The sequence below is a fragment of the Pseudomonas sp. NFACC43 genome (genome assembly GCF_900119645.1).
Classification (GTDB): Bacteria; Pseudomonadota; Gammaproteobacteria; order Pseudomonadales; family Pseudomonadaceae; genus Aquipseudomonas.
In genome coordinates, this window is the sequence record NZ_FPKK01000001.1 from 495205 (window position 1) to 552875 (window position 57671).

50 protein-coding genes (2 of these 50 only partly in view) are annotated in these 57671 nt (G+C 62.0%); 28 read left to right on the plus strand and 22 right to left on the minus strand.

What is annotated here, in order from left to right; translation table 11 throughout:
• From BT179_RS02145 to BT179_RS02155, 3 genes are all read right to left on the minus strand, one after another.
• Positions 1-419, minus strand: the beginning of a protein-coding gene (locus tag BT179_RS02145) for a lipoprotein-releasing ABC transporter permease subunit (RefSeq protein WP_072388972.1). Its footprint begins 826 nt before the window's first position; only the first 419 of its 1245 coding nucleotides appear in the window; the start codon lies at positions 417-419; the stop codon falls past the left edge of the window.
• Positions 420-480: 61 nt separating this feature from the next.
• Positions 481-1164 (minus strand): lipoprotein-releasing ABC transporter ATP-binding protein LolD, encoded by a 684-nt coding sequence (lolD, locus tag BT179_RS02150; RefSeq protein ID WP_165887691.1) that lies wholly within the window; start codon positions 1162-1164, stop codon positions 481-483.
• Positions 1165-1171: 7 nt separating this feature from the next.
• On the minus strand, positions 1172-2422 hold the full coding sequence (locus BT179_RS02155; protein ID WP_072388976.1) for a lipoprotein-releasing ABC transporter permease subunit: 1251 nt from the start codon (positions 2420-2422) through the stop codon (positions 1172-1174).
• Positions 2423-2516: 94 nt separating this feature from the next.
• Here BT179_RS02155 and BT179_RS02160 point away from each other — a divergent pair, with 94 nt between their 5' ends.
• Both BT179_RS02160 and BT179_RS02165 read left to right on the plus strand, forming a co-directional pair.
• Positions 2517-3113 carry a PilZ domain-containing protein gene (locus BT179_RS02160; protein ID WP_072388978.1) on the plus strand — a complete coding sequence of 199 codons (597 nt, stop codon included), beginning with the start codon at positions 2517-2519 and terminating at the stop codon, positions 3111-3113.
• Positions 3110-3832 (plus strand): glycerophosphodiester phosphodiesterase, encoded by a 723-nt coding sequence (locus BT179_RS02165; protein WP_072388980.1) that lies wholly within the window; start codon positions 3110-3112, stop codon positions 3830-3832. Before BT179_RS02160 ends, BT179_RS02165 begins: the two co-directional genes overlap by 4 nt.
• A gap of 42 nt (positions 3833-3874) precedes the next feature.
• Here the strand turns inward: BT179_RS02165 and sthA are convergent, their stop codons facing one another.
• Together sthA and BT179_RS02175 are read right to left on the minus strand one after the other, a co-directional pair.
• Positions 3875-5269, minus strand: a complete 1395-nt coding sequence (sthA, locus tag BT179_RS02170) for a Si-specific NAD(P)(+) transhydrogenase (protein WP_053158653.1) — start codon at positions 5267-5269, stop codon at positions 3875-3877.
• Between the two features lie 218 nt (positions 5270-5487).
• The gene (locus BT179_RS02175; protein ID WP_072388982.1) at positions 5488-6486 is read right to left on the minus strand and encodes an FAD:protein FMN transferase; all 999 of its coding nucleotides are present in this window, start codon (positions 6484-6486) and stop codon (positions 5488-5490) included.
• 215 nt (positions 6487-6701) lie between these two features.
• Between BT179_RS02175 and BT179_RS02180 the strand changes: the two genes are divergently transcribed.
• Positions 6702-8003: an MFS transporter gene (locus tag BT179_RS02180; RefSeq protein WP_072430359.1), complete on the plus strand. Its 1302-nt coding sequence runs from the start codon at positions 6702-6704 to the stop codon at positions 8001-8003.
• Positions 8004-8095: 92 nt separating this feature from the next.
• Here BT179_RS02180 and BT179_RS02185 read toward each other — a convergent pair whose 3' ends face one another.
• Complete coding sequence (locus BT179_RS02185) at positions 8096-9559, minus strand: glyceraldehyde-3-phosphate dehydrogenase (protein WP_072388986.1); 1464 nt, start codon at positions 9557-9559, stop codon at positions 8096-8098.
• A gap of 169 nt (positions 9560-9728) precedes the next feature.
• On the opposite strand from BT179_RS02185, the gene mfd reads away from it, so the two are divergent.
• From mfd to BT179_RS02200, 3 genes are read left to right on the plus strand one after another with little or no spacing between them, the layout of a single operon-like run.
• Positions 9729-13178, plus strand: a complete 3450-nt coding sequence (gene mfd, locus BT179_RS02190; protein ID WP_072430358.1) for a transcription-repair coupling factor — start codon at positions 9729-9731, stop codon at positions 13176-13178.
• Between the two features lie 10 nt (positions 13179-13188).
• On the plus strand, positions 13189-13755 hold the full coding sequence (locus tag BT179_RS02195) for a CsiV family protein (protein ID WP_072388990.1): 567 nt from the start codon (positions 13189-13191) through the stop codon (positions 13753-13755).
• An 11-nt stretch (positions 13756-13766) separates the two neighbouring features.
• On the plus strand, positions 13767-16460 hold the full coding sequence (locus BT179_RS02200) for a DEAD/DEAH box helicase (protein WP_072430357.1): 2694 nt from the start codon (positions 13767-13769) through the stop codon (positions 16458-16460).
• 62 nt (positions 16461-16522) lie between these two features.
• Here the strand turns inward: BT179_RS02200 and BT179_RS02205 are convergent, their stop codons facing one another.
• The 3 genes from BT179_RS02205 to BT179_RS02215 all read right to left on the minus strand — a co-directional run bounded on the left by BT179_RS02205 (position 16523) and on the right by BT179_RS02215 (position 19167).
• The gene (locus BT179_RS02205; RefSeq protein ID WP_072430356.1) at positions 16523-17263 is read right to left on the minus strand and encodes an S-methyl-5'-thioinosine phosphorylase; all 741 of its coding nucleotides are present in this window, start codon (positions 17261-17263) and stop codon (positions 16523-16525) included.
• A 10-nt stretch (positions 17264-17273) separates the two neighbouring features.
• On the minus strand, positions 17274-18272 hold the full coding sequence (nagZ, locus tag BT179_RS02210; protein ID WP_177305086.1) for a beta-N-acetylhexosaminidase: 999 nt from the start codon (positions 18270-18272) through the stop codon (positions 17274-17276).
• Positions 18273-18459: 187 nt separating this feature from the next.
• Positions 18460-19167 carry a TetR/AcrR family transcriptional regulator gene (locus tag BT179_RS02215; RefSeq protein WP_072388997.1) on the minus strand — a complete coding sequence of 236 codons (708 nt, stop codon included), beginning with the start codon at positions 19165-19167 and terminating at the stop codon, positions 18460-18462.
• A 240-nt stretch (positions 19168-19407) separates the two neighbouring features.
• Here BT179_RS02215 and lexA point away from each other — a divergent pair, with 240 nt between their 5' ends.
• Both lexA and sulA read left to right on the plus strand, forming a co-directional pair.
• Entirely contained in the window at positions 19408-20016 is a 609-nt protein-coding gene (gene lexA, locus BT179_RS02220) for a transcriptional repressor LexA (RefSeq protein ID WP_072388999.1), read from the plus strand.
• Positions 20017-20026: 10 nt separating this feature from the next.
• Positions 20027-20500: an SOS-induced cell division inhibitor SulA gene (gene sulA, locus BT179_RS02225; protein ID WP_072430354.1), complete on the plus strand. Its 474-nt coding sequence runs from the start codon at positions 20027-20029 to the stop codon at positions 20498-20500.
• 72 nt (positions 20501-20572) lie between these two features.
• On the opposite strand, the gene BT179_RS02230 is transcribed toward sulA, so the two are convergent.
• The 7 genes from BT179_RS02230 to BT179_RS02260 form a co-directional block, all read right to left on the minus strand.
• The gene (locus tag BT179_RS02230) at positions 20573-20806 is read right to left on the minus strand and encodes a hypothetical protein (RefSeq protein ID WP_072389598.1); all 234 of its coding nucleotides are present in this window, start codon (positions 20804-20806) and stop codon (positions 20573-20575) included.
• A 106-nt stretch (positions 20807-20912) separates the two neighbouring features.
• Positions 20913-21437 (minus strand): DUF6586 family protein, encoded by a 525-nt coding sequence (locus tag BT179_RS02235; RefSeq protein ID WP_072430353.1) that lies wholly within the window; start codon positions 21435-21437, stop codon positions 20913-20915.
• A gap of 190 nt (positions 21438-21627) precedes the next feature.
• Positions 21628-24240 carry a type I DNA topoisomerase gene (topA, locus tag BT179_RS02240; RefSeq protein WP_072389005.1) on the minus strand — a complete coding sequence of 871 codons (2613 nt, stop codon included), beginning with the start codon at positions 24238-24240 and terminating at the stop codon, positions 21628-21630.
• A gap of 115 nt (positions 24241-24355) precedes the next feature.
• Positions 24356-24592 (minus strand): DUF1653 domain-containing protein, encoded by a 237-nt coding sequence (locus BT179_RS02245; RefSeq protein WP_072389007.1) that lies wholly within the window; start codon positions 24590-24592, stop codon positions 24356-24358.
• A 98-nt stretch (positions 24593-24690) separates the two neighbouring features.
• Positions 24691-25866 carry an acetyl-CoA C-acyltransferase FadA gene (gene fadA / locus BT179_RS02250; RefSeq protein ID WP_053158700.1) on the minus strand — a complete coding sequence of 392 codons (1176 nt, stop codon included), beginning with the start codon at positions 25864-25866 and terminating at the stop codon, positions 24691-24693.
• Positions 25867-25896: 30 nt separating this feature from the next.
• On the minus strand, positions 25897-28044 hold the full coding sequence (gene fadB, locus BT179_RS02255) for a fatty acid oxidation complex subunit alpha FadB (RefSeq protein ID WP_072389009.1): 2148 nt from the start codon (positions 28042-28044) through the stop codon (positions 25897-25899).
• A gap of 526 nt (positions 28045-28570) precedes the next feature.
• Positions 28571-29008, minus strand: coding sequence for a hypothetical protein (locus tag BT179_RS02260; protein ID WP_072430352.1), 438 nt, complete (start codon positions 29006-29008; stop codon positions 28571-28573).
• 102 nt (positions 29009-29110) lie between these two features.
• On the opposite strand from BT179_RS02260, the gene BT179_RS02265 reads away from it, so the two are divergent.
• Positions 29111-29551 (plus strand): universal stress protein, encoded by a 441-nt coding sequence (locus tag BT179_RS02265; RefSeq protein ID WP_072389013.1) that lies wholly within the window; start codon positions 29111-29113, stop codon positions 29549-29551.
• Between the two features lie 98 nt (positions 29552-29649).
• Here BT179_RS02265 and BT179_RS02270 read toward each other — a convergent pair whose 3' ends face one another.
• Positions 29650-31569: an ATP-binding cassette domain-containing protein gene (locus BT179_RS02270; RefSeq protein WP_072389015.1), complete on the minus strand. Its 1920-nt coding sequence runs from the start codon at positions 31567-31569 to the stop codon at positions 29650-29652.
• A gap of 224 nt (positions 31570-31793) precedes the next feature.
• Here BT179_RS02270 and BT179_RS02275 point away from each other — a divergent pair, with 224 nt between their 5' ends.
• Positions 31794-33722: a transglycosylase SLT domain-containing protein gene (locus BT179_RS02275; protein WP_072389017.1), complete on the plus strand. Its 1929-nt coding sequence runs from the start codon at positions 31794-31796 to the stop codon at positions 33720-33722.
• Positions 33723-33833: 111 nt separating this feature from the next.
• Here BT179_RS02275 and BT179_RS02280 read toward each other — a convergent pair whose 3' ends face one another.
• A complete protein-coding gene (locus BT179_RS02280; protein WP_072389019.1) occupies positions 33834-35606 on the minus strand; it encodes an ABC transporter transmembrane domain-containing protein in 1773 nt (590 codons plus the stop codon).
• A gap of 259 nt (positions 35607-35865) precedes the next feature.
• Between BT179_RS02280 and BT179_RS02285 the strand changes: the two genes are divergently transcribed.
• Entirely contained in the window at positions 35866-36045 is a 180-nt protein-coding gene (locus tag BT179_RS02285) for a PA1571 family protein (RefSeq protein ID WP_003199629.1), read from the plus strand.
• 106 nt (positions 36046-36151) lie between these two features.
• On the opposite strand, the gene pdxB is transcribed toward BT179_RS02285, so the two are convergent.
• Positions 36152-37294, minus strand: a complete 1143-nt coding sequence (pdxB, locus tag BT179_RS02290; protein WP_072430351.1) for a 4-phosphoerythronate dehydrogenase PdxB — start codon at positions 37292-37294, stop codon at positions 36152-36154.
• Between the two features lie 162 nt (positions 37295-37456).
• Between pdxB and BT179_RS02295 the strand changes: the two genes are divergently transcribed.
• Positions 37457-38860, plus strand: coding sequence for an MATE family efflux transporter (locus tag BT179_RS02295; RefSeq protein WP_072430350.1), 1404 nt, complete (start codon positions 37457-37459; stop codon positions 38858-38860).
• On the opposite strand, the gene tusA is transcribed toward BT179_RS02295, so the two are convergent.
• Both tusA and rlmM read right to left on the minus strand, forming a co-directional pair.
• Positions 38857-39108 (minus strand): sulfurtransferase TusA, encoded by a 252-nt coding sequence (tusA, locus tag BT179_RS02300; protein ID WP_072389025.1) that lies wholly within the window; start codon positions 39106-39108, stop codon positions 38857-38859. The two genes, BT179_RS02295 and tusA, sit on opposite strands and share 4 nt — an antisense overlap.
• A gap of 182 nt (positions 39109-39290) precedes the next feature.
• A complete protein-coding gene (gene rlmM, locus BT179_RS02305) occupies positions 39291-40364 on the minus strand; it encodes a 23S rRNA (cytidine(2498)-2'-O)-methyltransferase RlmM (protein ID WP_072389027.1) in 1074 nt (357 codons plus the stop codon).
• Between the two features lie 171 nt (positions 40365-40535).
• Here rlmM and acnA point away from each other — a divergent pair, with 171 nt between their 5' ends.
• The 3 genes from acnA to BT179_RS02320 all read left to right on the plus strand — a co-directional run bounded on the left by acnA (position 40536) and on the right by BT179_RS02320 (position 45815).
• The gene (gene acnA / locus BT179_RS02310; RefSeq protein ID WP_072389029.1) at positions 40536-43277 is read left to right on the plus strand and encodes an aconitate hydratase AcnA; all 2742 of its coding nucleotides are present in this window, start codon (positions 40536-40538) and stop codon (positions 43275-43277) included.
• A gap of 107 nt (positions 43278-43384) precedes the next feature.
• Entirely contained in the window at positions 43385-44173 is a 789-nt protein-coding gene (locus BT179_RS02315; RefSeq protein WP_072389031.1) for a CPBP family intramembrane glutamic endopeptidase, read from the plus strand.
• A 76-nt stretch (positions 44174-44249) separates the two neighbouring features.
• Entirely contained in the window at positions 44250-45815 is a 1566-nt protein-coding gene (locus tag BT179_RS02320) for a methyl-accepting chemotaxis protein (protein ID WP_072389033.1), read from the plus strand.
• 144 nt (positions 45816-45959) lie between these two features.
• Here BT179_RS02320 and BT179_RS02325 read toward each other — a convergent pair whose 3' ends face one another.
• Entirely contained in the window at positions 45960-46658 is a 699-nt protein-coding gene (locus tag BT179_RS02325) for an alpha/beta family hydrolase (protein ID WP_072389036.1), read from the minus strand.
• A gap of 95 nt (positions 46659-46753) precedes the next feature.
• Between BT179_RS02325 and ccoN (BT179_RS02330) the strand changes: the two genes are divergently transcribed.
• From ccoN (BT179_RS02330) to BT179_RS02390, 13 genes are all read left to right on the plus strand, one after another.
• A complete protein-coding gene (ccoN, locus tag BT179_RS02330) occupies positions 46754-48178 on the plus strand; it encodes a cytochrome-c oxidase, cbb3-type subunit I (protein WP_072389038.1) in 1425 nt (474 codons plus the stop codon).
• Between the two features lie 10 nt (positions 48179-48188).
• Positions 48189-48797, plus strand: a complete 609-nt coding sequence (gene ccoO, locus BT179_RS02335) for a cytochrome-c oxidase, cbb3-type subunit II (protein ID WP_072389040.1) — start codon at positions 48189-48191, stop codon at positions 48795-48797.
• Positions 48798-48802: 5 nt separating this feature from the next.
• Positions 48803-49006, plus strand: a complete 204-nt coding sequence (locus BT179_RS02340) for a cbb3-type cytochrome oxidase subunit 3 (RefSeq protein WP_072389042.1) — start codon at positions 48803-48805, stop codon at positions 49004-49006.
• Positions 49003-49956 (plus strand): cytochrome-c oxidase, cbb3-type subunit III, encoded by a 954-nt coding sequence (gene ccoP, locus BT179_RS02345; protein WP_072389044.1) that lies wholly within the window; start codon positions 49003-49005, stop codon positions 49954-49956. The genes BT179_RS02340 and ccoP (BT179_RS02345) overlap by 4 nt, the downstream gene beginning before the upstream one ends.
• 479 nt (positions 49957-50435) lie before the next feature.
• On the plus strand, positions 50436-51878 hold the full coding sequence (ccoN, locus tag BT179_RS02350) for a cytochrome-c oxidase, cbb3-type subunit I (protein ID WP_053158760.1): 1443 nt from the start codon (positions 50436-50438) through the stop codon (positions 51876-51878).
• Positions 51878-52486 (plus strand): cytochrome-c oxidase, cbb3-type subunit II, encoded by a 609-nt coding sequence (gene ccoO, locus BT179_RS02355; protein WP_053158763.1) that lies wholly within the window; start codon positions 51878-51880, stop codon positions 52484-52486. The genes ccoN (BT179_RS02350) and ccoO (BT179_RS02355) overlap by 1 nt, the downstream gene beginning before the upstream one ends.
• Before the next feature lie 5 nt (positions 52487-52491).
• Positions 52492-52677, plus strand: coding sequence for a CcoQ/FixQ family Cbb3-type cytochrome c oxidase assembly chaperone (locus BT179_RS02360; protein WP_003183474.1), 186 nt, complete (start codon positions 52492-52494; stop codon positions 52675-52677).
• Complete coding sequence (ccoP, locus tag BT179_RS02365; RefSeq protein ID WP_053158766.1) at positions 52674-53657, plus strand: cytochrome-c oxidase, cbb3-type subunit III; 984 nt, start codon at positions 52674-52676, stop codon at positions 53655-53657. Before BT179_RS02360 ends, ccoP (BT179_RS02365) begins: the two co-directional genes overlap by 4 nt.
• A 149-nt stretch (positions 53658-53806) precedes the next feature.
• A complete protein-coding gene (locus BT179_RS02370) occupies positions 53807-54061 on the plus strand; it encodes a type II toxin-antitoxin system Phd/YefM family antitoxin (RefSeq protein ID WP_072430349.1) in 255 nt (84 codons plus the stop codon).
• Entirely contained in the window at positions 54061-54483 is a 423-nt protein-coding gene (locus tag BT179_RS02375) for a type II toxin-antitoxin system VapC family toxin (RefSeq protein WP_072430348.1), read from the plus strand. The genes BT179_RS02370 and BT179_RS02375 overlap by 1 nt, the downstream gene beginning before the upstream one ends.
• 205 nt (positions 54484-54688) lie before the next feature.
• On the plus strand, positions 54689-56104 hold the full coding sequence (gene ccoG / locus BT179_RS02380) for a cytochrome c oxidase accessory protein CcoG (RefSeq protein ID WP_072430347.1): 1416 nt from the start codon (positions 54689-54691) through the stop codon (positions 56102-56104).
• Between the two features lie 10 nt (positions 56105-56114).
• Entirely contained in the window at positions 56115-56654 is a 540-nt protein-coding gene (locus BT179_RS02385; protein ID WP_072430346.1) for a FixH family protein, read from the plus strand.
• A gap of 161 nt (positions 56655-56815) precedes the next feature.
• A protein-coding gene (locus BT179_RS02390) for a heavy metal translocating P-type ATPase (protein WP_072430345.1) crosses the window boundary here: on the plus strand, positions 56816-57671 show its start. Its footprint extends 1595 nt past the window's final position; only the first 856 of its 2451 coding nucleotides appear in the window; the start codon lies at positions 56816-56818; its stop codon lies beyond the right edge, outside the window.

Sequence of the window (57671 nt, forward strand, 5' to 3'; positions counted from 1 at the left end):
AAGGCATCGAGACGCCCCTGGACAATATGCTGGGCCACGATGGACACCTTGCCTTCCTGGGCCGGATCGATACCGCTGATCTGGATCGGCTGCATCGAGCCCTTATGGCTGAGCATGCCTTCCATTTCGGTGAACGGCACGGCCGCCGTCACCTGGGGATTGTTCAATGCCGCGGCGGCCACCGGTTGCCAGTCATCGATGGGATTGACCCCGACGATGGTGGCGTGGGGCACCATGCCAAGGATGCGCGAGCTCATTTCGCGCTGGAAACCATTCATGACCGAGAGCACCACGATCATCGCCAGCACGCCCAGGGCGAGGCCGATCATCGACGTCATGGAGATGAATGAAACGAAGCGATTGCGACGCTTGGCGCGGGTATAGCGCGTGCCGATAAAGATCGATAACGGTCTGAACATTCGGGGCACCGTAAAAAGATAAATGACCCGGCGCATGGATGCTGCGCCGGGTTCCGGTCGGTCAGATAGGGGTCAGGCAACCTTCCTGCAGATGCAGCACGCGGTCCATCTGCCGGGCCAGATTCATGTCGTGGGTAACCACCAGGAACGCGGTGCGCAACGAGGTGCTGAGCTCCAGCATCAGGTCCTGGATGCCTTGGGCGGTGTGGGAATCGAGGTTACCGGTCGGCTCGTCGAGCATCACCAGGCCCGGCTTGTTGACCAACGCCCGGGCAATCGCCACCCGCTGGCGCTCGCCACCGGACAGTTCGGCCGGCTTGTGTTCAAGGCGGTGCCCCAGCCCGACCCGCTCCAGCAACGCCGTGGCCCGCTGGCGAGCTTCGGGAATCGCGGTACGGCCGATCAGCAACGGCATGCAGACGTTTTCCAGTGCGGTGAATTCCGGCAACAGATGGTGGAACTGGTAGACGAAGCCCAGGGAACGGTTGCGCAGCAGGCCGCGGCCCTTCTCGTTCAGCGCCGAGAGTTCCTCGCCCGCCAGCCAGACACTGCCGGCGGTGGGCGTGTCGAGACCGCCCAGCAGATTGAGCAAGGTACTCTTGCCCGACCCGGACGTGCCGACAATCGCCACGCGCTCACCCGGGAACAGCTCCAGTTGCAGGCCCGACAACACCACTACCGACTCCGGGCCCTCCTCGTAGGATTTACCCAGGTTGCGGCAGCTCAAGATCGCTTTTTCACTCATGCCCGACTCACTCATAACGTAACGCCTCCGCAGGCTGGGTGCGTGCGGCACGCCAGGCTGGATACAGGGTGGCGAGGAAACTCAGGATCAACGCGGCGCCGCAGACCATCACCACGTCATCGGACTGCAATTGCGACGGCAGGTAGTCGATGAAGTACACGTCGGCGTTGAGGAACTTGTGGCCGATCAGGCCTTCGAGGGCGGCAATCGCGGCGCTGACGTTCAGCGCGGCGAACATCCCGACCAGGGCGCCGACAATCGTGCCGATCACACCGATGACCGTGCCCTGGACCATGAAGATGCGCATGATCTGCCCCGGCGTGGCACCCAGGGTGCGCAGGATGGCGATGTCGCCCTTCTTGTCGTTCACCACCATCACCAGCGTGGAAATGATGTTGAACGCGGCCACGGCGACGATCAGCAGCAACAACAGGCCGATCATGGCTTTTTCCATGCGGATCGCCTGGTACAGGTTGCCGTGGGTACGGGTCCAGTCGCGGGCGTAATAACGATCTTCGCCAAGCTGCTGGGCGATGTTCCAGGCGACACGGGGCGCCTGGAACAGATCGTCGAACTTCAACCGCAACCCCTGGACCTGATCCGGTTTCCAACGATGCAGGCGCGCCAGGTCCTGGAGGTTGGTGACCCCCAGGTAGCCGTCCAGCTCGCCGGCACCGACATGGAAAATGCCGACCACGGTAAAACGCTTCATGCGTGGGAACATGCCGCCGGGGGTCACGGTGACCTCCGGTGCGACGAACGTCAGCTTGTCGCCGATGGCGACGCCGAGCTTGGTCGCGGCCTTGTCGCCGATGACGATGCCGAAGCTGCCCGGCGCCAGGTCGTCCAGCCGGCCCTGCCGCATGAAGTTGTCGATGATCGACACCTGCCGTTCGAGCCCGGGGTCGATGCCGTTGAGCAACACCTTGGACACCTTGCCGTCGTTGGTCAGCAGCCCCTGCATCTGGGTGAAAGGCGCCACGGCCAGCACCTGCGGATTGTGCTTGACCTGGGCGGCCAGGCTCGGCCAGTCGCTGATGGCCTCGCCGGATTCGACGGTGGCATGGGGCACCATGCCCAGTACACGGGTGCGCATTTCATGATCGAAGCCGTTCATCACCGACAGCACGACAATCATCACGACCACGCCAAGGGCCAGGCCGATGATGGACGTCAGGGAAATGAACGATACGAAATGGTTGCGGCGTTTTGCACGGGTATAACGCGTGCCGATAAATACGAAGAGAGGTCTGAACATGTCGGGGCTTGTTCGGAGGGAAAAGGAACGTCCTTGTGGCGGGGGTCACAAACCAGCTTTACACTCAGACCACCGCCGCTACCATGGGTTCGCCATGTCGACATTAGATGAAGAAGATCGCCGCGAATACTACCGTATCGAGGACACGATCGCACTGGAAATTCAGCCCCTGTCGATTCCTGAAGCCGCCAGCCAGGAACTGTTGCAGGATGCTTCTCCATTATTCAATCTGCTCAGCGAACTGCACCTGAGCGAATTCGAGTCACAACACCTGCTGCGCCAGATCAGCGAGCGCGAACGCAGCATCGCGGCGTACCTCAAGGTGATGAACAAACGCATCGACCTGCTCAGCCAGGTGATTGCCCTGACGGTGCTGGGGGAGATCGGCGAGCCACAACCGGTGATCATTTCCGAAGGCGGCATCGACTTCCAATACCCCACGCCCATTGCCGTCGGCGCGCACCTGTCCATCAAACTGGTGCTGATGCCCCAGGCCCTGGGCCTGTTGCTGCGGGCGCGTGTCACCCACTGCGATCCCAAGGGCGATGGCTATGATGTCGGTACCGAGTTCGAACACCCGACCGACGGCCAGCGCCAGTTGCTGGCCCGCTACATCCTGCAGAAACAGGCGCAAGAACGTCGCCTGGCGCGAGAACTGAACGAATCAGGTACCCATAAGGAACAACCGTGACCCTCATCTATGGCCACCGCGGCGCCAAGGGCGAAGCGCCGGAAAACACCCTGACCGGTTTTCAGGAATGTCTCAAGCACGGCGTGCGCCGTTGCGAACTGGACCTGCACCTCTCCATGGACGGCGAGTTGATGGTGATCCATGACCCGACCCTCAAGCGCACCACGGATCGCCGGGGCAAGGTGGTGGAACATACCGCCGCCGAGCTGGTGACCTACGATGCGCGCAAAGGTGGCCCGGGCTGGATCACGCCGTGCCCGATCCCGCGCCTCGAAGAGCTGTTCGAGAAGTGTGATTTCGAGCATTGGCAACTGGAAGTCAAAAGCGCGTCACGCACCCGGGCGGCGGCGACGGTGCTGGGCATTCGCGAAATGGCCCAGCGCTTCGGGCTGCTGGACAAGGTCACCATCACGTCCAGTTCCCGGGAGGTGCTCAAGGCTGCCCTGGAGCTGACCCCGGACATTTCCCGTGGCCTGGTGGCGGAATACGCCTGGCTCGACCCGTTGAAGGTCGCGCAGAGCTATGGCTGTGAGATTCTGGCGCTGAACTGGACCCTGTGCACGCCGGAACGCCTGATCAAGGCGCAGCGTCAGGGCCTGCATGTGTCGGTGTGGACCGTCAACGAGCCCGCGCTCATGCGCAGGCTCGCCGACTTTGGCGCTGACAGCCTGATTACAGACTTTCCCGGTTTGGCCACTGCCACGCTCGAGAATTGCTGAAATCGGTCTCCCCGGCCGGCTCAGGCCACCGGCCGGAGCCGCTCAAAAAAGCCGGTTGAGCCCGTCGTAGGCCGCTACCCGATAGGCTTCGGCCATGGTCGGGTAGTTGAACGTGGTGTTGACGAAGTACTTCAGCGTGTTCAGCTCGCCAGGCTGGTTCATGATCGCCTGGCCGATGTGGACGATCTCCGAGGCCTGGTAGCCGAAGCAGTGCACGCCCAGCACTTCCAGCGTCTCGCGGTGGAACAGGATCTTGAGCATGCCTTGCGGCTCGCCGGCGATCTGTGCCCGCGCCATGCTCTTGAAGAAAGCCTTGCCCACTTCGTACGGCACCTTGGCCTGGGTCAGCTCCTGCTCGTTCTTGCCGATGGAGCTGATCTCCGGAATGGTGTAGATACCGGTCGGAACGTCGTTGACGAAGCGCCAGCTGCCATTGTCGACGATGCTGCCGGCGGCCGAACGACCCTGGTCGTGGGCGGCACTGGCCAGGCTCGGCCAACCGATCACGTCACCGGCGCCATAGATGTTCGGCACGCAGGTGCGATAGTTTTCATCGACTTCGATCTGGCCACGGCTGTTGACCTTCACGCCGATGTTTTCCAGGCCCAGGGCGTCGGTGTTGCCGGTACGGCCATTGCACCATAGCAAGGCGTCAGCCTTGATCTTCTTGCCGGACTTGAGGTGCAGGATCACGCCGTTGTCCACACCCTCGACACGGTCGTACTCTTCGTTGTGGCGCACGGTGATGTTGTTGTTGCTGAAGTGATAGCTCAGGGCCTGGGAGATTTCCGAATCCAGGAAACTCAACAGCTGGCCACGGTTGTCCACCAGTTCCACCAGTACCCCAAGGCCGCTGAAGATCGAGGCATATTCACAACCGATCACGCCGGCGCCATAGACGATCAGCTTACGCGGGGTATGGCCCAGGCTCAGGATGGTGTCGCTGTCGTAGATCCGCGCATGGTTGAAGTCGATATCGGCCGGGCGATACGGGCGCGAACCAGTGGCGATGATGATGTGCTTGGCCACCAGCTTTTCCACGACGCCGTTGCCACAGACCACTTCGACGGTCTGCTCGTCGGCGAAGCTGCCGGTGCCGAAGAACACATCCACGCGATTGCGAGCGTAGTAGCCGGTACGCGAGGCCACTTGCTTGGAAATGACTTTCTCGGCGCTCTTGAGCACGTCCGGGAAGGAAAACCAGCGCGGCTCGCCGATCGCCCGGAACATCGGATTGGTGTTGAATTGCATGATCTGCCGGACCGAGTGACGCAAGGCCTTGGACGGGATGGTGCCCAGGTGGGTGCAGTTGCCGCCGACCTGCCGACGGCTGTCGACCATCGCCACCTTGCGCCCTGCCTTGGCGGCGTTCATTGCCGCGCCTTCCCCCGCCGGGCCGGAACCCAGTACCACCACGTCGTAGTTGTAGACAGCCATGCGTACTCCTCAGAACAGGCCGCGGCGCCGGACTTGGCGACCACGGCTAAATCACGCCGTTTGCGGCATGAAGGAACAATTTGGGGCCGGTTCACGAGCCCGGCCACAGTCTATAGAAGCGTCAACGCCGCGCACATTACCCCTTGGTCGCGTCCTAGGCTAGGGGGCACCCCCTTTTGCCTGCGCCATTTCGCCACACCTACCCTTTCACCAGCCTGTCATCGTTGGGCTTTGCCGGTGCTAAACCGTTCAAATGCATCATTGGTGCGGATGACGAAGCGCCCCTGCTCCCGCACCACGAAAAATACCCCGATACCGTGTTTTTCGGCATAGTCCCAGCCCCTTTCCGGGCCGAGAATCAGCAACAGCGTCGATAGTCCATCGGCCATCAACGCCGAAGGATGAATCACAGTCACTGACGCCAGGTTGTGTCGGACCGGCGAACCGGTGCGTGCGTCGAGCGTGTGGGAATAACGCGTTCCGTCCTGTTCGAAATAATGACGGTAGTCACCGGACGTCGAAACCCCATAACCATCGACCTCGATGACACGCTCGGCCACCTGCCGGTCGTCCCGGGGTTCTTCCAGGGCGACTCGCCAGGGCGCGCCATCGGGCTTGTGTCCGGCAGCCTTGAGCTCTCCCGTGGCTTCCACCAGGTAGCTGTCGATGCCCAGGGCCTGGAGCCTGGCGGCGATCCGGTCCACGGCATGGCCCGCGGCGACGCTGTTGAAATCGACTTCCACCGCGGCGTCCTTGCACAACCGCTCACCGTCGATACGCAGGTGCCCGTAGCCGACACGCTGCCGCGCCTGGGCCAGGGCTTGCGCGGTTGGCACCTTTTCTTCCCGGGACTGGGGGCCGAACCCCCACAGGTTCAACAACGGCTCCACCGTCAGGTCGAAAGCCCCCTCGCTGTCCAGGGACAACCGTTCCCCCACTCGTATCAGTTCCAGGACCGGCCCGGGCATGACCTTGCAACTGTTGGCCGGCAACCCGTTGAAAAGCTCGATCTCGGAATCGCTGCGATAGGTCGAGAACTGCCGGTCCACTTCGGCGAGGATGCTTTCCACCTCGCCCTGCAGCGCTTTCGGGCCAGGGGCGGCGGAATGCCTGACGTATTGGACAGAATAACGACTACCCATGGTGGGCCCGTCGAATCGCTCGAGGGTGTCGCCGTTGCCGCAGCCGGACAAGGCAGCAACCAGGACCACAAGCATCTCCCTGCGTCCAATTAACAAATCTTCATCTCCCCTCAAAACCGCGCCCGCCATTATGGGCGTCAGCGCGTGCATGCGCGAATCTGTGGAAGCGAACCTGGTCGTGATAGTGGAGAGTCAGTCGCATGGGTGCTGATTGATCCGTCGCCACCGCCAGCAGGCTCGCTCCCACAGGTACTGCGATTCCTACAAGATTTGCCAGAGTGAGTACCGACATGTCTTCCAACACGAGCAGCGCCAAGGCGATCTTTCGCGTGGTCAGCGGCAATTTTCTCGAGATGTTCGACTTCATGGTCTACGGCTTCTACGCCACGGCCATCGCCAGGACGTTCTTTCCCACCGACAGTGCCTTCGCTTCGCTGATGCTGTCCCTGGCCACGTTCGGCGCCGGGTTTCTGATGCGTCCGCTGGGGGCGATCTTTCTCGGCGCCTATATTGACCGACACGGTCGCCGCAAGGGACTGATCATCACCCTGGCGATGATGGCCGCGGGCACCTTGCTGATCGCCTGTGTGCCAGGTTACGCCACCCTGGGCGTGATGGCCCCGCTGCTGGTGCTGCTGGGGCGGTTGCTGCAGGGCTTTTCCGCCGGTGTGGAATTGGGCGGTGTGTCGGTGTACCTGGCGGAAATCTCCACGCCGGGACGCAAGGGTTTCTTTGTCAGTTGGCAGTCCGCCAGCCAACAGGCCGCCGTGGTGTTTGCCGGGCTGCTGGGGGTGGCCCTCAATCATTGGCTGAGCCCCCAGGAAATGGGCGAATGGGGTTGGCGCGTACCTTTCCTGGTGGGCTGCATGATCGTGCCGGCCATTTTCGTGATCCGTCGCTCTCTGGAGGAAACCCCTGAGTTCCAAGCAAGAAAACACCGCCCCACCCTGTCGGAAATCATCCGCTCCATCGGTCAGAACTTCGGCATCGTCCTGGCCGGCATGGCGATGGTGGTCATGACCACGGTGTCGTTCTACCTGATCACCGCCTATACCCCGACCTTCGGCAAGGCCGAATTGAACCTGTCGGATCTGGATGCCTTGCTGGTCACGGTATGCATCGGTCTGTCGAACTTCTTCTGGTTACCGGTGATGGGTGCGTTTTCCGACAAGATCGGACGCAAGCCCTTGCTGCTGGGAGCGACAATCCTGGCGATCCTAACGGCATATCCAGCGCTGTCATGGCTGGTGACGAACCCTAGCTTCAGCCATCTGCTGATGGTCGAACTGTGGTTCTCGTTCCTGTACGGATCCTACAACGGCGCCATGGTGGTGGCCTTGACGGAAATCATGCCGGTTGAGGTGCGCACCACCGGCTTTTCCCTGGCCTACAGCCTTGCCACCGCCACCTTCGGCGGCTTTACCCCGGCGGCCTGTACTTATCTGATCCATGAGCTGGGGAACAAGGCGGCTCCCGGCATATGGCTCAGTGGCGCGGCGGTGTTGGGGCTGGTGGCGACCCTGGTGCTGTTCAGGGGCAATCGTCATGAATTGCGCACTGCACAGGCTTCGATGGCGGGCGGCGCCAGATAAGTCCTGGCGCGAGCAGGCCTTGCGCAGGACATAAAGCTCAGACAAAAAAAAACGCCCCGACAAGTCGGGGCGTTTTCATGGGCGGCCTGGGCTTAGCGCGGGAACGCTGGCGGGTTTACACCGGCCATGTCTTCCATTACGCGAACCACCTGGCAGCTGTAACCGAACTCGTTGTCGTACCACACATACAGGACAACGCGGTTGTCGTTGCAGATGGTGGCTTCGGCATCGACTACGCCGGCGTGGCGCGAGCCTACGAAGTCGGTGGAGACCACTTCCTGCGAATTGACGAAATCGATCTGCTTGTGCAGTTCCGAATGCAGCGCCACATAGCGCAGGTACTCGTTCATCTCTTCGCGGCTGGTGGCTTTCTCCAGGTTCAGGTTGAGAATAGCCATCGACACGTTTGGCGTCGGCACACGGATCGCGTTGCCGGTCAGCTTGCCGGCCAGCTCAGGCAGGGCCTTGGCAGCGGCGGTGGCGGCACCGGTTTCGGTGATGACCATGTTCAACGCGGCGCTGCGGCCACGGCGATCGCCCTTGTGGAAGTTGTCGATCAGGTTCTGGTCGTTGGTATACGAGTGCACGGTTTCAACGTGACCGTTGACGATGCCGAACTTGTCGTTGACCGCCTTGAGCACCGGCACAATGGCGTTGGTGGTGCAGGACGCGGCGGAGACGATCTTGTCCTCGGCCGTGATATCGCCATGGTTGATACCGTGAACGATGTTCTTCAGCTTACCCTTGCCAGGCGCGGTCAGCACGACCCGGTCGATGCCCGGGCAGGCCAGATGCTGGCCCAGGCCATCAGCATCACGCCATACGCCGGTGTTGTCCACCAGCAGGGCGTCCTTGATGCCGTACTGGGTGTAGTCCACCTCGGTGGGGTTCTTCGCGTAGATCACCTGGATCAGGTTACCGTTGGCGCAGATGGTGTTGTTTTCTTCATCGATGATGATGGTGCCGTTGAACGAACCGTGGACCGAATCGCGGCGCAGCAGGCTGGCACGCTTGGTCAGGTCGTTCTCGGCGCCCTTGCGCACCACGATGGCCCGCAGGCGCAGGCCGTCGCCGCCACCGGTCTTCTCGATCAGGATGCGCGCCAGCAGACGGCCGATACGACCGAAGCCGTACAGCACCACGTCGGTACCTTTACGGGCCGAAGCGTTCTGTTGACCCACCACATCGGCCAGCTCTTCGCGAACGAACTGCTCGGCGCTGCGGCCATTGCCCTGGGCCTTGAACTTGACGGCCAGCTTGCCCAGGTCCACCGAGGCGGCACCGAGCTTGAGCTCGCTCATGGCCTTGAGCAGAGGGAAAGTTTCGTGGACGGACAATTCGCTGTCGTCAGACTGACGGTGGCGAGCAAAGCGGTGAGCCTTGAGAATCGCGATGACAGACTGGTTGATCAGGCTGCGGCCATAGATCGAGCTCACCACGTTGTTATTGCGGTAGAGCTGACCGATGAGAGGGATCATCGCTTCGGCGAGTGCTTCACGATCGATCCATTCACCAAGACACTGGTCGGGCTTCTGAGTCACGGGAACCTTCCACATGTAGGGGCTGAAAAAAGGGGCTACATTATGCCGCCGAGTCCACGGCTGAGCAATGCGCGCCTGTCGCGCCGTGGTTTTCCCCTTCGCCAGGGTAGTCTACGACTGACAGCCCCCCCTTTACCCCGCTACAATTGTCGACTTTGTCGCAACGCTTGGAGCTCAACCTTCCGTGCCCGTTCTGCGTCTCCCGCATCTCCCTGCCTGTGCAGGTAAACAGCACTGGGGCAACCTGCCCGGTGCCGCCCTGAGCCTGGCCATCGCCGAGGCCGCCAGCGCTGCAAAGCGCTTCACCCTGCTGCTGACCGCCGACAGCCAGAGCGCCGAGCGGTTGGAACAGGAGCTGAGTTTCTTCGCCCCGGATTTGCCAGTGCTGCATTTCCCGGATTGGGAAACCCTGCCCTACGACCTGTTTTCCCCGCACCAAGACATCATTTCCCAGCGAATCGCCAGCCTCTACCGGTTGCCCGAGCTCAGTCATGGCGTTTTGGTAGTGCCGATCACCACGGCCCTACATCGCCTGGCACCGACCCAGTTCCTGCTCGGTAGCAGCCTGGTGCTGGACATCGGCCAGAAACTCGACGTCGAGCAGATGCGCAGCCGCCTGGAAGCCAGCGGCTATCGTTGCGTCGATACCGTCTACGAGCACGGCGAGTTCGCCGTACGCGGGGCATTGATCGATCTGTTCCCGATGGGCAGCAAGCTGCCTTATCGCATCGACCTGTTCGATGACGAAATCGAGACACTGCGCACCTTCGACCCGGAAAACCAGCGATCCATCGACAAGGTCCAGTCGGTCCGCCTGCTGCCCGCCAAGGAGTTCCCGCTGCAGAAGGAAGCCGTGACCCGTTTCAAGGCACGCTTTCGCGAACGCTTCGATGTGGATTTCCGCCGCTGCCCGATCTTCCAGGACCTGAGCAGCGGGATCACCCCGGCCGGGATCGAGTACTACCTGCCATTGTTCTTCGAAGACACGTCCACGCTGTTCGACTATCTGCCACAGGACACCCAGGTGTTTTCCCTGCCCGGCATCGAACAGGCGGCGGAAAACTTCTGGAACGACGTGCGCAATCGTTACGAAGAGCGCCGCGTCGACCCGGCCCGCCCGCTATTGCCGCCGGCCGAGCTGTTCCTGCCGGTGGAAGACTGCTTTGCCCGCCTCAAGAGCTGGCCCCGCGTGGTGGCCAGCCAGCAGGACGTGGAGCCCGGTGTCGGCCGCGAACGTTTCCCCGCCAAGCCCCTGCCCGACCTGGCCATCGAAGCCAAGGCCACCCAACCGTTGTGGGCCCTGGCGGGCTTTCTCGACGAATTTCCCGGCCGCGTCCTGTTCACCGCCGAGTCCGCCGGACGGCGAGAAGTCCTGCTGGAACTGCTCGAGCGCCTGAAGCTGCGACCCAAGACCGTGGACAGCTGGCCGGACTTCGTCGCCGGCACGGATCGAATGGCGATCACCATCGCGCCGCTGGACGAAGGGCTGGTGCTCGACGATCCGGCCCTTGCACTGGTCGCCGAAAGCCCATTGTTCGGCCAGCGCGTGATGCAGCGCAGGCGCCGCGAGAAACGGGCCGACGCCAGCAACGAAGCCGTCATCAAGAACCTCACCGAGCTGCGCGAGGGCGCCCCGGTGGTGCACATCGACCACGGTGTGGGCCGATACCTGGGCCTGGCCACCTTGGAAGTCGATAACCAGACGGCCGAATTCCTCACCCTGGAATACGCCGAGGGTGCCAAGCTCTACGTGCCGGTGGCGAACCTGCACCTGATCGCACGCTATACCGGCAGCGACGATGCCCTGGCCCCGTTGCACCGCCTGGGCTCGGAAACCTGGCAGAAGGCCAAGCGCAAGGCCGCCGAACAGGTGCGCGACGTCGCCGCCGAGCTGCTGGATATCTACGCCCGCCGGGCCGCGCGGGAAGGTTTCGCGTTCACCGACCCGAAAGCCGATTACGAGACCTTCAGCGCCGGCTTCCCGTTCGAAGAGACCGTCGACCAGCAGACCACCATCGAAGCCGTGCGCGCCGACATGCTCGCGCCCAAGCCGATGGACCGGCTGGTGTGCGGCGATGTCGGCTTCGGCAAGACCGAAGTGGCGATGCGCGCCGCGTTCATTGCCGTGCACAACGGCAAGCAGGTGGCGATCCTGGTGCCGACCACCCTGCTCGCCCAGCAGCACTACAACAGTTTCCGCGACCGCTTCGCCGACTGGCCGGTGACAGTGGAAGTGATGAGCCGCTTCAAATCCGCCAAGGAAGTGAACGCTGCGGTTAAGGATCTGGCCGAGGGCAAGATCGACATCGTCATCGGCACGCATAAATTGCTGCAGGACGATGTGAAGATCAAAAACCTCGGACTGGTGATCATCGACGAAGAGCACCGCTTCGGTGTGCGCCAGAAAGAACAGCTCAAGGCCCTGCGCAGCGAAGTCGACATCCTGACCCTCACCGCCACGCCGATCCCGCGCACGCTGAACATGGCGGTGTCGGGCATGCGCGACCTGTCGATCATCGCCACGCCGCCGGCCCGTCGCCTGTCGGTGCGCACGTTCGTCATGGAACAGAACAAGAGCACGGTCAAGGAAGCCCTGCTGCGGGAGTTGCTGCGTGGCGGCCAGGTCTATTACCTGCACAACGACGTCAAGACCATCGAGAAATGCGCCGCCGACCTGGCCGAGCTGGTACCGGAAGCCCGGATCGGCATCGGCCATGGGCAGATGCGCGAACGTGAACTCGAGCAGGTGATGAGCGATTTCTACCACAAGCGCTTCAACGTGCTGATCGCCTCGACCATCATCGAAACCGGCATCGACGTGCCCAGCGCCAACACCATCATCATCGAGCGCGCCGACAAGTTCGGCCTGGCCCAGTTGCACCAGTTGCGCGGTCGGGTCGGGCGCAGCCATCACCAGGCCTATGCCTACCTGCTGACACCGCCACGCCAGCAGATCACCCCGGATGCTGAGAAACGCCTGGAGGCCATCGCCAATACCCAGGACCTCGGCGCGGGCTTCGTACTGGCGACCAACGACCTGGAAATCCGCGGCGCCGGTGAGCTGCTGGGCGATGGCCAGAGTGGCCAGATCCAGGCCGTCGGCTTCACCCTGTACATGGAAATGCTCGAACGGGCCGTCAAGTCGATCCGCAAGGGCGAACAGCCGAACCTCGACCAGCCCCTGGGTGGCGGGCCGGAAATCAACCTCCGGGTACCGGCGCTGATTCCCGAGGACTATCTGCCGGACGTGCATGCGCGGCTGATTCTCTACAAACGCATCGCCTCGGCCAGCGATGAAGAAGGCCTCAAGGACCTGCAAGTGGAGATGATCGACCGCTTCGGCCTGCTGCCGGAGCCGACCAAGAACCTGGTACGTACCACGCTACTCAAGCTCAAGGCCGAGCAATTGGGCATCAAGAAAGTCGACGGCGGGCCCAACGGCGGCCGTATCGAGTTCGAGGCCCAGACCCCGGTCGATCCGCTGGTGCTGATCAAGCTGATCCAGGGCCAGCCCAAACGCTACAAGTTCGAGGGTGCCACGATGTTCAAGTTCATGGTGCCCATGGAACGCCCGGAAGAGCGTTTCAATACCGTAGAAGCGCTGTTCGAGCGCCTCACCCCGACCACTGCTTGAAGGACGCCCCATGCGCCTGTTTCGCTCACTGACCTTGTTGATGACCCTGGTCGCTCCCCTGGCGTTCGCCGACGACCTGTATCAGGTTGAAATGATCCTGGTACGCCAGAATGCCGAGCCGGCAATCATCAGTCGCGCCGCACCGGAGGACTGGGATGCCGGCGCGCAACGCCTGGCCGCGGACAGCCAGCGCGCGCCAGCCATGGGCAACATCGTGGAGAAACTCAACGCAAGCGGCCAGTACACGGTGCTGATGCACAAAGCCTGGCAACAGACCCTGGGCGAACAGGGCAGCAAGGTCGCCATCAGCGACGGCACCGAACAGTTCGGTCAATTCCCTATCGAAGGCACCCTGGAACTGAAACTGGGACGCTTCACCGACGTGGATGCCGACTTCTGGGTCAACCAGATCGATGGCAATGGCCTGGTCACCGCCAGCGAACGCCTGAAACAGAAAAGCCACACCAAGAATGGCCAGCTCAATTACCTGGACAACGGTCATCTTGCCTTGCTAATCAAGATCACCTCCATGACCACGCCCGCCCCACGGCAGGCGCCTGACGTCATTCCCGACTGACCGGCGCGCCTATGCCCTCGCCCCTGAGCAAACCCCTGGCACCTTCCTGGGTCAATCGATTCAAGGAGCAGAGCCTGGAACGCGGGCGCCGCTACGCGCAGGAAAACCGCATCAGGATCGTCGAGGCCGGTGAAAGCACCATTACCGCCAGTTGCGAAGGCTCTGGCGGCAACGTTTACCGTCAGACCATTCGCCTGAAAGAGTCAGCCAAAGGGACACTGCTGTTGCTTGAAGCGGCGTGCTCCTGCCCGGTACGCATCAACTGCAAGCACTGTGCGGCGGTGCTGCTGCAAGTCCAGGAAACCCTGGCCTACCCGGCCGCCGAAAAAGACGCGCAACTGCTGGAAAAACTTCAGGCGGTGCTGGACAACCGCAGCCCCAAGGCCCCGCCGCAAGTGCTTGTGGACAACGTCCAGCCAGTGCCGCGCCTCTGGCTGGCCAGCATCGAGTTCAGTGCCTTCGAGCCGCGCAATGGCAAGATGCAACGCTATATCCAGCATCGTGCCGCCCTGTCGTTCAGCTACCTGGACGAGTACGTCAGCGGCCAGCGCAATACCGACGTACTGATTCGCCAGGAAACCCAAACGCTGCGGATCAAACGCCAGACCGATGTGGAACAGTCCTATCGCGAACAGCTAAGGATCCTCGGCTTCAAGGTGGCGACCCGACAAAGCAAGGCCCTGCCGGAAAGCGCCGGTGAACTGTACGAAATGGTCAACGACAGCGCCTGGCTGACATTCACGCTCAATGACCTGCCGAAACTGCGTAGCCAGGGCTGGGAATTGCAGATCGACGAGGATTTCGGCTTCGACCTCACCGCCGTGGATGACTGGTACGCCACCGTCGAGCAAACGCCGGAGCGGGACTGGTTCGACCTGGAGCTGGGGATCATCGTCAATGGCGAGCGGCTGAGCCTGCTGCCGATCCTGCTGAACCTGATGCGCTCGCACATCGAGCTGTTCAACCCGGAACGCCTGGCGAGACGGCGCGACGACGAACTGATTCTGGTCAACCTGCCGAACCGCCCGAATTCGCAGTTTGGCCCGCAACAAGTGGCCCTGCCCTATGGCCGACTGAAACCGGTACTGGCGACCCTGGGCGAGTTTTACCTGCAGGAACCGGGCACTACCAAGCTACGCCTGAACAACGCGGACGCCTTGCGCCTCAACCCGTTGCAGGACATGCCCTTGCGTTGGGAAGGCGGCGAGCATATCCGCAGCCTTGCCCAGCGCCTTCGAGACATCAAGGACTACACGGCCACCGCGCCAGAGGGACTGAACGCGACATTGCGGCCTTATCAGCTCGAAGGCTTGAGCTGGATGCAATCGCTGCGGCAGCTGGAAGTCGGCGGCATCCTCGCGGACGACATGGGCCTGGGCAAGACCCTACAGACCCTGGCGCATATTCTCAGCGAAAAAAATGCCGGCCGCCTGGACCGGCCCTGCATGGTGGTAATGCCCACCAGCCTGATTCCCAACTGGCTCGACGAAGCAGCCCACTTCACACCGCAACTGAAGGTGCTGGCCCTGTATGGCGCCGGACGCAAGAAGCACTTCGATCGGCTGGCCGATTACGACCTGGTACTGACCACCTACGCGCTGCTACCCAAGGATGTCGAGCGCCTGGCGGCGCAATCGCTGCATGTACTGATCCTCGACGAAGCCCAGTACATCAAGAACCCCACCAGCAAAGCCGCCCAGGCCGCCCGAGAACTCAATGCCCGGCAGCGCCTGTGCCTGTCCGGCACGCCCCTGGAGAATCACTTGGGCGAGCTGTGGTCTCTGTTTCATTTCCTTCTGCCGGGGTGGCTGGGCGACGTCAAGAGCTTCAACCGCGATTACCGCGTGCCGATTGAAAAACGCGGCAGCGACGCGAGGCTCAAGCACCTCAATGGTCGGGTGAAACCCTTCCTGCTGCGCAGGACCAAAGAACAAGTGGCGACGGAACTGCCGCCCAAGACCGAGATCGTCCATTGGGTTGAACTCAGCGATGCCCAGCGGGACGTCTACGAAACCATGCGCCTGGCCATGGACAAGAAAGTCCGCGACGAGATCACCCGAAAAGGCGTGGCTCGCAGCCAGATCATCATCCTCGAGGCGTTGCTCAAGCTGCGCCAGGTGTGTTGCGATTTGCGCCTGATCAACGACGCCAACCTGCCCAGCAAGGGCAGCACCTCGGGCAAACTCGACAGCCTGATGGAAATGCTCGAAGAGTTGTTCGAAGAAGGCCGCCGGGTGCTGCTGTTTTCCCAGTTCACCTCGATGCTGGCGCTGATCGAGAGCGAGCTGAAAAAACGCGGGATCGATTACGCCATCCTGACCGGCCAGACCCGGGATCGGCGCACGCCCGTCAAGGAGTTCCAGAGCGGTAAGCGCCAGATCTTCCTGATCAGCCTGAAGGCTGGAGGCGTGGGCCTGAACCTGACCGAGGCCGATACCGTGATCCATTACGATCCGTGGTGGAACCCCGCCACAGAAAACCAGGCAACTGATCGCGCCTACCGCATCGGCCAGGAAAAACCGGTGTTCGTCTACAAGCTGATTGCCCGAGGCACAGTGGAAGAAAAGATACAGCTGCTGCAAAAAGAAAAATCCGACCTCGCTGCGGGCGTGCTGGACGGCCGCGTGGCAGGAGACTGGCAATTGCAGAGCGACGATATCGAGGCGCTGTTTGCCCCGCTGCCGGATAAGCTGGAAAAGCGCTGACGTCGGCGAAGCCCCTGTCCACGCCCTTCCCCAGTAAGAGCGCACAGGCCCGCAATAGCCGGCTATCCCGCCGCCAGCACCCGGGCCAGCACCGACTTCACTGTTCCCATCCCGTCACGCAACGCCTGCTCGATTTCTGCCATGCTGATGACCGTCGCGGATTTCCCGGCGGCCGGGTTCACCACCAGGGCCAGGCAGGCGTAGTCCAGTTTCAGCTCACGGGCCAGTGCCGCTTCCGGCATGCCGGTCATGCCGACGATGTCGCAACCATCGCGCTCCAGCCGTACGATCTCGGCGGCCGTCTCCAGGCGCGGCCCCTGGGTACAGCCATGGACGCCTCGATCGCTGTAGTCGCAGCCCTCGGCGACCAGGGCAGCGATCAGCCGCTGGCGCAGCAGCTCGCTGTAGGGATAGCTGAAGTCGATATGGGTGACCGCTTCCAGGTCATCGGCGAAATAGGTGTGCTGACGACCGCTGGTGTAATCGATCAACTGATGGGGCACGCAAAGATGTCCGGTCCCCATGGCCGCATGAATCCCACCCACGGCGTTGACGGCCAGGATCGCCTCTGCACCGGCCTGCTTCAGGGCCCAGAGATTGGCGCGATAGTTCACCTGATGGGGCGGGAAGCGATGAGGATGACCATGACGAGCCAGGAACAGGACTTCACGCCCGGCGAATTCGCCAATGTGCACCTGGGAGGACGGTGCGCCATAGGGTGTCTCCACCGTCAGGGACTGGCGAATGGCCAGGCCCTCCAGTTGGGCCAGGCCGGTACCGCCGATGATTGCGTGAACGGCCATCGATGATGTCCTAGTCGATCAGTTGGGCAGCCTTCAAGGCGCCGATCGCCGTCAGCCAGCGTGGATCCTGGCGATACTCGGTGGTGGCGAACGCCTGGCCACGCATGCGGTCGATCCGTGCCGACGGCTTGACCTTCAACCGCTGTGCAGCACTCAAGGCCAGCTCAGCGGCTGCGCGGTCGTTGCACACCAAGCCCATGTCGCATCCGGCCGATAGCGCGGCCTCGATGCGACTGGCAGCATCGCCAACAACGTGGGCGCCAGCCATCGACAGGTCATCACTGAAGATCACGCCGTCGAACTGCAGCTCGCCTCGCAGGATGTCCTGCAGCCAGCGTCGGGAAAAACCTGCCGGGTTGGCATCGACCTGGGGATAGATGACATGGGCGGGCATCACTGCGGCCAACTGCTTGCTCAATCTGGCGAAGGGCACCAGGTCATTGGCGCGGATCTGCTCCAGGCTGCGCTCATCATTGGGGATGGCCACGTGAGAGTCGGCCTCGGCCCAGCCATGACCGGGAAAATGCTTGCCGGTGGCCGCCATGCCGGCGGCCTTCATGCCACGAATGAACGCACCTGCCAGCGATGCCACGCGCTCGGGATCACCTTCGAAAGAACGACTACCAACCACGGCGCTGCGCTGGTAATCGAGATCCAGCACCGGCGCGAAGCTCAGGTCGAGACCGACAGCCAGCACCTCGGTGGCCATGATCCAGCCGCACTGCTCGGCCAGGTATTCGGCATTCGGATTGTCGGCAATGGCCCGCATGGCCGGCAAACGGACGAACCCCTGGCGCAGGCGCTGAACGCGCCCCCCCTCCTGGTCCACCGCCAGCAGAAGGTCTGGACGAATGGCCCGTATCGACGCGCTCAACTCGCGAACCTGCCGTGGATGCTCGATATTTCGAGCGAAAATGATCAGGCCGCCCACTTCCGGCTGACGCAACAGGTGGCGGTCCTCGGCCGTCAGCCAGGTACCGGCGACGTCCACCATCAACGAGCCTTGCAGGCCAGAAGTCATAATAGTTCCTTGATAATGATGAATCCGCACGGCGGCTGCGCGACCGCACCCTCAGGCGCCTGGCCCGACAGAACGCGGTCACGCAATGGGAGATGGGGCGGATTCGAAACGAGAGTGTGCATGGGCGGCTAGCTTAGCGGATGTAGGCCGCCGCGCCCACCCATGCACCGGGCACTCAGGCCTTGGCGAGCGCCGGTGTCGATTTGCTGCGCGGACGCAATTGCGCGGCCGCCATGGCGTCGTCGGTGACGCCGCTCTCGGCGCGCATGCCGGCCGCCAGGAACGGCACCATCAGGCGCATCACCTGCTCGATGGACGTGTTCACGCCGAAATCGGTTTCGGCGATGGCCCTCAAGGCCTTGATACCGGACATGCTGAACGCAGCGGCACCGAGCATGAAATGCACGCGCCAGAACAGCTCGATGGGCGGGATACGCGGTGCGGCTTCGTTGACCAGAAGCATGTAGCGGCGGAACACCTTGCCGTACATGTCTTCGAGGTAACGCCGCAGGTGTCCCTGGCTCTGGCTGAAGGCCAGGCCCAGGAGGCGCATGAAAATGGACAGATCGTTGCCACTGCGTGGTTGCACGGCAAGCGCCTGCTCGACCAGCATCTCCAGCAATTCTTCGAGGGTGGGCTTGACGTCGGGCTTGGCCTGGCGGCGCTCCAGCTCGCGGTCGAGGCTGAGGCAGAAAGGCCCGAGGAAGCGCGAGAAGACCGCCTGGATCAGCGCCTTCTTCGAGCCGAAATGATAGTTCACCGCCGCCAGGTTCACCCCGGCCTTGCTGGTAATCAGACGCAACGAGGTTTCGGCAAAACCTTTTTCCGCGAACAACTGCTCGGCAGCATCGAGAATGCGTTCAACGGTTTCCGACTGGGCCATGGCTACTCCGCCTGACAAACACTTGTTTGAAACATACGTTTCAGCCCCCGCGTTGTCAAGCCTGGCGGGACGTTTTGCGAACGGGCGGTCAGCTATTTAACCATACCTTTGACAGGCTGTAGCCATGGCGCATCCAGCAGCTCCTTCTACCGTCCGGCGGTCCGAGAAAAAAGGAGGATTGCCAAGCGGCCGCCACTGTATATAATCCCAGTCACTGTATAAAAAGACAGAGCGATCAATATGCTAAAGCTGACGCCACGCCAAGCAGAGATTCTGGCCTTCATCAAACGCTGCCTAGAAGACAACGGCTACCCGCCGACCCGCGCGGAAATCGCTCAGGAACTGGGTTTCAAGTCGCCCAACGCGGCGGAAGAACATCTCAAGGCCCTCGCTCGCAAAGGCGCGATCGAAATGACGCCCGGCGCGTCCCGCGGGATCCGCATCCCCGGCTTCGAAGCCAAGGCCGACGAAACCACCCTGCCGATCATTGGCCGCGTGGCGGCAGGCGCTCCGATCCTTGCTGAACAACACGTCGAAGAATCCTGCAACATCAACCCTTCTTTCTTCCATCCCCGGGCCGATTATCTTCTTCGCGTCCACGGCATGAGCATGAAGGACATCGGCATTTTCGATGGCGACCTGCTGGCGGTGCACACCACTCGCGAAGCCCGCAATGGCCAGATCGTCGTGGCGCGTATCGGTGACGAAGTGACCGTCAAGCGCTTCAAGCGCGATGGCAGCAAGGTCTGGCTGATCGCCGAAAACCCCGAATTCGCCCCCATCGAAGTGAACCTGAAAGAACAGGATCTCGTCATCGAAGGCTTGAGCGTCGGCGTCATTCGCCGCTAAAGGAGGCTTTATGCATTTCCCTCACACACCACAGCACACGCAACTGCCGCTGTTCGAGGCATTCATGGCCCAGCCTTTGGCTCCAGTCCTGAAAGATGTGATCGAATCACCCTGGGGCGTCGAGCCCGAGGCCTTCAGTGAATTGTCGTTACGTGGTGCGGCCGGGAACTGCCTGAACCTGCTGGCCCCGATCCTGCGGGAGTTGAGCCAGGACCAGGACGCTCGCTGGTTGACGCTGATCGCGCCTCCGGCGAGCGTTACCCAAGCCTGGCTGCGAGATGCCGGCCTCAATCGCGAGCGTATCCTGCTGCTGCAGCCCCGAGGCACTCAGAGCGCCCAACAGTTGACGTGCGAAGCACTGCGCCTGGGCCGTAGCCATACGGTGGTCAGCTGGCTCAACCCGCTATCCCCTGCCGTGCGGCAACAGTTGATCAGCGCCGCTCGCGTCGGAGACGCACAAAGCCTGAATATTCGTTTGGGGTAGGACAACCACGAGGCTTCTCCAGGACAGAGAAGCCGGTCAGCAAATCATCTTTCAAAAACCGACAAACGGATATCAATGAAGAACCCGTGGTCCTTCTTCCTTGCTGAACTCACCTTCAACCAGGCGCCCTGCCATTTGGACACCCACGCTCAACATCGCCTTGGCGACTTCGACGTGCTGCCCCTGAAGGAACGCCTTGGCGTCTTCGGAGAAACTCAGGGTAACCAGGGAACCCTCGTCCTCAGCCCTGCGCAGCTCGATGCGGCCGTCAGGAAGTTCGACAATTTCTAGAAAGGACGTAGGCATAAAAGTCTGTTCTCCACGAAAGGCGAGGATTATATCGCCATCGGCCAGGATTCGCTCGGGATCTTGACCAAGCGTTGTCAATGAACGTTACGGTCCGAAAAGACCATCAGCATTCGTTCAACCCTTCACGGAAACGAATCGCCAGGCTTTTGAGATTCTGGCGCCAGCTCTCCAGCTCCTCCCGACTCAATTCGTCCTCAGGCTCCGGTTCGTCCAGGTTGACCGCCACAATCAACGGCTGGGTTACATCGCCCTTGGGCTTGTGCGGTGCCCGCGGCGGCTGGAACAGCGCCCCATGGGCCGCCAGCAATCTGGCCAGCCAGGTTTCAGGGTTCTGAGCCAGTTCGATCATTTCCGCCAGCTCGGGGATGGCGATGTCCTGGAGGACCTCGCGGGTCAACAGCAGCTCTGCACGCGGAGCATTGGCCTGAGGCAAGCGATAGAAGCCTGCGATTTCATGACACAACCCCAATAACGCACCGTACAGGTGAAACAAGGCGGACTCACGCCCAGCCTGGATCAGTGCAGGGGAGTTCATTGCTCGTCCATCCTCGGCCCTGGCGAGCGCCTCGAGCGACAGGCCGGCGAAATAGATTTTCTGGTTGGTGCGGGTATAGAGCTCGTGGGCCATGGCGGCATCCTCCCAACGACATGAAAGCTTCACGCAAGAGCGACAGTGTCATGGATCAACCGAGGCGACTGCAAGCCAAAAACAGAAAAGGCCCCATGACGGGGCCTTTTCTGTTCAACAACGGTGCTGTGGGAGCTGCCTGGTCATTCTGCGCACGCAAGCACTTTCATCCCCAAGTCATTGCCGACAATCAGCGTTTGTCTTCAACGGTCCACTTGCCGCCGTCGTAGTACGCCTTCCAGCCGGTGGGCTTGCCGTCGACCTCAGTCTGGACGTACTGCTCCTTGGTCTTGCGACTGTAGCGAATCACTGCCGGGCGACCGTCCGGATCCTTCTGCGGCGCTTCGCAAAGGAAATGGTACTTGGGATCGATCTCGTCCTTGTGCGGCAGCAGCTCTATCACCAGCGGTGCCCGGGTTTCACGGTTTTTCGGGAACTGGCTGGCGGCCAGGAACAGGCCGGACGCACCGTCACGCAGGATGTAGGTGTCGTTGACCTTCTCGCACTTGAGCTCAGGCATCTTCACCGGATCCATCTTCGGCGGTGCGGCGTCACCACTGCGCAGCAGTTTGCGGGTGTTCTTGCAGGTCGGGTTGGTGCAACCGAAAAACTTGCCGAAACGGCCGGTCTTGAGCTGCATCTCGCTACCGCACTTGTCGCACTCCAGGCTCGGGCCTTCATACCCCTTGATGCGATAGCTGCCCTCTTCGATCTCGTAGCCCGCACAATCCGGATTGTTACCGCAGATATGCAGCTTGCGCTTCTCATCCAGCAGGTAGGCATCCATCGCCGTGCTGCAGATCGGGCAGCGATGCTTGCCACGCAACACCAGGGATTCCGATTCCCCCTCGTCGTCCGCTGCGATTTCATCCCCCGGAACCAGGTTGACCGTGGCCTTGCAGCGCTCCTTGGGTGGCAGGCTGTAGCCCGAGCAACCCAGGAAGACGCCGGTCGAAGCCGTGCGGATCTGCATTGGACGACCGCAGGTCTGGCATGGAATATCGGTCATGACCGGCTGATTGGCCCGCATGCCGTTGTCCGGGCTCTCCGCCACTTCGAGTTTTTTCTTGAAGTCGCCGTAGAACTCATCCAGGACGTTTTTCCAGTCCCGCTCGCCCTGGGCCACATCGTCGAGATTCTCTTCCATATCGGCGGTAAAGCCGTAGTCCATCAGGTTCGAGAAGCTCTCGGACAGGCGCTCGGTCACGATATCGCCCATCTTTTCCGAGTAGAACCGACGATTATGCAGCGCTACATAGCCACGATCCTGGATGGTGGAAATGATCGCTGCATAAGTCGAAGGACGACCGATACCACGCTTTTCCATCTCCTTGACCAGGCTGGCTTCCGAGTAGCGTGCCGGTGGCTTGGTGAAATGCTGCGTCGGATCGAGCTTGATGAGTTTCAGCACGTCGCCCTGGGCCATGTCCGGCAGGACATCGTCATCCCCAGGCTTGGTGATCTGCGGCATGACCCGGGTGTAGCCGTCGAACTTGAGGATGCGGCCCTTGGCGCGCAGCTCGAAGTCCCCGGCACCGACGCTGACGGTGGTGGACAGGTACTGGGCAGGCAGCATCTGGCATGCCAGGAACTGACGCCAGATCAGCTCGTACAGGCGCTCGGCATCACGCTCCATGCCCGACAGCTTGCTCGGCTCGGTATTGGCATCGGAGGGACGAATCGCTTCGTGAGCCTCCTGTGCGCCTTCCTTGCTGCTATAGACATTTGGCGTGTCCGGCAGGTACTTCTTGCCGAATTCGCTTTCGATGTAGGTGCGCGCCATCGCCACGGCATCGGCCGAAAGGTTGGTCGAGTCGGTACGCATGTAAGTGATGTAGCCCGCTTCGTACAGACGCTGGGCCATCATCATGGTTTTCTTCACGCCGAAGCCCAGGCGGTTGCTCGCGGCCTGCTGCAGAGTGGAGGTAATGAACGGCGCCGATGGCTTGCTGCTGGTCGGCTTGTCTTCACGCTTGACGATGCTGTAGCTGGAAGCCTTGAGCTTCTCCAGCGCAGCCATGGCCTGGGCTTCGTTGAGCGGCTTGAAGGCTTCGCCCTTCTCGCGGGCGACTTCGAAGCGCACGGTCGCGCCCTTGGTCGTGCCGAGGTCCGCATGCACTTCCCAATACTCTTCGGGAATGAACGCACGAATTTCCCGCTCGCGCTCCACCACCAGCTTCACTGCTACCGACTGCACACGACCGGCCGACAGGCCGCGGGCGATCTTGGCCCACAGCAGGGGCGAAACCATGTAGCCCACCACCCGGTCGAGGAAACGACGCGCCTGCTGGGCGTTGACCCGATCGATGTCCAGCTCGCCCGGCTCGGAGAACGCTTCCTGGATGGCCTTCTTGGTGATCTCGTTGAACACCACGCGCTTGTAGCGGCTGTCATCCCCCCCGATGGCTTCGCGCAGGTGCCAGGCGATGGCTTCCCCTTCGCGGTCCAAGTCCGTCGCCAGGTAGATGGTGTCGGCATCCTTGGCGAGCCGACGCAATTCTTCGATGACCTTTTCCTTGCCCGGGAGGATCTCGTACTTGGCCTTCCAGCCATGCTCCGGATCGACTCCCATGCGCGAGACCAGCTGCTTGCGCGCCTTTTCCTTCGGCGACAGCGCCGGCGCTTCGCCCGCAGTGGCCTTGCCGCGCTTGGCGGCTGGCTCCTTGCTGGCGCTAGCCGAACCGCTGGTGGGCAGGTCACGGATATGGCCGATACTCGACTTCACCACGTATTGGTTACCCAGATACTTGTTGATGGTCTTGGCCTTAGCCGGGGATTCCACAATGACCAGCGATTTGCCCATGGATCAGAAAATTCCTGAATTCTAAAAAGTGAAAGGCGGTTGGCGCCTGACGCGGCACCGCTATATATAGTGGCTGTAAGGTGAGGTCAAGCGCAGGGGGTCCCGCACGAAGGCCTCATGGCCTGGAAAAAATGCTCTCTTCGGCCTGCACCAAAGCAAAGCGCGGCACCTGTTCGCCGTCAACCTCGACGGACTCCTGGAACATGCTCAAGGGACGCACCCAAAAGCCGTAATCGCCATACAGGGCCTGGTAGAAGACCACTTCTTCCTCGGTCTCGGAATGCCGCGCGATGCTGAATACGCGGTACTGCGGACCTTTGTAATGTTGGTAGAGCCCTGGTTGTATCGGCATGCTTCGGCCCTCGCTCAAGTCCTTTCAAAATAAAAACAAAATAAATCCGGAAAAACAAAAACCGGGGCACTCGGCCCCGGCTTCCATCGACGCAACGCTTAGACGCGTTCGAAGACAGTGGCGATGCCTTGGCCAAGGCCAATGCACATGGTGGACACCCCGAAAGTGCCGCCGTTCTGTTTCATGACGTTCAGCAACGTACCGGAGATACGCGCACCGGAGCAACCGAACGGGTGTCCCAGGGCGATCGCGCCGCCGTGCAGGTTAACCTTCTCGTCCATCTTGTCGAGCACTTTCAGATCTTTCAGCACCGGCAGGGCCTGTGCAGCGAAAGCTTCGTTGAGCTCGATGAAGTCGATATCGGCCATGCTCAGGCCGGCACGCTTCAGGGCTTTCTGGGTAGCCGGTACTGGACCATAGCCCATGATCGCCGGATCCACACCCGCTACCGCCATCGAACGAATCACGGCCATCGGCTGGATCCCCAGGTCCTGGGCACGCTGGGCGGACATCACGATCATGCACGAGGCACCATCGGTGATCTGCGACGAAGTGCCGGCCGTCACGGTACCACCCTTCGGGTTGAAGGCCGGCTTGAGGGTCGCCAGGCTTTCCAGGGTGGTTTCCGGACGGATGGTTTCGTCGTAGTCGAACAACTTCAGGAAGCCGTTCTCGTCGTAACCCTGCATCGGGATGATCTCGTCCTTGAACTTGCCTTCCACGGTCGCCTTGTGGGCGAGCTGGTGGGAGCGCACGCCAAAGGCGTCCTGCTGTTCGCGGGTGATGCCGTGCATCTTGCCGAGCATTTCCGCGGTCAGGCCCATCATGCCGGAGGCCTTTGCCGCATACAGCGACATATGCGGGTTCGGATCGACGCCGTGCATCATGCTCACGTGGCCCATGTGCTCGACACCACCGACGACGAACACGTCACCGTTGCCAGTCATGATCGCCTGGGCGGCGGTGTGCAGCGCGCTCATGGAGGAACCGCACAGGCGGCTGACGGTCTGGCCGGCCGACGTGTGGGGAATCTGGGTCATCAGCGAAGCCATGCGGGCGATGTTCCAGCCCTGCTCCAGGGTCTGGTTCACACAGCCCCAGATCACGTCTTCGACTTCATTGGGGTCGACCTTGACGTTGCGCTCCAGCAGCTTGCTGATCAGGTGCGCCGACATGTCCTCGGCACGGGTGTTGCGGTGCATGCCGCCCTTGGAGCGGCCCATCGGCGTACGACCGAAGTCGACGATCACGACGTCTCTAGGATTCAAGCTCATAAATGTTCTCTCGCTCTAGTCGTTGGGCGCTTAACCGAAGAAGCTCTGGCCGTTCTTGGCCATTTCACGCAGCTTCGCGGTGGGGTGGTACAGCGCGCCCAGATCAGCGTACTGGTCAGCCAGGGCAACGAACTGTGCAACACCGATCGAATCGATGTAGCGCAGCGCACCGCCACGGAATGGAGGGAAACCGATACCGTAGACCAGACCCATGTCGGCTTCGGCGGCGGTTTCGACAATGCCGTCTTCCAGGCAACGCACGGTCTCCAGGCAAAGCGGGATCATCATCCAGTTGATGATGTCCTCGTCGGTGACTTCGCGCTGCTCATAGACGATCGGCTTGAGCACTTCCAGCACCGACGGGTCGGCCACTTTCTTCTGCTTGCCGCGCTTGTCGGTTTCGTAGGCATAGAAGCCCTTGCCGTTCTTCTGGCCCAGGCGCTTGGCTTCATAGAGCACGTCAACGGCGGAACGACGGTCGTCCTTCATGCGGTCCGGGAAACCTTCGGCCATGACGTCGCGGCCATGGTGACCGGTGTCGATGCCGACCACGTCCATCAGGTAGGCCGGGCCCATCGGCCAGCCGAATTTCTCCATGATCTTGTCGATGCGCACGAAGTCCACGCCGGCGCTGACCAGCTTGGCAAAACCGCCGAAGTACGGGAACAGCACGCGGTTGACCAAAAAGCCCGGGCAGTCGTTGACGACGATCGGGTTCTTGCCCATTTTCTTGGCGTAGGCCACGGTGGTGGCGATAGCCTGTTCGCTGGACTTCTCGCCCCGGATCACTTCCACCAGCGGCATCATGTGCACCGGGTTGAAGAAGTGCATGCCCACGAAGTTCTCCGGGCGCTTGAGGGCCTTGGCCAGCAGCGAGATGGAAATGGTCGAAGTGTTCGAAGCAAGGATGGTGTCCTCCTTGACCTGGTCTTCGACTTCAGCCAATACCGCCTGCTTGACCTTCGGATTCTCGACAACCGCTTCGACCACCAGGTCGACATGGCCGAAGTCACCATAGGACAAGGTCGGGCGAATGCCGTTGAGCACTTCGGCCATCTTCGCGGCGGTCATGCGGCCTTTGTCGACGCGGCCCACCAGCAGTTTGGCGGCTTCGGCCAGGCCTTGCTCGATACCGTGCTCGTTGATGTCTTTCATCAGGATCGGCGTGCCCTTGGACGCCGACTGATAAGCGATACCACCGCCCATGATGCCGGCGCCCAGCACGGCAGCCTGCTTCACGTCACGCGCGATTTCGTCGTAGGCCTTGGCCTTTTTCTTCAGTTCCTGGTCATTGAGGAACAGACCGATCAGGCTTTGTGCAGCGGAGGTCTTGGCCAGTTTGACGAAGCCGGCGGCTTCGGCTTCCAGGGCCTTGTCGCGACCGAAGTTCGCGGCTTTCTGAATGGTCTTGATGGCTTCGACCGGCGCCGGGTAGTTCGGGCCAGCCTGGCCGGCCACGAAACCCTTGGCGGTTTCGAAAGCCATCATCTGTTCGATGGCGTTGAGCTTGAGCTTTTCCAGCTTCGGCTGGCGCTTGGCCTTGTAATCGAACTCACCGCTGATGGCACGCTTGACCAGCTCGAGGGCGGCCTCCTGGAGTTTGCCAGGCTCGACCACGGCATCCACGGCACCGACTTTCAGCGCGTCTTCGGCACGGTTTTCCTTGCCGGCGGCAATCCATTCGATGGCGTTGTCGACGCCGATCAGGCGGGGCAGGCGCACGGTGCCACCAAAGCCCGGATAGATGCCCAGCTTGACTTCCGGCAGGCCGATCTTGGCCGATGTGGACATGACGCGATAATCCGCCGCCAGGCACATTTCCAGGCCGCCACCCAGGGCGATACCGTTGATGGCCGCGACGGTCGGAACATTGAGGTCTTCGAAATCGCTGAAGATACGGTTGGCTTCGAGGTTGCCGGCGATCAGTTCGGCATCGGGCAGCTTGAAGTTGTCGACGAACTCGGTGATGTCGGCGCCGACGATGAAGACGTCCTTGCCACTGCTGACGATCACACCCTTGATCGAAGCATCTGCCTTGATAGTGTCCACGGCCTGACGCAATTCATTCAGGGTTAGACGGTTGAACTTGTTGACGGACTCACCCTTGAGGTCGAACTTGAGTTCGACGATGCCGCTTTCAAGAGCCTTAACCGTGATGGCTTTACCTTCGTAAATCATCAACTGATCTCCACGATATGGACGCTGAACAGTACACGTTGAACGCTGACCACTGGTTCGGCATTGACGTTACCGTCGATGCTACGCCAATCCGCCAGGCACACCCGCCAACGCGATAGTCGGGGTTCTGTAGGAGCATTCGGAAAATACAAACGCTCAATTCATACGCCCGTTTGATTTGGGTACGTCACCTTCACGGAAATTCCGACAATTGTCAATCGCCCTAAACAGGGCGCCGAGCGCGACTTGACAGTCATTTCCGTACCGTACGGATCCGCAACACGGCGCCGCATGCAAGGCCATTCATAAGATCAATAATTAGAAAAGTCGCCCTAATTCCAGGCACGCTGATTTCGACCGGCTATGCTGGCGTAAGTGCGTTTGAAAACGGTCGGCTGATGAGGTCGCGAACGAACGTCCGGACAAGAATTCTGTTTACCGGCCTGCCTGGCCAACCCGCCCGATGAAGCTGTCGGGCTTTTTTATGGGTGCGGACGGAGACGCCCCATGACCTTTCGCCGCCCCGTCAAGCCAATGCCTTGAGCACATCGGAAATGTCCTGCAATACAGTGGCCTCGCCTTTTTCGCCCCAGTACAACGCGATCATTTGCCGATCGGCTTCGATCTTGTAGACGTTGGCGGGCAGCTTCTCCAGATGGGCGAGCAGCGCCTCATCCTGGCAGGCTTCCCGCCACTGGTTGACCCAGACACCTGGCGCGCTTTGCCAGTAGCTCCAACTGGCCGGTTGCTTGCCGCGCCGGGGCCGGAGGTACTGGGCGCAAGGATTCGGTGGCTGCGGCTCGAGCCAGTGCGGCCACTCCTGGGGTGCCAGTTGCATGGCCAGGCCGAGGCGCCGCGCCTCCATGCGCAGGACCATGCGACCGCTCTGTACACGGGACGGCCGCAACCATGCCAGGGGGCTCAACACCACCAGCAGGATTGACACCACTATCCAGACCGTCATATCTGTACTCCCGAATTCTGATGGGCCATTGACCGAGGTCGCCGTCAATGCGCTTGAAACCAGCCATACTTAACCGTATCGCAATTCTCTGGAGTGCTTTCCATGTACTACGAACACATCCTGGTCGCCGTCGACCTTACTGAAGAATGCGATCCCGTCGTCAAGCGTGCCCTCGCGCTTTGCGAAGGCCGAGACACCAAGCTTTCGCTGGTGCATATCGTCGAACCGATGGCCATGGCCTTCGGCGGCGACGTGCCAATGGACCTATCCCAGCTGCAACAACAGCAATTCGACCAGGCCAAGGAACGCCTTGACCGACTGATCGCGAAATATCCGGCCCTGAAGAAGGAATTCAGCCACCTGACCTACGGCCAGCCGCGCCAGGAAATCCACCACCTGGCCAAGGAACAGGGCTGCGACCTGATCGTGGTCGGCAGCCACGGTCGCCATGGCCTGGCACTGCTGCTGGGCTCTACCGCCAATGATGTGCTGCACGGCGCGCCTTGCGATGTGCTGGCGGTGCACCTGATCAAGCGCACATGATCCATGGGGAGCGAGCCTGCTTGCTCCCCATGGAGAGCGTTTCAAATGAAAATCCCGGTATTCATTGCTGAACGCCGGGATTTACTTGCAACGGTTGATCACGCGTCCAGTTCGGCCCAGCGCTCGACCAAGGCATCCAGCTCGGCCTGCAACTGCTCCAGCTGCGCGATCACCTTGGCGGTTTCGGCGGGAGGGCGCTGATAGAAACCGGCCTCCGCCATTTCAGCTTCCACCGCCGCGATCTGCGCTTCCTTGGCCTCGATATCGCCGGGCAAGGCTTCCAGCTCGCGCTGCAGCTTATAGCTGAGTTTTTTCCTGGCCGGTGCCGGGGCGGCAGCCGAGACAACCGGTGCAGGTTCGGCCTTGACCACGGCCGAGTTCAGGTCGGCCTTGCCGGACTTGCTCTCGGTCACGCCCAGGAGGCGCGGCGAGCCACCCTGGCGCAACCAGTCCTGATACCCGCCGACGTATTCGCGAACCTGTCCCTCGCCTTCGAACACCAGGGTGCTGGTAACCACGTTGTCGAGGAAGGCCCGGTCGTGACTGACCATCAGCACCGTGCCGCTGAAGGTCAGCAACACTTCTTCCAGCAACTCCAGGGTTTCCACGTCCAGGTCGTTGGTCGGTTCGTCGAGCACCAGCAGGTTCGCCGGCTTACTGAACAGCTTCGCCAGCAAGAGACGGGCACGCTCACCGCCGGACAAGGCCTTGACCGGCGTACGCGCACGCTGGGGGCTGAACAGGAAGTCGCCCAGGTAGCTCAGTACGTGGCGGCTCTGGCCATCGATCTCGATGAAGTCGCGGCCCTCGGCGACGTTGTCGATCACCGTCTTTTCCAGATCCAGCTGATGGCGCAACTGGTCGAAGTAGGCGACATCGATCCTGGTGCCCTCTTCTACCTTGCCGCTGGTAGGCGTCAGGCCACCGAGCATCAGCTTGAGCAAGGTGGTCTTGCCGGTGCCGTTGGCACCCAGCAGGCCGATACGGTCGCCCCGCTGCAGGACCATGGAAAAGTCCTTGACCAGGAGCGGTCCGCCCGGATGGGCAAAGCTGACGTTCTCCAGCACCATCACCTGCTTGCCGGACTTCTCGGCGGTGTCGAGCTGGATATTGGCCTTGCCGGTACGCTCGCGACGCTCGCTGCGTTCGACACGCAGGGCCTTGAGGGCGCGTACGCGGCCTTCGTTGCGAGTACGCCGGGCCTTGATGCCCTGGCGAATCCAGACTTCTTCCTGGGCCAGGCGCTTGTCGAACAAGGCATTGGCGGTTTCTTCGGCCGCCAGCATGGCTTCCTTGTGCACCAGGAAACTGGCGTAGTCGCCGTTCCAGTCGATCAGGCCGCCGCGATCCAGCTCGAGGATGCGGGTCGCCAGGTTCTGCAGGAAAGAACGGTCGTGGGTGATGAACAGCACCGCCCCCTGGAAGTCCTTCAAGGCCTCTTCGAGCCAGGCGATGGCGCCGATGTCCAGGTGGTTGGTCGGTTCGTCGAGCAGCAGCAGGTCCGGCTCGGACACCAGGGCCTGGGCCAGCAGGACCCGGCGGCGCCAGCCACCGGACAGATCGGCCAGGGTCTTGTCGGCCGGCAATTGCAGGCGGCTCAGGGTGCTGTCGACCAGTTGCTGCAGGCGCCAGCCATCACGTGCCTCAAGGTCGTGCTGCACGTGCATCAGCTTTTCCAGGTCGGCATCGGTGACGATGTTCTGGCTCAGGTGATGATACTCGGCCAGCAGCGCACCGACGCCGTCCAGGCCCTCGGCAACCACATCGAACACAGTCCGCTCGTCGGCCACCGGCAATTCCTGGGGCAATTCGCCGATCTTCAGGCCCGGGGCCCGCCAGACGGAGCCGTCGTCGGGCTTCTGGTCACCCTTGACCAGCTTCATCATGCTGGACTTGCCGGTACCGTTGCGGCCGATGATGCACACCCGCTCGCCACGGGCGATCTGCCAGGACACCTTGTCCAACAACGGCATGGCGCCGAACGCAAGGGACACATCGCTGAATTTGAGCAGGGTCATGAGCTTCTCCAAAAACCGGGCGCGCATTCTACCCGAGATAGGACCTTGCAGGGCCGCCTATTTCGTCACCCGAGGGCTCTTTACAGGTTCGGCGCGACAAAAACCGCGAACTTGCACCGATGGCCCCGCAAAGCTTTCGCCGCTTGCTGGCAAAAGGCTAAGCTACAGACAGTTACCCTGGGTTTTCCCTTGGGCTTGTCATGTTTTTTCTGCCCGGACGTATCATGCGCAGTCGCCTTTTTAGTGTCTTGTCCTGTTTTTTCGTGTGTGCCACTGCCATCCAGACCGCCCAGGCGGTGGATATCTCCACTCAACGCCAGTATTACGATGAGGCCAAGCGTGCCCTGGCCAAGGGCGACTCCGGCCCGTACTTGCGCTACAGCCAGGCCTTGCGCGACTATCCGCTGGAGCCGTACCTGGCCTATGACGAACTGACCGCGCGCCTCAAGAGCGCCAGCAACGCCGAAATCGAGAAGTTCCTCGCTGAACACGGTGACCTGCCCCAGGCCAACTGGATGAAGTTGCGCTGGCTGCGCTGGCTGAGCGAACGCGGCGACTGGCAGACCTTCGTCAAGTATTACGACCCCAAGCTCAACTTCACCGAACTGGACTGCCTCAATGCCCAATACCAGCTCACCCATGGCTTGAAGGCCGAAGGCTACGCCAACACCGAGAAACTCTGGCTCACCGGCAAGTCCCAGCCGCAGGCGTGCGACGCGCTGTTCGGCCTGTGGGCCTCCCAGGGCCAGTTGACGGAACAGAAACGCTGGGAGCGGGCCAAGCTGGCCGCCCAGGCCCGCAACTATCCGCTGGCCAACAGCCTGGTCAGCGGCCTGACCACCCTCGCCCCCCGAGGCAAATTGCTGGTGGACGTGGCGCAGAAACCCGAACTGCTCAACCAGCCGTCGCGCTTCAGCCCGGCGGACGAACCCATGTCCGATATCGTCAGCCTCGGCCTGCGCCGCCTCGCCCGCCAGGATCCTGACAAAGCCATGGCATTGCTGGACGGCTACGCCAGCACCATGCACTTTTCCCGCGACGAGAAGGTCGCCATCGCCCGGGAGATCGGCCTGACCCTGGCCAAGCGTTTCGACAGTCGTGCCCTGGACGTGATGACCAGATACGATCCAGAGCTGCGGGACGACACCGTGTCGGAATGGCGCCTGCGCCTGTTGCTGCGCCTGGGTCGCTGGAACGAGGCCTATGAATTGAGCCGGCGCCTGCCCGAGTCGCTGGCCACCACCAACCGCTGGCGCTACTGGCAGGCCCGTAGCCTGGAACTGGCGCAACCGCAGAACCCCGAGGCACAGGCGCTTTACAAGCACCTGGCGCGTGAGCGGGACTTCTACGGGTTCCTGGCCGCCGACCGCTCCCAGTCGCCCTACTCCCTGGTCAACAAACCGCTGGTGATGAGCCAGGCGCTGGTCAACAAGGTGCGCAATACCCCTGGCGTACGCCGGGCGCTGGAGTTTCATGCCCGCGGGCAGATCGTCGACGGTCGCCGCGAGTGGTACCACGTCAGCCGGCATTTCAGCCGGGAGGAAATGGTCGCCCAGGCGAAACTCGCCTATGACCTGAAATGGTATTTCCCGGCGATCCGCACCATCAGCCAGGCCAAGTACTGGGACGACCTGGACATCCGCTTCCCGATGGCCCACCGCGAGACCCTGGTGCGCGAGGCCAAGGTTCGTGGCCTGCATTCGAGCTGGGTCTTCGCGATCACCCGCCAGGAAAGTGCCTTTATGGATGACGCCCGCTCCAGCGTCGGTGCCGCCGGCCTGATGCAACTGATGCCCGGCACCGCCAAGGAGACCGCGCGCAAGTTCAGCATCCCCCTGGCCTCGCCACAGCAGGTATTGAACCCCGACAAGAACATCCAGCTGGGCGCGGCCTACCTGAGCCAGGTGCACAGCCAGTTCAACGGCAACCGCGTACTGGCTTCGGCCGCCTACAATGCCGGCCCCGGGCGCGTACGCCAGTGGCTGCGTGGCGCCGATCACCTGAGCTTCGACGTCTGGGTCGAGAGCATCCCGTTTGATGAAACCCGCCAATACGTGCAGAACGTGTTGTCCTACTCGGTGATCTACGGCCAGAAACTCAACTCGCCGCAGCCGTTGGTGGATTGGCACGAGCGGTACTTCGATGATCAGTGAGGGTTAGCGTCGAGCTTCAAGCGGCAAGCGGTTCCTCAAAAGCAAAAAAATGCCCGTATAGAAAGCCACGGGCATTTTTTTGTCGGTTACCGGACCTTACGGCGGCAGTCCTCAGCCAGTTGCCGACTCCCGGCCAGCATCGAACTGCAACGCCGCCAACCGCGCATACAGCGCATTGCTGGCCACCAGCTCCTGATGAGTGCCCACGGCAACCACTTTGCCCTGGTCCATCACCGCGATCCGGTCGGCGTTCTTCACCGTCGCCAGGCGATGGGCGATGACCAGGGTGGTACGGTTCTTCATCAGACTGGGCAGGGCTTGCTGGATCAAGTGTTCGCTTTGCGCATCGAGGGCGCTGGTGGCCTCGTCCAGCAGCAGGATCGGTGCATCCACCAGCAGCGCCCGCGCGATGGCCAGGCGTTGGCGCTGGCCACCGGACAGCCCCAGGCCACCATCGCCCAGGTGGGTCTGGTAGCCATCGGGCATTTTTTCGATGAAGTCATGGGCGTGGGCGATCTGCGCCGCCTCGCGTACCTGCGCGGAGGTCGCCTGGGGATTGCCGTAGCGGAGGTTTTCTTCCACGGTGCCGAAAAACAGTGCCGGATTCTGCGACACCAGGGCGAAATGACGCCGCAGGTCCAGCGGATCGAGCCGGGTCAACGGTACGTCGTCGATCAGGATCCGGCCCTGCTGTGGGTCGTAGAATCGCAGCAACAAGTCATACACGGTGGATTTGCCCGCCCCGGACGGCCCGACCAGGGCCAGGGTCTCACCAGCCCTGACGCTCAGGTCCAGGCCATCGACCGCGTAGCTTTCCGGCCGGGAGGGATAGGAAAAACGCACGCCCTCGAGACGCAGATCACCCCGCACCCGCGGGGGCAAGGTCACCAGGCCCGAGCTTGGAGGCTGGATGATGTTCTGCGAGCGCAGCAGTTCGGCGATGCGTTCCGCGGCACCGGCTGCCCGCTGCAGCTCGCCGATCACCTCGCTCAAGGTGCCGAAGGCACTGCCGACGATCAGGCTGTAGAACACGAAAGCAGCCAGTTCACCGCCGGAAATCCGTCCGGCGATCACGTCCATGCCGCCCACCCAGAGCATGACCCCTACCGCTCCCAGCACCAGCACGATCACCAGCGTGATCAGCCAGGCCCGCTGGGCGATGCGCTTGCGAGCCGTGTCGAAAGCCTGCTCCACCGTGACGGCGAAACGTCCCTCGTCCTGGACCTGATGATTGTAGGCCTGGACGGTCTTGATCTGGCCCAGGGTTTCGGCGACGTAGCTGCCGACATCGGCGATGCGGTCCTGGCTCTCGCGGGACAGGCTGCGCACCCGGCGCCCGAAAACCAGGATCGGCGCCAGCACCAGCGGCAAGGCAATCACCACGATGCTGGTGAGCTTGGGGTTGGTGACGAACAGCAGCACGATGCCGCCGACCACCATCAAGGCATTGCGCAGGAACAACGACAGCGAAGAACCGATCACCGATTGCAGCAAGGTGGTATCTGCGGTCAGGCGCGACTGGATTTCGGAACTGCGGTTGTTCTCGTAGAACCCCGGGTGCAAGTACACCAGGTGGTTGAACACCTGGCGGCGGATATCGGCCACCACGCGCTCGCCAATCCAGGACACCAGGTAGAAGCGGGCGAAGGTGCCGACCGCCAACCCCGCCACCAGCACCATGAACAACCCGATGGACTGGTTGAGCAGATGAGGGGAACGGGTCATGAAGCCCTGATCCACCAGTAACCGGATGCCCTGGCCCATGGACAAGGTTATGCCCGCCGTGACGATAAGGGCCAGCAAGGCACCGGCGACCTGCTTGCGGTAGGGGGCGATAAAACCACTGGCCAGGCCAATGGCCCGGCGATGTCGAGAAGAAAGCATTCAGGAACGTCCGATAATGCAACGGGAACGGGATCGGCAACGGTGCCGAAAACACAGCGGAACCAAGTTGAATCAGAATGAGTCAGGTTAAATATGACCACAACGACTAGTGACTAGATGTTATCGGTCTAAAGTCTGGGTGGAAACGCAACGATGTTTCTGTTTGAGTGAAGGTGTCGCCATGAACCTACAAGGAGTGTCATGGCTCGGTCACCTGGCGACACTAAACTAGGCACACAACCTGATGAGGAGACAGGCCATGTCCTTGCAACACAGCAGCGACGACAAGATTCAAGTGATCCGCACGCAACCGGACCAGTCCCTGGGCTGCTCGTTCATCGACGCCCAAGGGCGCGAAGTCCCGATCACCGAAGACATGATCCAGAAAGCCTGCAGCGAGCTGGAGAAACGACTGGTCAAGCCTGCCGAACAAAAGTGATACAGCCCGTCTTCAACTGAACCCGACCTCGACGTCGGGTTTTTTCTGCCTGCCTGGATAGGCAACTTATCTGTCATCCCAGCCCCATCGCGCCACGTAAACGGCCCTATTCCGCGGTGGCCCCCAGCGCGGTCACGATCTGCTGCAATGCCGGGGAGTGCCCTTCGATGTGCACCTTCAGGCTGTCGATCTCCCGGCGTGGCGGGTAATGCTTGCGCAAGGCATCGAAAGCGCGGCGCTGTTCGTCTACCGTGCCGACGAGACTGCGACGAAAATCTGCATCGTCGCGACGTGGGTCGTAGACGCTGCGGCACAGCGCCGCCAAGGCCCAGGCCGGGTCCGTCGCGGCATCCAGGGTGATGCCACCCAGCCATGGCCTGGGCAGCAGGTCGGCAAGGCTGACTTGCGCCGGGCGCTCCAGGAAATCGCACAAGGCCGCGTAGATCTGCGCCGTGCCGCGCTGGCGACCGTCAAGGCTATAACCGGCAATGTGTGGCGTGGCGATCACGCACAGGTCGGCCAGGTCCACATCCACCGTCGGCTCCTGCTCCCAGACGTCCAGCACCGCTTGCAGGTCTTCGCGCTCCAGCAGCACGCTGCGCAGCGCGACGTTGTCGATGACCGGCCCACGCGCGGCGTTGATCAACCAGGTGCCAGGCTTGAGCATGTTCAGGCGTGCTTCGTCGAACAGATGCCAGGTCGGCTGCCCGCCATCGCGGGTCAATGGCGTGTGCAGGCTGATCACGTCGCACTGCTCGATGATCTGCTCCAGGCTGACATAGTCCCCGCCCTCGGCGGCCTGGCGAGGTGGATCGCAGACTTTCACCGTCCAGCCCAGCCCCCTGAGCACTTGGATCAAGCGCCCGCCCACCTGGCCCGCGCCGACCACGCCGAAGGTGCGCTGACGCAAATCCGCGCCTTCGATCTCGGCCAGGGTCATCAGGCTGCCCAGCACATAGTCCACCACGCCACGGGCATTGCAACCCGGCGCGCTGGCCCAGCGGATACCGGCCTCGGCGAAGTAGGCCAGGTCCAGGTGATCGGTACCGATGGTGCAGGTACCGACGAAGCGCACCTTGCTGCCTTCCAGCAGCGCCCGGTTGACCTGGCTGACCGAACGCACCAGCAGAATATCGGCCTGGGCGACCAGCGCCCGGTCGATGCCCCGCCCCGGTACCCGGCGAATCTCGCCGAAACCTTGAAAGAATGCATCGAGCAGGGGGATGTTTTCGTCGGCGACGATCAGCATGGCAGAGCTCCTTTGGCGGGATGGGCAGTGTAGGCGTTCCGCTCAGCCCGTGCATTCACAAGTCGAGCAGGCGATTACAAATCCACAACACAGGTTTTTTCCTGACCGCCGTGTCAAGGCGTAGAATCCGCCGTTTCATGCTATTTCTCGGACGCTTCGCCTGTGAATCCTGTAATCGACACCGCCGTCACCCTCTCCCGCCCGGCCCGGGTCCGCCTGGAGCTCAAGACGCTGCTGGCCCTGGCATTGCCGATCATGGTGGCGCAGCTGGCGACCACCGCCATGGGCTTTGTCGATGCGGTGATGGCCGGCCGTGTCGGTCCACGGGACCTGGCGGCGGTGGCACTGGGCAACTCCATCTGGGTGCCGGTGTTCCTGTTGATGACCGGGACATTGCTGGCCACCACGCCCAAAGTTGCCCAGCGCTTCGGCGCCGGGACCTTCGACGAGATCGGACCGCTGGTGCGCCAGGCGCTGTGGCTGGCATTGGCAGTGGGATTGCTGGCGACACTGGCGCTGTACAGCGCCGAACCGATCCTGCACCTCATGAAGGTGGACCCCGAACTGGTCGGACCGTGCATGGAATACCTGCGGGGCATCGGTTCCGGCCTGCCGGCGGTGGCGCTGTACCACGTACTGCGCTGCTTCAGCGACGGCCTGGGCCGCACTCGACCCGCGATGGTGTTGGGGTTGTGCGGGCTGGCACTGAACATCCCGCTCAATTACATCTTCATCTATGGGCACCTGGGCGTGCCGGCCATGGGGGGCGTCGGTTGTGGCTGGGCCACGGCCATCGTCATGTGGGTCATGGCCCTGGGCATGGCCGGTTGGGCGCGCTGGGCACCGGCCTATCGATCGAGCCGTCTGTTCAGCCGTTTCGACTGGCCGCAGTGGACGGTCATCAAGCGCCTGCTGGGCATCGGCCTGCCCATTGGCATCGCCGTGTTCGCCGAGTCGAGCATCTTTGCGGTGATCGCCCTGCTGATCGGCAGCCTGGGCGCTACGGTGGTGGCCGGGCACCAGATCGCCCTGAACTTCAGCTCCCTGGTGTTCATGATCCCCTATTCCCTGGGCATGGCCGTGACGGTGCGGGTCGGCCAGGCCCTGGGGCGACGCCAGCCTCGGGAAGCACGCTTTGCCGCCGGCGTCGGCATGGGGGCCGCCCTGGCGTACGCCTGCCTGTCGGCCAGCCTGATGTTCGGCTTGCGTGGCCCCATCGCCTCGATCTATACCGCCGACCCCGTGGTGATCGAAGTGGCGTCGATGCTGATCGTCTACGCGGCGCTGTTCCAGTTTTCCGATGGCATCCAGGTGACGGCGGCGGGTGCCTTGCGCGGCTACCAGGATACTCGGGTGACGATGATCCTGACGCTGTTCGCCTATTGGGGCATCGGCCTGCCGGTGGGTTACGCCCTGGGGCTGACCGATTGGCTGGGGGCGGCCAGCGGCCCGAGCGGGCTGTGGCAGGGGTTGATCGTTGGCTTGAGCTGCGCGGCGCTGATGCTGTCGATCCGCCTGGCCCGCAGCGCACGCAAGCAGATCCGCATCAGCCGCTCGGCGGGTTAAGCGAGCTTCTTGCGGATCCAGTAGCGGTAGGTGCCGTTCTCTTCGTCCTGGGCCACCAATTGGTGGTCGAGGAACACGCAGAACTTGGGAATATCACGGCGGGTCGAGGGATCGGTGGCAATCACCATCAACAGCCCGCCCGGCACCAGGTCGCGGATGTGCTGGTGCAGCATCATCACCGGCTCAGGGCAATTGAGACCGCTGGCATCCAGGGTGCCGTCGACCGGCGTATCGTTCATCTGACTCATCTTTCACTCCTGAAACTGGCGGGCATTGTCGCGCAATGTCGGCGCTCGGTCACCCCTGGCTTCACACTGCCTCCTGTGGGAGCGAGCTTGCTCGCGACAGCGGTGGGTCAGCTTGCATCCATGTTGAATGTACCGACGTCATCGAGACTCGCTCCCACAAGGAACTGCATCAATTCCGAGGGCTAGCGGGACTTCGGCTTCTTCGTGTCCAACCGCCGTAAATGGCACGTCACCTCCTCACGGTCGTGATACAGCTGCTTGCAGCCGATCTGCACCTTGACGCCTCGCGCCTTGAAACCATCGGCGATGCGTTCGAGCAGACGTTTGACTTCGGCATAACGCTGCTTCATTGGCAGCTTGAGATTGACCACCGCCTCGCGACAGTGACCCTCGCCGATCCACTCCTCCAGCATCGCCGCGTTGCGCGCCGGCTTCTCGACGATGTCGCAGACCATCCAGTCCACCGGTTGTTTCGGCTTGAAGGTAAAGCCATCCGCCATCAGGTGTTGCACCAGGCCGGTTTCCATCAGGCTCTCGGCCATCGGACCGTTATCGATGGCGGTCACCAGCATGCCGCGATTGACCAGCTGCCAGGTCCAGCCACCCGGCGCGGCGCCCAGGTCGACACCGGTCATGTCGCTGTGCAGCCGCTCGTCCCACTGGTCCCGGGGTATGAAATGGTGCCAGGCCTCTTCAAGCTTGAGCGTGGAGCGGCTCGGCGCCTCCCGCGGAAACTTCAGGCGCGGGATGCCCATGGGCCACATTGCCGAGTTGTCGGCTTCCGCCAGCCCGAGAAACACTTCACGGCCGCTCTTGAAGGTCAACAGCAGACGCGGCCGGGCGTCATCGTCGATCAGTTTGCCGGCCCCGATCAGCGCCTTGCGCAAGGGCCCCTCGAATTTCTTGCAGAAGTTCGAAAGCTCCTTGCCATCGTTGGTGTCCAGCACCTCCAGCCACAGGCTGCCGCAGGTGGGGAATGCGCTCATGTGGGACAGGATGACACTGATGCGGTCGGTTTCCGGCAGCTCGATGAAGGTGCCGCGGGCCCATTGGCGAGGGAAGATCAGATCGGCAAAACGCTGGCCGCGCATCAATCGCTCGGCACCCTCGTCTTGCGTACAGACGAATTCTGCGCAAGCACTGGCCGGCTTGGCCTTGGCATAGCCGGCCACGTTCAGGCGCGCGGCGTGTTCGGCGATTTCGGAGCAGACTTCTCCCTCGAAACCCGGCCGGCAATGCATGAAAAGCGTGTTCATTGAAACTCCGTAGCAAAGCCTGTCACGAAACCGGCGCATCATAACGGAGTTCGGAACCCCAAACCTGCCCGCGGTGTCCTGTGATTAGTCATTACTTGAAATCAGGGCTAGGTTAAAGGCTCTGTCTGTTCCGTCAGTCCGTAGCCGTGCGGACTCAAAGGAGTGATCTCAATGCCCTCCCTCGATAGCCTGAAAACCCTCAAGACGCTGCAAGTCGACGCCAGGACCTACCATTATTTCAGCCTGCCGGATGCTGCCCGAAGCCTGGGCGACCTGGACAGGCTGCCCATGTCTCTCAAGGTCCTGCTGGAGAACCTGCTGCGCTGGGAAGATGAAAAGACCGTCACCGGGGCCGACCTCAAGGCCCTGGCCGGATGGCTTAAAGAACGACGTTCCGACCGCGAGATCCAGTATCGCCCGGCCCGGGTGCTGATGCAGGACTTCACCGGCGTCCCGGCCGTCGTCGACCTGGCCGCCATGCGCGCCGCCGTGGAAAAGGCCGGCGGCGATCCCCAGCGGATCAATCCACTGTCGCCGGTGGACCTGGTGATCGACCACTCGGTGATGGTGGACAAGTTCGCCAGCCAACAGGCGTTCGAGCAGAACGTCGATATCGAAATGCAGCGCAATGGCGAACGCTACGCCTTCCTGCGCTGGGGCCAGAGCGCCTTCGACAACTTCAGCGTGGTCCCGCCGGGCACTGGCATCTGCCACCAGGTCAATCTCGAATATCTGGGACGCACTGTGTGGACCCGTGAAGAAGAAGGACGCACCTACGCCTTTCCCGACACACTGGTGGGCACCGATTCCCACACCACCATGATCAATGGCCTCGGTGTCCTGGGCTGGGGCGTCGGCGGGATCGAGGCCGAGGCCGCCATGCTCGGCCAGCCGGTGTCGATGCTGATTCCCGAGGTCATCGGTTTCAAACTCACCGGCAAGCTGCGCGAGGGCATTACCGCCACCGACCTGGTGCTGACCGTCACGCAGATGCTGCGCAAGAAAGGCGTGGTGGGTAAATTCGTCGAGTTCTATGGCGACGGCCTCGCCGATCTGCCCCTGGCCGACCGCGCCACCATCGCCAACATGGCCCCCGAGTACGGCGCCACCTGCGGATTTTTCCCGGTGGACGACGTGACCCTGGACTACTTGCGCCTGTCCGGGCGACCGGCGGACACCGTGAAACTGGTGGAAGCCTACTGCAAGGCCCAGGGCCTGTGGCGGCTGCCTGGCCAGGAACCGGTGTTCACCGACACCCTGGAGCTGGACATGGGCAGCGTCGACGCCAGCCTGGCAGGGCCCAAACGGCCTCAGGACAGGGTCTCGCTGGCCAACGTCGGCCAGGCGTTCGACGACTTCCTGGGGTTGCAGGTCAAACCCACCAGCAAGGAAGAAGGCCGCCTGGAAAGCGAAGGCGGTGGCGGCGTCGCGGTGGGCAATGCCGATCAGGTGGGAGAAGCCGAGTATGAATTCGAAGGCCAGACCCATCGCCTGAAGAACGGCGCGGTGGTGATCGCCGCCATCACCTCCTGCACCAACACCTCCAACCCCAGCGTGATGATGGCCGCCGGGCTGCTGGCGAAGAAAGCCGTGGAGAAAGGCCTGACCCGCAAACCCTGGGTCAAGAGTTCCCTGGCGCCCGGCTCCAAGGTGGTCACCGATTACTACCGGGCCGCCGGGTTGACCGAGTATCTGGACCAATTGGGTTTCGCCCTGGTGGGCTATGGCTGCACGACCTGCATCGGTAATTCCGGACCATTGCCCGAGCCGATCGAAAAGGCCATCCAGAAGGCCGACCTGACGGTAGCCTCGGTCCTGTCGGGCAACCGCAACTTCGAAGGCCGCGTGCATCCGCTGGTCAAGACCAACTGGCTGGCCTCGCCGCCCCTGGTGGTGGCCTATGCCCTGGCGGGCACGGTGCGCATCGATATCGGCAGCGAACCCCTGGGCAACGACCGGGACGGCAAACCCGTGTACCTGCGGGACATCTGGCCCAGCAGCCAGGAAGTGGCCGAAGCCGTGGCCAAGGTGGATACCAGCATGTTCCACAAGGAATATGCCGCCGTGTTCGCCGGCGACGAGCAATGGCAGGCCATCGAGGTGCCGCAGGCAGCCACCTACGTCTGGCAGTCGGACTCGACCTATATCCAGCATCCGCCGTTCTTCGACGGCATCGGCGGGCCACCGCCGGTCATCCAAAACGTCGAGGGCGCCCGGGTCCTGGCCCTGCTCGGGGACTCGGTCACCACCGACCATATTTCCCCGGCCGGCAATATCAAGGCCGACAGCCCGGCTGGCCGTTATCTGCGCGAACAGGGCGTGGAACCGCGGGACTTCAACTCCTATGGCTCAAGGCGCGGTAATCACGAGGTGATGATGCGCGGTACCTTCGCCAATATCCGGATCCGCAACGAGATGCTGGGCGGTGAGGAAGGCGGCAATACGATCTATATTCCCAACGGCGAGAAAATGCCGATCTACGATGCCGCGATGCTGTACCAGGCCACGGGCACGCCGCTGGTGGTCATCGCCGGCCAGGAATATGGCACCGGATCGAGTCGTGACTGGGCGGCCAAGGGCACCAATCTACTGGGGGTCAAGGCGGTAATCGCCGAAAGCTTCGAGCGCATCCACCGCTCCAACCTGGTGGGCATGGGCGTGCTGCCACTGCAGTTCAAGCTGGACCAGAATCGCAAGAGCCTGAACCTGACCGGCAAGGAAACCCTGGATATCCTTGGGCTGAGCGACGTCGAACTGACACCACGGATGAACCTGCCCCTGGTCATTACTCGCGAGGATGGTCGCCAGGAGCGGATCGAAGTGCTGTGCCGCATCGATACCTTGAATGAAGTGGAATATTTCAAGGCCGGCGGTATCCTGCACTATGTCCTACGGCAACTGATCGCAGCCTGAAAAGACCCCTCCTACAGAAACACCGCCTCTTTCAGGCGGTGTTTTTGTATTGGGGCTGCCTATAATTCCGCCGTCTTGCCGCTCTCGCTTCGATTCAAGGATGTCCTATGCCCGCCCTACCCTGGCCTTACCTGGCCCTCCTGTCCGCCGGCTACTGCCTGGCCGTGGCCTATGGCCAACTGGCCTGGACCGCCCTGATCTCGGTCGCCCTGCTGCTGTTCGCCGGGTACGCAGTCCGCCAGCAGCAGACCCCTGTCGGCCGCTTCCTCGGCCACGCCCTGTTCCTGGTGATGGCCCTGGCCCTGGCGTTGCACTGGATGCCGGGCTTCTTCAACGGACGGGCCATCCCGGCACAACGCCTGACCGCCGATGCCGCGCCATTCGCCATGTATTTCAATCAGGACAAGCCACTGATCGGCTTCTGGCTGTTGCTGGCATGCCCCTGGATCGTCGGTCGGCGCGGGTTTCGCCTGTCGGTCCATGCGACGGCCCTGGGGCTGGCGCTGAGCGCGATCCTGGCCTTGGGTGGGGCCATGTTGCTGGGCATGATCCAATGGGCGCCGAAATGGCCGGACCATGCGTGGCTGTGGGTTCTCAACAATCTTTTATTGGTGACGCTGGTGGAGGAAGCGCTGTTTCGTGGCTACATTCAGGGGGGCCTGAGCCGGCGCTTCAAGCACCTGGCCCATGGCGACAACCTGGCGTTGCTCCTGGCCTCGCTGCTGTTCGGCCTGGTACACGCCGGTGCTGGTTGGGAATGGGTGCTGCTGTCGGGCCTCGCGGGGCTCGGCTACGGCCTGGCGTATCGCTTCGGCGGCCTGGGGGCTGCGATCGCCACGCACTTCGGCCTGAACCTGATTCATTTCACTTTGTTTACATACCCGATGCTGGCGTGAAACCGATGGGGAAAATAACTTCAATAAATACCTGACGTGGCCGACAACCTTTCAAAGCCTTGCGGATCTACACACCATGCGTAACAACCAACCTGTCACCCAACGCGAAAGGACCTTCCCGGCCCAACAACGACTGATTTCCACCACCAATGCCAAGGGAGTGATCACCTACTGCAACGACGCATTCGTCGAGATCAGTGGGTTTTCCAAGGAAGAACTGATCGGTTCGCCTCACAATCTGGTGCGCCACCCCGACGTCCCGTCGGCCGTGTTCGCCCATATGTGGAATACCCTGAAACAAGGCTTGCCATGGATGGGCATCGTCAAGAATCGCTGCAAGAGCGGAGACCATTATTGGGTCAACGCCTACGTCACGCCCATATTCGAGGGTAACCAGGTGATCGGCTACGAGTCGGTGCGCGTCAAGCCCACCGCCGAGCAGGTCTCCCGGGCCGAAGCGCTCTACCGACGCATCAACCAGGGCAAGCCGGCCGTCCCGCGGAGCGACAAGTGGCTCCCGATACTGCAGGATTGGCTGCCGTTCATCCTGGTGAGCCAGTTGAGCTTCATCGTAGGCGCCTTCCTCAACTCCTCCTGGGGCTTCGCCCTGGCCGCCCTGCTGTCGGTGCCCCTGGGCCTGATGGGCCTGCAATGGCAGCAACGGGGCATCAAGCGCCTGCTGCGCCTGGCCGAGCAGACCACCTCCGACCCGCTGATCGCCCAGATGTACACCGACAGCCGTGGGGTCCAGGCACGCCTGGAAATGTCCATCCTCAGCCAGGAAGCGCGCCTGAAGACCTGCCTGACCCGCCTGCAGGATACCGCCGAGCACCTCAACGACCAGGCGCGACAGTCCAACGCGCTGGCCCACAACAGTTCCAGCGGCCTGGAACGCCAGCGAGTGGAGACCGAACAGGTGGCCACGGCGGTCAACCAGATGGCCGCCACCACCCAGGAAGTCGCCAGTCACGTGCAACGCACCGCCGACGCGACCCAGGAAGCCAACCGACTGACCGGTCGTGGCCGCGATATCGCCGGGGAAACCCGCGAAGCCATCGAGCGCCTGTCGGTGGTGGTGGGCGAGACCGGACAGACCGTGACCCAGCTGGCCAAGGACAGCGACGAGATCGGTGGCGTGGTGGATGTGATCAAGGGCATCGCCGACCAGACCAACCTCCTGGCCCTGAACGCCGCCATCGAAGCGGCCCGTGCCGGCGAAATGGGCCGCGGCTTTGCCGTTGTGGCCGATGAAGTGCGGCAACTGGCGCAACGCACCAGCGAATCCACGGGGCAGATCCATGCCCTGATCGCCAAGCTCCAGCAGACGGCCAACAATGCCGTGCAGACCATGGACGCCGGTCACCGCCAGGCCGAGGAAGGCGTGGCACGCGTCATGGAGGCCGACCAGGCGCTGGTGGGGATCAGCGAAGCGGTGGCCAACATCACCGACATGACCACCCAGATCGCGGCCGCCACCGAGGAACAAAGCTCTGTGGCCGAAGAGATCAGTCGCAACATCAGCAACATTTCGGAACTGGCCGACCAGACCTCGGACCAGGCCCACAACTCGGCGCTGCTCAGCGAAGAACTGACCCGTACAGCCAATACGCAGTACTCATTGGTGGAGCGGTTCAACCGCTGACAGATGCCTGCCCCAAAAAAAACCGGACAGCGAAAGCTTCCGGTTTTTTATTGCCTCCCAGTCTCTTCCCACAAGGTCATGGATCGTCCGTCCAGGTGCATCGCAATTGTGGGGGCGAGCCTGCTCGGGATGAGGCCATGGTCGTCAACCAAACGTTGATTGGAGAAATGCTGCCACCTTGCTCGCCGCCGTCTCCAGATGCTGCTCATGGCTGAATCCAGAAGCCTTCAATGGCTTCAAGTCATGATCCCCCGCCACCAGCCACAGCACTTCGATATCCGGTGACAAGGTATAGCCCTGGACCGTTTCACGGTTGCCCAACGCATCGCGCTCGCCCTGGACGATCAAGGTGGCGGTCTTCAGTCCCGCCAGATGCTCGACCCGTGGCTTCTCCGGCTTGCCCGCCGCATAGAAGGGATACCCCAGGCACACCAACGCGTCAGCGCCCAGCTCATCGGCCAGCAAACTCGCCATCCGCCCGCCCATGGACTTGCCGCCAATGGCCAGCCGCCCAGCGACATAAGGCCGCACCGTGGCGTACACCTCACGCCAACACTCCAGCAGTTTCGGTGCCGGGTTCGGAGGGCGCTTGCCACCGTCCTGGCGCCGTTGGGCCATGTAGGGAAACTCGAAGCGCAACACGTTGACCCCATGTGCGGCAAGGCGCGCGGCCATTTCGTCCATGAAACCACTGTCCATCGGCGCACCGGCTCCGTGGGCCAGGATCAGGGTTGGCGCCCCGGCATGCGAGGCCGGTTGCGCGGCGGTCCATAACCAGCCGTTTTGCGCCACGCACCGCGCCCATTGATCCCCGTCAATACTGGCCTTGTGCTGTTTGTCCATGCTTGCCTCGCTTTCAGTCTGCCTATAACTCCAGGCGAAGATGCCCCGCTGCCTTGCGCAGGCGCGCTCTTCGGCTGAACCGTGGATGGGGAACCATGAACACTTCTATCAGTACCGCCTACAACTACAAGGTGGTCCGCCAATTCGCCATTATGACGGTGGTGTGGGGCATCGTCGGCATGGGGCTCGGGGTTTTTCTCGCCGCCCAATTGGTCTGGCCACAGCTCAACTTCGATCTACCGTGGACCAGCTTCGGCCGCCTGCGCCCGCTGCACACCAACGCGGTGATCTTCGCCTTCGGTGGCTGCGCCCTGTTCGCCAGCTCGTTCTATTCGGTGCAGCGCACCTGCCAGACCCAGCTGTTTGCGCCAAAGCTCGCCGCATTCTGTTTCTGGGGCTGGCAACTGGTGATCCTGCTGGCGGCCATCAGCCTGCCGCTGGGCTACACCAGCTCCAAGGAATACGCCGAACTGGAATGGCCGATCGACATCCTGATCACCATCGTCTGGGTCGCCTACGCCATCGTGTTCTTCGGGACCGTGGCCAAGCGCAACACCAAGCACATCTACGTGGGCAACTGGTTCTTCGGTGGGTTCATCCTGACCGTGGCGATCCTGCACATCGTCAACAACCTGGAACTGCCGGTAAGCCTCACCAAGTCCTACTCGGTGTATGCCGGGGCCACGGACGCGATGGTGCAATGGTGGTACGGCCACAACGCCGTGGGCTTCTTCCTCACCGCAGGCTTCCTGGGGATGATGTACTACTTCGTGCCGAAACAGGCCGAGCGTCCGGTGTATTCCTATCGCCTGTCCATCGTGCACTTCTGGGCGCTGATCACCCTCTACATCTGGGCCGGTCCGCACCACCTGCACTACACCGCGCTGCCGGACTGGGCCCAATCCCTGGGCATGGTGATGTCGCTGATCCTGCTGGCACCGAGCTGGGGCGGCATGATCAACGGCATGATGACCCTCTCCGGCGCCTGGCATAAGCTGCGCAGCGACCCGATCCTGCGGTTCCTGGTGGTGTCCCTGGCGTTCTACGGCATGTCGACCTTCGAAGGTCCGATGATGGCGATCAAGACCGTCAACGCCCTCTCCCACTACACCGACTGGACCATCGGCCACGTACACGCCGGCGCCCTCGGCTGGGTGGCAATGATCTCCATCGGCGCGCTGTATCACATGATCCCGAAAGTCTTCGGCCGCACGCAGATGCACAGCATCGGCCTGATCAACGCGCACTTCTGGCTCGCGACCATCGGCACCGTGCTCTACATCGCCTCGATGTGGGTCAACGGCATCGCCCAGGGCCTGATGTGGCGCGCGGTGAACGAAGACGGGACCCTCACCTACTCCTTCGTCGAAACCCTGGTGGCCAGCCACCCCGGCTTCGTCGTGCGGCTGGCAGGCGGGGCGATCTTCCTCATCGGCATGCTGCTGATGGCCTACAACACCTGGCGCACCGTGCGGGCCTACCAGCCTGCCGAAGCCGCCGCTGCCGCGCAGATGGCCTGAGGAGTCCGCCATGAAACACGAAACAATCGAAAAAAACGTCGGCCTGCTGATGCTGCTGATGGTCCTGGCCGTGAGCATCGGTGGCCTGACCCAGATCGTCCCTCTGTTCTTCCAGGACGTGACCAACAAGCCGGTGGACGGCATGAAGCCCTACACCGCCCTGCAACTGGAAGGCCGCGACATCTATATCCGTGAAGGCTGCGTCGGTTGCCACTCGCAGATGATCCGTCCGTTCCGCGCCGAGACCGAACGCTACGGCCACTACTCGGTCGCCGGCGAAAGCGTCTGGGACCATCCGTTCCTGTGGGGTTCCAAGCGCACCGGTCCGGACCTGGCCCGGGTTGGCGCGCGCTACTCCGATGACTGGCACCGCGCCCACCTGTACAACCCGCGCAACGTCGTGCCCGAGTCGAAGATGCCGGCCTACCCGTGGCTGGTGACCAAGGCGGTGGACAGCAGCCATACCGAAGCCAAGCTGCGCACCATGCGCACCCTGGGCGTGCCGTACACCGACGATGACATCAGCGCCAGCGTGGCCTCGCTCCAGGGCAAGACCGAAATGGACGCGCTGGTGGCCTACCTGCAAGTGCTCGGCACTGCCATCAAGAGCAAGAGGTGAGCCCCATGTTTCTTGAAATGAGCACTGGAATGATCCGAGGGCTGGGCACGGTCGTGGTCTTCGTTGCCTTCGTCGGCCTGATCCTGTGGGTCTTCAGCAGCAAACGCGGCCCTGAATTCGCCCAGGCCCGCCTGCTGCCGTTCGCCGACGAGCCACCCGCCGACACCGCCAATCCCCAAGACCCTGCAACAAGGAGTACCCGGCCATGACCACCTTCTGGAGTACGTGGATCTGCGTACTGACCATCGGCAGCCTCATCGGCCTGACCTGGCTGCTGATCGGCACCCGCAAGGGCGAGACCAAGGGCAGCGTCGACCAGACCATGGGCCACAGCTTCGACGGCATCGAGGAGTACGACAACCCGCTGCCGCAGTGGTGGTTCCTGTTGTTCGCCGGCACCCTGGTGTTTTCCGTCGGCTACCTGGTCCTTTACCCGGGCCTGGGCAACTGGAAAGGCATCCTGCCCGGCTACGAGAATGGCTGGACCGGCGCCCATGAGTGGGAAAAGGAAATGGCCAAGGCCGACGCCAGGTTCGGACCGATCTTCGCCAAATTCGCCGCGATGCCGGTGGAAGAAGTCGCCAAGGACCCGCAGGCCCTGAAGATGGGCGGTCGCTTGTTCGCCTCAAACTGCTCGGTCTGCCACGGCTCCGACGCCAAGGGCGCGTTCGGCTTCCCGAACCTGGCCGACAGCAACTGGCGCTGGGGCGGCAATGCCGAAACCATCAAGGCCACGATCATGGGCGGTCGCATGGCGGCAATGCCGGCCTGGGGCGAGGTGCTGGGCGATGCCGGGGTCAAGAACGTAGCCGCCTATGTGCGTCATGACCTGGCCGGCCTGCCGTTGCCAGCGGACAGCGGCGCCGACCTGGAAGCCGGCAAGCAGGCCTTCAATACCACCTGTGTCGCCTGCCATGGCGCCACCGGCCAGGGCACCGAAGCCATGGGCGCGCCGAACCTGACGCAACCGGCTGGCTTCATCTACGGCACCAGCCTGGCACAGCTGCAGCAGACCATTCGCCATGGTCGCCAGGGTCATATGCCGGCCCAGAACGAACTGCTGGGCAATGACAAGGTGCAGTTGCTTGCAGCTTACGTCTACAGCCTGTCCCACCCTGCCGGTGCCGAGCGCCTGCAGGCTGAACACAAAAGCCAATAAATCCTGACCACACCAACAACCGCATTCACTCGAATGCGGTTGTTCGCCTCACTGCGCGACGCATTGTCGCACCCTCCCATGATCTTCCTTTCGGTTCACCGCAATCGGGTCTAAGCTCTCCTCTGCGTGTACTGGCGACTGCCGGTTTCAGGTCGACCCGACCCGATGTGTTCGACAATCGTTCGATAAAAATGCCGCAAAGACAGGCAGATACCGGCTATTTTCGAGATAGCTGCGTATCACCCGAACCCGTTGTGTGAACACACCCCGTTACAACCGACCCGACCCCCTCGCCTCTTTCCTTTGCCGCGGCTGTTTGCCGGGGCCGGATTTTGTCCCTACGCAATACATGGAAAGGCCGCAGAATCAGCGTTGGAAAGCATTGACCCAGGTCATGGCGCGTTGCAATGACCCCCTGCTTTCTCCATACTGCGGCCGATTTTTATCCTAATAAAACACCCAAACCGTGGAACCTTAGAATGAGCACAGCAATCAGTCCGACTGCTTATAACTATAAGGTAGTCCGCCAGTTCGCCATCATGACGGTGGTCTGGGGGATCCTTGGCATGGGGCTCGGTGTCTTCATCGCCTCGCAACTGGTCTGGCCGGAGTTGAACTTCGATCTGCCATGGACGACGTTTGGACGCCTGCGCCCACTGCACACCAACCTGGTGATCTTCGCCTTCGGTGGTTGTGCATTGTTTGCCACTTCCTACTACGTCGTGCAGCGAACCTGCCAAACGCGACTGATTTCCGACAGCCTCGCCGCCTTCACCTTCTGGGGTTGGCAAGCGGTGATCGTCGGCGCGATCGTGACCCTGCCAATGGGTTTCACCACCACCAAGGAATACGCCGAACTGGAATGGCCCCTGGCTATCCTGCTGGCCATCGTCTGGGTGACCTACGGTCTGGTGTTCTTCGGCACCATCGTCAAGCGCAAGACCAAGCACATCTATGTGGGCAACTGGTTCTACGGTGCCTTCATCGTCGTGACGGCCATGCTGCACATCGTCAACCACATGTCGTTGCCGGTCAGCCTGTTCAAGTCGTACTCGGCCTACTCGGGCGCGACCGACGCGATGATCCAGTGGTGGTACGGCCACAACGCCGTGGGCTTCTTCCTGACCACCGGCTTCTTGGGGATGATGTACTACTTCGTGCCGAAGCAGGCCGAGCGGCCGATCTACTCCTATCGCCTGTCCATCGTGCACTTCTGGGCGCTGATCACCCTGTACATCTGGGCCGGTCCGCACCACCTGCACTACACCGCGCTGCCGGACTGGGCCCAGTCCCTGGGCATGGCGATGTCGATCATCCTGCTGGCACCAAGCTGGGGCGGCATGATCAACGGCATGATGACCCTCTCCGGCGCCTGGCATAAGCTGCGTACCGACCCGATCCTGCGGTTCCTGGTGGTGTCCCTGGCGTTCTACGGCATGTCGACCTTCGAAGGCCCGATGATGGCGATCAAGACCGTCAACTCCCTCTCCCACTACACCGACTGGACCATCGGCCACGTACACGCCGGCGCCCTCGGCTGGGTAGCGATGATCTCCATCGGCGCCATCTACCACATGATCCCGAAACTGTTCGGTCGTGCGCAGATGCACAGCACCGGCCTGATCAACGCGCATTTCTGGCTCGCGACCATCGGTACCGTGCTCTACATCGCCTCGATGTGGGTCAACGGCATCACCCAGGGCCTGATGTGGCGTGCAATCAACGATGACGGCACCCTGACCTACTCGTTCGTCGAGGCGCTGCAAGCCAGTCACCCTGGTTTCATCGTGCGTGCCCTGGGCGGCGCGTTCTTCGCCAGCGGCATGCTGCTCATGGCCTACAACGTGTACCGCACCGTTCGTGCTTCTGACCCGGCTGAAGCTGAAGCCGCCGCCAAGATCGCCGTAGTTGGAGCTCACTGATGAAGCACGAAGCAGTAGAGAAGAATATCGGCCTGCTGGCCTTCTTCATGGTCATCGCCGTCAGCGTCGGCGGCCTGACCCAGATCGTTCCGCTGTTTTTCCAGGACGTGACCAACAAGCCGGTCGAAGGCATGAAGCCGCGCACCGCCCTTGAACTGGAAGGCCGCGACGTCTATATCGCCAACGGCTGTGTCGGCTGCCATTCGCAGATGATCCGTCCGTTCCGCGCCGAGACCGAACGCTACGGCCACTACTCGGTCGCCGGCGAAAGCGTCTGGGACCACCCGTTCCTGTGGGGCTCCAAGCGCACCGGTCCGGACCTGGCCCGTGTTGGCGGTCGCTACTCCGACGATTGGCAGCGTGCGCACCTGTACAACCCGCGCAACGTGGTGCCGGAGTCGAAAATGCCGGCCTACCCGTTCCTCGTAGAAAACAAGCTCGACGGCAAAGACACCGCGAAAAAAATGGAAGTCCTGCGCAGCCTGGGCGTTCCTTACACCGACGAAGACATCGCCGGTGCCAGGGATGCCGTGAAGGGCAAGACTGAAATGGACGCGCTGGTGGCCTATCTGCAAGGCCTGGGCACCATCATCAAAAGCAAACGGTGATTTAGATGGATATCGGGATGATTCGTGGCCTGGGCACCGTCGTCGTGATGGTGGCCTTTATCGGTCTGGCCCTGTGGGTGTTCAGCCCCAAGCGCAAGTCGGAGTTTGACGACGCGACCTTGCTGCCGTTCGCGGATGATCCCGAAGCCATCAAGCACGTCGAGCAAGCTTCTAGGAGTAACAAAGAATGACTACGTTCTGGAGTCTGTACGTCACAGTCCTCAGTCTGGGAACCATCTTCTCCCTGACCTGGCTGCTGCTGTCGACCCGCAAGGGCCAGCGCGCCGAACAAACGGACGAGACCGTTGGCCACTCGTTCGATGGCATCGAGGAATATGACAACCCTCTGCCAAAGTGGTGGTTCATGCTGTTCGTGGGCACCATCGTGTTCGCCCTCGGTTACCTGGTGCTCTACCCGGGCCTGGGCAACTGGAAAGGCCTGCTGCCGGGCTATAACTACCTGGACACCGAAAAGCAGACCCCTTTCGCCAATGGCCAGACCGGCTGGACCGGCGTGCACGAATGGGAAAAGGAAATGGCTCGTTCGGACGCAAAGTTCGGTCCGATCTTCGCCAAATTCGCATCCATGCCCATCGAAGAAGTCGCCAAGGACCCGCAAGCCCTGAAGATGGGTGGCCGCCTGTTCGCCTCCAACTGCTCGGTCTGCCACGGCTCCGACGCCAAGGGCGCCTATGGCTTCCCCAACCTGACCGACGCCGACTGGCGCTGGGGCGGTGAACCGGAAACCATCAAGACCACCATCATGGGCGGTCGTCACGCGGTCATGCCGGGTTGGGCTGCCGTGGTGGGCGAGCAAGGCGTAGCCGACGTGGCCTCCTACGTAGTGACCAGCCTGCACGGTCGCAAGCTGCCGGAAGGTGCCAAGGCCGATCCGGCCAACGGCCAGAAACTGTTCGCGGCCAACTGCGTGGCCTGTCACGGCCCGGCCGGCAAAGGCACGCCTGCCATGGGCGCGCCTGACCTGACGCATCCAGCCGGCTTCATCTACGGTTCGAGTTTCGCCCAGCTGCAGCAGACCATCCGTTACGGCCGCCAGGGCCAGATGCCGGCCCAGGCCGACCTGCAAGGCAACGACAAGGTCCACTTGCTGGCTGCCTATGTCTACAGCCTGTCTCACGGCGAGAAAGCACCTGCGGCCGACGCCCAGTAAAGCTAACGCCTGATGTACCGAAGGCCCCGTCAACCAGCGTTGACGGGGCCTTTTTGTTTGCCGGTGCGACAGGACGAAATGGTTTTATCTTGCCCGCAATCAGCGCCGGTAGTAACGTGCCTACATTCAGTTCTATTGAGGACGCCGCCATGTCCATCACCACTATTTCCAGCCGCGAATTCAACCACGACACAAGTGGTGCCAAAAAAGCCACCCGCCAGGGGCCGGTCATCATCACCGACCGTGGCAAGCCGGCCCACGTGCTGCTAAGCATTGAGGAGTACCAGAAACTGACCGGCGTTGGCACCAGCATTGTCGAGTTGCTGGTCATGCCCGACACACCGGATATCGATTTCGATACCGAACGTGCCGTCATCTCTCCTCGACCGGTGGACCTGTCCTGATGTATCTGCTCGACACTAACGTCATCTCGGAACTGCGCAAGCCTCAAGCCGATAAGAACGTACAGGCCTGGGCGCGTGGCGTGCCCGCCCCTAGCCTTTACCTCTCGGCGATTACCGTATTGGAATTGGAAACCGGCGTGTTGCGCTTCGAACGCAGGGACCCGGTACAAGGCAGCCGCCTGCGCGAATGGCTGGACAACCATGTCATGCCCGCATTCGCCGGAAGAATCCTGGCGGTCGACCGCGCTGTCGCGCTGCGCTGCGCTCGCCTGCACGTTCCGGATCGCAGCAATGAATGCGATGCACTGATTGCTGCCACTGCATTGGTCCACGGGCTGACCTTAGTCACCCGCAACGTGAGTGATTTTCATAACAGCGGCGTGGCAGTGCTCAACCCATGGTCATCCAGTCCAGCCGCTTGAGACGGCAGCTCCTACAATAGTCAATTGATCTGGGTCATGACTTGTTACATCCGCTACACCATTCTATGCAGACGCCCAACGCGACCAAAGGTCGCACCCGTGGCCTGAAGCGACAGGCGTATCATTGCGCCATTGCAACGCCCTTTCTGACCGTGGTCGGCACGTACTGGCCTCGGCACTTTTCCACTGCCGTGGGATGCATTCGATGAGTAACCAGATTCCGGTACATGACGTCACCCCGCCTGCCAAGGACGCGAACAAAACCGTCGACCTTTATGCCTCTCGGGAAAAGATCTACACGCGTGCCTTCACCGGCCTGTTCCGCAACCTGCGGATGGTCGGCGGCGCATTACTGTTCCTGCTGTATTTCGGTACGGTCTGGCTGAACTGGGGTGGCCACCAGGCCGTCTGGTGGAACCTGCCGGAACGCAAGTTCTTCATCTTCGGCGCGACCTTCTGGCCCCAGGACTTCATCCTGCTGTCGGGACTGCTGATCATCGCGGCCTTCGGCCTGTTCTTCATCACGGTCTATGCAGGGCGGATCTGGTGTGGCTATACCTGTCCGCAGAGCGTGTGGACCTGGATCTTCATGTGGTGTGAAAAAGTCACCGAAGGCGACCGCAACCAGCGCATCAAGCTGGACAAGGCGCCCATGAGCGCCAACAAATTCCTGCGCAAGTTCGCCAAGCACAGCCTGTGGCTGCTGATCGGCTTCGTCACCGGCATGACCTTCGTCGGCTACTTCACCCCCATTCGCGAACTGGTCTTCGAATTCTTCACCGGCCAGGCCGACGGCTGGTCGTATTTCTGGGTCGGCTTCTTCACCCTCGCCACCTATGGCAACGCCGGTTGGCTGCGCGAGCAGGTGTGCATCTACATGTGCCCCTATGCCCGCTTCCAGAGCGTGATGTTCGACAAGGACACCCTGATCGTGTCCTACGATCCGCGTCGCGGCGAAAGCCGTGGCCCGCGCAAGAAAGGCATCGACTACAAGGCCCTTGGACTGGGGGACTGCATCGACTGCACCATGTGCGTCCAGGTCTGCCCCACCGGTATCGATATCCGCGACGGCCTGCAGATCGAGTGCATCGGCTGTGCCGCCTGCATCGACGCCTGCGACAACATCATGGACAAGATGGACTACCCCCGCGGCCTGATCAGCTACACCACCGAACACAACCTGTCGGGGCAGAAAACCCATAAACTGCGTCCGCGCCTGATCGGCTATGCCCTGGTCCTGCTGACCATGATCAGCCTGCTGGTAACCGCGTTCTTCATGCGTTCGCTGGTGGGCTTCGACGTCAGCAAGGACCGCGTGCTGTACCGCGAGAACGCTGAAGGCCGGATCGAAAACGTCTACAGCCTGAAAATCATGAACAAGGACCAGCGCGATCACACCTATGTGCTGCAAGCCACCGGCCTGCCTGACCTCAAGCTTCAGGGCCGGCGGGAAATCAAGGTCGCGGCCGGCGACATCTTCAGCCAGCCGGTTGAACTGTCCAGCGCTCCGGATCAACTGCCGTCCAGCACCAATGAGGTGACTTTCATCCTCAAGGATGCCGATGACGACAGCGTTCATGTTGAAGCCAAGAGCCGGTTCATCGGCCCACAAACTCGTTGAGAGAAATGACATGCCTGCAGCAACTGCCTCCAGCCCTTGGTACAAGCACCTCTGGCCCTGGATCATCATCGGCATCCTGACCTGCTCGGTGGTGCTGAGCCTGTCCATGGTGACCATCGCGGTGAACACCCCGGACAACCTGGTGAACGACAACTACTACGAAGCCGGCAAGGGCATCAACCGCTCCCTGGAGCGCGAGCTGCTGGGCCAGACCCTGCAGTTGCATGCCAATGTGCAGCTCGATGACGTCACCGGCGAAGTGAACCTGCGCCTGAGCGGCAACAGCCGGCCCCAGACCCTGGAACTGAGCCTGATTTCGCCGACCCAGCCGGAGAAGGACCGCAAGGTCGTCCTGACCCGCAACGACAGCGAGCCTGGGCGGTATGTCGGACAGTTGACAGACAAGATCGAAGGCCGGCGCTTCGTGGAACTGCTGGGCATGGAGAACGGCAAGACCTGGCGCCTGTTCGAGGAAGAACAGATCAACCATGACCAGGACGTCTTGCTCGGTGACGAGCCGCTGCAAGGCGCTGAAGACTTGCACAAATAAGCCGCTTTTCCTGTGGCCAAGGAGTTGCTCCCATTGGGCCGCTAAGCGGCCCTGTGTTTGGTCCGGCGCCCCTTTCAGGCATATTGCGTTCTCTGACAACGGCGGCTCGTCGCCGAGCGGGAGCAAGCTCCCTCGCCACAAAAGGCTTTCATGCGACAACCATGACCACTCCACAGCCCTGCTACCACTGCGCCCTGCCCGTGCCTCCCGGCAGTCGCTTTACCGCCGTTGTCCTGGGTGAAACCCGCGAGCTGTGCTGCCCGGGCTGCCAGGCGGTGGCCCAGGCCATCGTGGCAGGCGGCCTGGAGAGTTATTATCAGCATCGCAGCGAGGCCTCGGCCAACCCCGAGACCCTGCCCACCCAGTTGACCGACGAACTGGCCCTGTATGACCGTCCCGATATCCAGCAATCCTTTGTGCGCCACGAGGGCGAACTGGCGCAAGCCACCCTGCTGATGGAGGGCATCAGTTGCGCCGCCTGCGGCTGGCTGATCGAGAAACAGCTGCGCAGCCTGCCGGACGTGGCCGAGGCGCGCTTGAACCTCTCCAACCATCGCCTGCATGTACGCTGGGCCGACGCTCGCTTGCCCCTGAGCACGCTGCTCGCCGAATTGCGCCGCATCGGCTACGCCGCCCACCCGTACCACGCCGACCAGGCCAGCGAACAGCTCGCTGCACAGAACCGCCTGGCCCTGCGTCAGCTCGGCGTGGCCGGATTGCTGTGGTTCCAGGCCATGATGGCGACCATGGCCACCTGGCCGGAATTCAACATCGACCTGAGCCCCGAGATGCACACCATCCTGCGCTGGGTCGCGCTGTTCCTCACCACCCCGATCGTGTTCTACAGCTGCGCGCCTTTCTTCAAGGGCGCGATGCGTGACCTGCGCACCCGCCACCTGACCATGGACGTTTCCGTGTCCCTGGCCATCGGCAGTGCCTATGTCGCCGGAATCTGGACCTCCATCACCGGTACGGGAGAACTGTATTTCGACGCCGTGGGCATGTTCGCCCTGTTCC

Coding starts and splice junctions, on each gene's coding strand:
- ccoP (WP_053158766.1), top strand. CDS start 52,674: ATGACTACGTTCTGGAGTCTGTACGTCACAGTCCTCAGTCTGGGAACC.
- BT179_RS02215 (WP_072388997.1), bottom strand. CDS start 19,167: ATGGCCCAGTCGGAAACCGTTGAACGCATTCTCGATGCTGCCGAGCAG.
- BT179_RS02270 (WP_072389015.1), bottom strand. CDS start 31,569: ATGACCCTGCTCAAATTCAGCGATGTGTCCCTTGCGTTCGGCGCCATG.
- fadA (WP_053158700.1), bottom strand. CDS start 25,866: ATGAGCTTGAATCCTAGAGACGTCGTGATCGTCGACTTCGGTCGTACG.
- BT179_RS02265 (WP_072389013.1), top strand. CDS start 29,111: ATGTACTACGAACACATCCTGGTCGCCGTCGACCTTACTGAAGAATGC.
- BT179_RS02340 (WP_072389042.1), top strand. CDS start 48,803: ATGTTTCTTGAAATGAGCACTGGAATGATCCGAGGGCTGGGCACGGTC.
- lexA (WP_072388999.1), top strand. CDS start 19,408: ATGCTAAAGCTGACGCCACGCCAAGCAGAGATTCTGGCCTTCATCAAA.
- sthA (WP_053158653.1), bottom strand. CDS start 5,269: ATGGCTGTCTACAACTACGACGTGGTGGTACTGGGTTCCGGCCCGGCG.
- fadB (WP_072389009.1), bottom strand. CDS start 28,044: ATGATTTACGAAGGTAAAGCCATCACGGTTAAGGCTCTTGAAAGCGGC.
- BT179_RS02315 (WP_072389031.1), top strand. CDS start 43,385: ATGCCCGCCCTACCCTGGCCTTACCTGGCCCTCCTGTCCGCCGGCTAC.
- BT179_RS02180 (WP_072430359.1), top strand. CDS start 6,702: ATGTCTTCCAACACGAGCAGCGCCAAGGCGATCTTTCGCGTGGTCAGC.
- pdxB (WP_072430351.1), bottom strand. CDS start 37,294: ATGCTGATCGTCGCCGACGAAAACATCCCCCTGCTCGATGCATTCTTT.
- BT179_RS02205 (WP_072430356.1), bottom strand. CDS start 17,263: ATGGCCGTTCACGCAATCATCGGCGGTACCGGCCTGGCCCAACTGGAG.
- BT179_RS02385 (WP_072430346.1), top strand. CDS start 56,115: ATGCCTGCAGCAACTGCCTCCAGCCCTTGGTACAAGCACCTCTGGCCC.
- lolD (WP_165887691.1), bottom strand. CDS start 1,164: ATGAGTGAAAAAGCGATCTTGAGCTGCCGCAACCTGGGTAAATCCTAC.
- ccoP (WP_072389044.1), top strand. CDS start 49,003: ATGACCACCTTCTGGAGTACGTGGATCTGCGTACTGACCATCGGCAGC.
- BT179_RS02285 (WP_003199629.1), top strand. CDS start 35,866: ATGTCCTTGCAACACAGCAGCGACGACAAGATTCAAGTGATCCGCACG.
- BT179_RS02280 (WP_072389019.1), bottom strand. CDS start 35,606: ATGCTTTCTTCTCGACATCGCCGGGCCATTGGCCTGGCCAGTGGTTTT.
- BT179_RS02360 (WP_003183474.1), top strand. CDS start 52,492: ATGGATATCGGGATGATTCGTGGCCTGGGCACCGTCGTCGTGATGGTG.
- tusA (WP_072389025.1), bottom strand. CDS start 39,108: ATGAGTCAGATGAACGATACGCCGGTCGACGGCACCCTGGATGCCAGC.
- BT179_RS02275 (WP_072389017.1), top strand. CDS start 31,794: ATGCGCAGTCGCCTTTTTAGTGTCTTGTCCTGTTTTTTCGTGTGTGCC.
- BT179_RS02195 (WP_072388990.1), top strand. CDS start 13,189: ATGCGCCTGTTTCGCTCACTGACCTTGTTGATGACCCTGGTCGCTCCC.
- BT179_RS02375 (WP_072430348.1), top strand. CDS start 54,061: ATGTATCTGCTCGACACTAACGTCATCTCGGAACTGCGCAAGCCTCAA.
- sulA (WP_072430354.1), top strand. CDS start 20,027: ATGCATTTCCCTCACACACCACAGCACACGCAACTGCCGCTGTTCGAG.
- BT179_RS02200 (WP_072430357.1), top strand. CDS start 13,767: ATGCCCTCGCCCCTGAGCAAACCCCTGGCACCTTCCTGGGTCAATCGA.
- BT179_RS02370 (WP_072430349.1), top strand. CDS start 53,807: ATGTCCATCACCACTATTTCCAGCCGCGAATTCAACCACGACACAAGT.
- BT179_RS02230 (WP_072389598.1), bottom strand. CDS start 20,806: ATGCCTACGTCCTTTCTAGAAATTGTCGAACTTCCTGACGGCCGCATC.
- BT179_RS02185 (WP_072388986.1), bottom strand. CDS start 9,559: ATGTGGAAGGTTCCCGTGACTCAGAAGCCCGACCAGTGTCTTGGTGAA.
- ccoN (WP_072389038.1), top strand. CDS start 46,754: ATGAACACTTCTATCAGTACCGCCTACAACTACAAGGTGGTCCGCCAA.
- BT179_RS02235 (WP_072430353.1), bottom strand. CDS start 21,437: ATGGCCCACGAGCTCTATACCCGCACCAACCAGAAAATCTATTTCGCC.
- acnA (WP_072389029.1), top strand. CDS start 40,536: ATGCCCTCCCTCGATAGCCTGAAAACCCTCAAGACGCTGCAAGTCGAC.
- ccoO (WP_072389040.1), top strand. CDS start 48,189: ATGAAACACGAAACAATCGAAAAAAACGTCGGCCTGCTGATGCTGCTG.
- rlmM (WP_072389027.1), bottom strand. CDS start 40,364: ATGAACACGCTTTTCATGCATTGCCGGCCGGGTTTCGAGGGAGAAGTC.
- BT179_RS02260 (WP_072430352.1), bottom strand. CDS start 29,008: ATGACGGTCTGGATAGTGGTGTCAATCCTGCTGGTGGTGTTGAGCCCC.
- BT179_RS02245 (WP_072389007.1), bottom strand. CDS start 24,592: ATGCCGATACAACCAGGGCTCTACCAACATTACAAAGGTCCGCAGTAC.
- BT179_RS02155 (WP_072388976.1), bottom strand. CDS start 2,422: ATGTTCAGACCTCTCTTCGTATTTATCGGCACGCGTTATACCCGTGCA.
- ccoO (WP_053158763.1), top strand. CDS start 51,878: ATGAAGCACGAAGCAGTAGAGAAGAATATCGGCCTGCTGGCCTTCTTC.
- topA (WP_072389005.1), bottom strand. CDS start 24,240: ATGGGCAAATCGCTGGTCATTGTGGAATCCCCGGCTAAGGCCAAGACC.
- BT179_RS02160 (WP_072388978.1), top strand. CDS start 2,517: ATGTCGACATTAGATGAAGAAGATCGCCGCGAATACTACCGTATCGAG.
- ccoN (WP_053158760.1), top strand. CDS start 50,436: ATGAGCACAGCAATCAGTCCGACTGCTTATAACTATAAGGTAGTCCGC.
- BT179_RS02325 (WP_072389036.1), bottom strand. CDS start 46,658: ATGGACAAACAGCACAAGGCCAGTATTGACGGGGATCAATGGGCGCGG.
- ccoG (WP_072430347.1), top strand. CDS start 54,689: ATGAGTAACCAGATTCCGGTACATGACGTCACCCCGCCTGCCAAGGAC.
- BT179_RS02320 (WP_072389033.1), top strand. CDS start 44,250: ATGCGTAACAACCAACCTGTCACCCAACGCGAAAGGACCTTCCCGGCC.
- BT179_RS02175 (WP_072388982.1), bottom strand. CDS start 6,486: ATGCTTGTGGTCCTGGTTGCTGCCTTGTCCGGCTGCGGCAACGGCGAC.